This window comes from Nonomuraea sp. NPDC049419 (assembly GCF_040676995.1).
Lineage (GTDB): Bacteria > Actinomycetota > Actinomycetes > Streptosporangiales > Streptosporangiaceae > Nonomuraea > Nonomuraea salmonea.
Window position 1 is genome coordinate 1 of the sequence record NZ_JBFAQB010000020.1, and the last position, 53,558, is coordinate 53,558.

At 70.5% G+C, this 53,558-nt stretch carries 58 protein-coding genes and 3 pseudogenes (1 of these 61 running past the window's edge); 25 read left to right on the forward strand and 36 right to left on the reverse strand.

Annotation, left to right across the window (positions count from 1 at the left end; genetic code table 11):
- Positions 1–672, reverse strand: a 672-nt coding sequence (locus AB0K12_RS38595) for a DUF5994 family protein (protein ID WP_364572437.1), incomplete at its 3' end; no start/stop codon positions are given.
- Positions 673–858: 186 nt separating this feature from the next.
- On the opposite strand from AB0K12_RS38595, the gene AB0K12_RS38600 reads away from it, so the two are divergent.
- Together AB0K12_RS38600 and AB0K12_RS38605 are read left to right on the forward strand one after the other, a co-directional pair.
- Positions 859–1,119: a hypothetical protein gene (locus tag AB0K12_RS38600; RefSeq protein WP_364572439.1), complete on the forward strand. Its 261-nt coding sequence runs from the start codon at positions 859–861 to the stop codon at positions 1,117–1,119.
- 231 nt (positions 1,120–1,350) lie between these two features.
- Complete coding sequence (locus AB0K12_RS38605) at positions 1,351–1,908, forward strand: hypothetical protein (protein WP_345408748.1); 558 nt, start codon at positions 1,351–1,353, stop codon at positions 1,906–1,908.
- A 21-nt stretch (positions 1,909–1,929) separates the two neighbouring features.
- Here the strand turns inward: AB0K12_RS38605 and AB0K12_RS38610 are convergent, their stop codons facing one another.
- Positions 1,930–2,490: a DUF5994 family protein gene (locus AB0K12_RS38610; RefSeq protein ID WP_364572441.1), complete on the reverse strand. Its 561-nt coding sequence runs from the start codon at positions 2,488–2,490 to the stop codon at positions 1,930–1,932.
- A 216-nt stretch (positions 2,491–2,706) separates the two neighbouring features.
- Here AB0K12_RS38610 and AB0K12_RS38615 point away from each other — a divergent pair, with 216 nt between their 5' ends.
- Positions 2,707–4,554, forward strand: a complete 1,848-nt coding sequence (locus tag AB0K12_RS38615; RefSeq protein ID WP_364572443.1) for a SpoIIE family protein phosphatase — start codon at positions 2,707–2,709, stop codon at positions 4,552–4,554.
- A gap of 320 nt (positions 4,555–4,874) precedes the next feature.
- Here the strand turns inward: AB0K12_RS38615 and AB0K12_RS38620 are convergent.
- The 5 genes and pseudogenes from AB0K12_RS38620 to AB0K12_RS38640 form a co-directional block, all read right to left on the reverse strand.
- Positions 4,875–5,267 (reverse strand): annotated as a pseudogene (locus AB0K12_RS38620) (transposase); the annotation flags it as partial.
- A 108-nt stretch (positions 5,268–5,375) separates the two neighbouring features.
- Complete coding sequence (locus AB0K12_RS38625) at positions 5,376–5,600, reverse strand: tyrosine-type recombinase/integrase (protein ID WP_364572445.1); 225 nt, start codon at positions 5,598–5,600, stop codon at positions 5,376–5,378.
- A gap of 154 nt (positions 5,601–5,754) precedes the next feature.
- Positions 5,755–6,780 (reverse strand): annotated as a pseudogene (locus tag AB0K12_RS38630) (DEAD/DEAH box helicase); the annotation flags it as partial.
- Between the two features lie 346 nt (positions 6,781–7,126).
- The gene (locus tag AB0K12_RS38635; RefSeq protein ID WP_020545593.1) at positions 7,127–7,333 is read right to left on the reverse strand and encodes a cold-shock protein; all 207 of its coding nucleotides are present in this window, start codon (positions 7,331–7,333) and stop codon (positions 7,127–7,129) included.
- A gap of 531 nt (positions 7,334–7,864) precedes the next feature.
- Positions 7,865–8,215 (reverse strand): STAS domain-containing protein, encoded by a 351-nt coding sequence (locus AB0K12_RS38640; RefSeq protein WP_364572448.1) that lies wholly within the window; start codon positions 8,213–8,215, stop codon positions 7,865–7,867.
- A gap of 588 nt (positions 8,216–8,803) precedes the next feature.
- Here AB0K12_RS38640 and AB0K12_RS38645 point away from each other — a divergent pair.
- Together AB0K12_RS38645 and AB0K12_RS38650 are read left to right on the forward strand one after the other, a co-directional pair.
- A complete protein-coding gene (locus AB0K12_RS38645) occupies positions 8,804–9,202 on the forward strand; it encodes a MerR family transcriptional regulator (RefSeq protein WP_364572450.1) in 399 nt (132 codons plus the stop codon).
- A 359-nt stretch (positions 9,203–9,561) separates the two neighbouring features.
- Positions 9,562–9,996, forward strand: coding sequence for a helix-turn-helix domain-containing protein (locus AB0K12_RS38650; protein WP_364572452.1), 435 nt, complete (start codon positions 9,562–9,564; stop codon positions 9,994–9,996).
- A 147-nt stretch (positions 9,997–10,143) separates the two neighbouring features.
- Here the strand turns inward: AB0K12_RS38650 and AB0K12_RS38655 are convergent, their stop codons facing one another.
- The 3 genes from AB0K12_RS38655 to AB0K12_RS38665 form a co-directional block, all read right to left on the reverse strand.
- Positions 10,144–10,506, reverse strand: a complete 363-nt coding sequence (locus tag AB0K12_RS38655) for a hypothetical protein (protein ID WP_364572454.1) — start codon at positions 10,504–10,506, stop codon at positions 10,144–10,146.
- A gap of 217 nt (positions 10,507–10,723) precedes the next feature.
- Positions 10,724–11,305: a colicin immunity domain-containing protein gene (locus AB0K12_RS38660; RefSeq protein ID WP_364572456.1), complete on the reverse strand. Its 582-nt coding sequence runs from the start codon at positions 11,303–11,305 to the stop codon at positions 10,724–10,726.
- Positions 11,306–11,799: 494 nt separating this feature from the next.
- Positions 11,800–13,272 carry an RICIN domain-containing protein gene (locus AB0K12_RS38665; RefSeq protein ID WP_364572458.1) on the reverse strand — a complete coding sequence of 491 codons (1,473 nt, stop codon included), beginning with the start codon at positions 13,270–13,272 and terminating at the stop codon, positions 11,800–11,802.
- Between the two features lie 344 nt (positions 13,273–13,616).
- Here AB0K12_RS38665 and AB0K12_RS38670 point away from each other — a divergent pair, with 344 nt between their 5' ends.
- Positions 13,617–13,832 carry a hypothetical protein gene (locus tag AB0K12_RS38670; protein ID WP_364572460.1) on the forward strand — a complete coding sequence of 72 codons (216 nt, stop codon included), beginning with the start codon at positions 13,617–13,619 and terminating at the stop codon, positions 13,830–13,832.
- A gap of 16 nt (positions 13,833–13,848) precedes the next feature.
- On the opposite strand, the gene AB0K12_RS38675 is transcribed toward AB0K12_RS38670, so the two are convergent.
- The 3 genes from AB0K12_RS38675 to AB0K12_RS38685 form a co-directional block, all read right to left on the reverse strand.
- Positions 13,849–14,325: a hypothetical protein gene (locus AB0K12_RS38675; RefSeq protein WP_364572462.1), complete on the reverse strand. Its 477-nt coding sequence runs from the start codon at positions 14,323–14,325 to the stop codon at positions 13,849–13,851.
- Positions 14,322–14,561 (reverse strand): hypothetical protein, encoded by a 240-nt coding sequence (locus tag AB0K12_RS38680; protein ID WP_364572465.1) that lies wholly within the window; start codon positions 14,559–14,561, stop codon positions 14,322–14,324. Before AB0K12_RS38680 ends, AB0K12_RS38675 begins: the two co-directional genes overlap by 4 nt.
- Positions 14,562–14,743: 182 nt before the next feature.
- Positions 14,744–15,274 carry a hypothetical protein gene (locus AB0K12_RS38685; protein ID WP_364572467.1) on the reverse strand — a complete coding sequence of 177 codons (531 nt, stop codon included), beginning with the start codon at positions 15,272–15,274 and terminating at the stop codon, positions 14,744–14,746.
- 61 nt (positions 15,275–15,335) lie between these two features.
- On the opposite strand from AB0K12_RS38685, the gene AB0K12_RS38690 reads away from it, so the two are divergent.
- From AB0K12_RS38690 to AB0K12_RS38705, 4 genes are all read left to right on the forward strand, one after another.
- Entirely contained in the window at positions 15,336–15,776 is a 441-nt protein-coding gene (locus tag AB0K12_RS38690) for a MarR family transcriptional regulator (protein WP_364572469.1), read from the forward strand.
- A 91-nt stretch (positions 15,777–15,867) separates the two neighbouring features.
- Positions 15,868–16,242: a metalloregulator ArsR/SmtB family transcription factor gene (locus AB0K12_RS38695; RefSeq protein ID WP_364572471.1), complete on the forward strand. Its 375-nt coding sequence runs from the start codon at positions 15,868–15,870 to the stop codon at positions 16,240–16,242.
- Positions 16,239–16,748: an SRPBCC family protein gene (locus tag AB0K12_RS38700; protein WP_364572473.1), complete on the forward strand. Its 510-nt coding sequence runs from the start codon at positions 16,239–16,241 to the stop codon at positions 16,746–16,748. The genes AB0K12_RS38695 and AB0K12_RS38700 overlap by 4 nt, the downstream gene beginning before the upstream one ends.
- Before the next feature lie 187 nt (positions 16,749–16,935).
- Complete coding sequence (locus AB0K12_RS38705; protein ID WP_364572475.1) at positions 16,936–17,802, forward strand: SAM-dependent methyltransferase; 867 nt, start codon at positions 16,936–16,938, stop codon at positions 17,800–17,802.
- Here AB0K12_RS38705 and AB0K12_RS38710 read toward each other — a convergent pair.
- Both AB0K12_RS38710 and AB0K12_RS38715 read right to left on the reverse strand, forming a co-directional pair.
- The gene (locus tag AB0K12_RS38710; RefSeq protein WP_364572477.1) at positions 17,790–19,556 is read right to left on the reverse strand and encodes an ABC transporter ATP-binding protein; all 1,767 of its coding nucleotides are present in this window, start codon (positions 19,554–19,556) and stop codon (positions 17,790–17,792) included. The genes AB0K12_RS38705 and AB0K12_RS38710 overlap by 13 nt on opposite strands.
- On the reverse strand, positions 19,553–21,340 hold the full coding sequence (locus AB0K12_RS38715) for an ABC transporter ATP-binding protein (protein ID WP_364572479.1): 1,788 nt from the start codon (positions 21,338–21,340) through the stop codon (positions 19,553–19,555). The genes AB0K12_RS38710 and AB0K12_RS38715 overlap by 4 nt, the downstream gene beginning before the upstream one ends.
- 240 nt (positions 21,341–21,580) lie before the next feature.
- Between AB0K12_RS38715 and AB0K12_RS38720 the strand changes: the two genes are divergently transcribed.
- Entirely contained in the window at positions 21,581–21,946 is a 366-nt protein-coding gene (locus tag AB0K12_RS38720) for a hypothetical protein (RefSeq protein ID WP_364572481.1), read from the forward strand.
- A 94-nt stretch (positions 21,947–22,040) separates the two neighbouring features.
- Here the strand turns inward: AB0K12_RS38720 and AB0K12_RS38725 are convergent, their stop codons facing one another.
- Positions 22,041–23,246, reverse strand: a complete 1,206-nt coding sequence (locus AB0K12_RS38725) for an FAD-dependent oxidoreductase (RefSeq protein WP_364572483.1) — start codon at positions 23,244–23,246, stop codon at positions 22,041–22,043.
- A 21-nt stretch (positions 23,247–23,267) separates the two neighbouring features.
- Positions 23,268–23,900 carry a GTP cyclohydrolase I FolE gene (folE, locus tag AB0K12_RS38730; protein WP_364572485.1) on the reverse strand — a complete coding sequence of 211 codons (633 nt, stop codon included), beginning with the start codon at positions 23,898–23,900 and terminating at the stop codon, positions 23,268–23,270.
- An 80-nt stretch (positions 23,901–23,980) separates the two neighbouring features.
- Here folE and AB0K12_RS38735 point away from each other — a divergent pair, with 80 nt between their 5' ends.
- Positions 23,981–24,637 (forward strand): helix-turn-helix domain-containing protein, encoded by a 657-nt coding sequence (locus tag AB0K12_RS38735; RefSeq protein WP_364572487.1) that lies wholly within the window; start codon positions 23,981–23,983, stop codon positions 24,635–24,637.
- A 3-nt stretch (positions 24,638–24,640) separates the two neighbouring features.
- On the opposite strand, the gene AB0K12_RS38740 is transcribed toward AB0K12_RS38735, so the two are convergent.
- The 12 genes from AB0K12_RS38740 to AB0K12_RS38795 form a co-directional block, all read right to left on the reverse strand.
- Positions 24,641–25,471 (reverse strand): universal stress protein, encoded by an 831-nt coding sequence (locus AB0K12_RS38740; protein WP_364572489.1) that lies wholly within the window; start codon positions 25,469–25,471, stop codon positions 24,641–24,643.
- 110 nt (positions 25,472–25,581) lie between these two features.
- Positions 25,582–26,901 (reverse strand): hypothetical protein, encoded by a 1,320-nt coding sequence (locus tag AB0K12_RS38745; protein WP_364572491.1) that lies wholly within the window; start codon positions 26,899–26,901, stop codon positions 25,582–25,584.
- 111 nt (positions 26,902–27,012) lie between these two features.
- Complete coding sequence (locus AB0K12_RS38750; RefSeq protein WP_364572493.1) at positions 27,013–27,900, reverse strand: hypothetical protein; 888 nt, start codon at positions 27,898–27,900, stop codon at positions 27,013–27,015.
- A 12-nt stretch (positions 27,901–27,912) separates the two neighbouring features.
- A complete protein-coding gene (locus AB0K12_RS38755) occupies positions 27,913–28,725 on the reverse strand; it encodes a hypothetical protein (protein WP_364572495.1) in 813 nt (270 codons plus the stop codon).
- 154 nt (positions 28,726–28,879) lie between these two features.
- Positions 28,880–29,659: a class I SAM-dependent methyltransferase gene (locus AB0K12_RS38760; protein WP_364572497.1), complete on the reverse strand. Its 780-nt coding sequence runs from the start codon at positions 29,657–29,659 to the stop codon at positions 28,880–28,882.
- Complete coding sequence (locus AB0K12_RS38765; protein ID WP_364572499.1) at positions 29,653–32,727, reverse strand: lantibiotic dehydratase; 3,075 nt, start codon at positions 32,725–32,727, stop codon at positions 29,653–29,655. Before AB0K12_RS38765 ends, AB0K12_RS38760 begins: the two co-directional genes overlap by 7 nt.
- A gap of 33 nt (positions 32,728–32,760) precedes the next feature.
- On the reverse strand, positions 32,761–34,104 hold the full coding sequence (locus AB0K12_RS38770; RefSeq protein WP_364572502.1) for a lanthionine synthetase C family protein: 1,344 nt from the start codon (positions 34,102–34,104) through the stop codon (positions 32,761–32,763).
- Positions 34,097–35,059 (reverse strand): hypothetical protein, encoded by a 963-nt coding sequence (locus AB0K12_RS38775; protein ID WP_364572504.1) that lies wholly within the window; start codon positions 35,057–35,059, stop codon positions 34,097–34,099. Before AB0K12_RS38775 ends, AB0K12_RS38770 begins: the two co-directional genes overlap by 8 nt.
- A gap of 79 nt (positions 35,060–35,138) precedes the next feature.
- A complete protein-coding gene (locus AB0K12_RS38780; protein ID WP_364572506.1) occupies positions 35,139–35,306 on the reverse strand; it encodes a hypothetical protein in 168 nt (55 codons plus the stop codon).
- Between the two features lie 40 nt (positions 35,307–35,346).
- Complete coding sequence (locus tag AB0K12_RS38785) at positions 35,347–36,765, reverse strand: PqqD family protein (protein ID WP_364572508.1); 1,419 nt, start codon at positions 36,763–36,765, stop codon at positions 35,347–35,349.
- A 58-nt stretch (positions 36,766–36,823) separates the two neighbouring features.
- Entirely contained in the window at positions 36,824–36,961 is a 138-nt protein-coding gene (locus AB0K12_RS38790) for a hypothetical protein (RefSeq protein WP_364572510.1), read from the reverse strand.
- 25 nt (positions 36,962–36,986) lie between these two features.
- Positions 36,987–37,760, reverse strand: a complete 774-nt coding sequence (locus AB0K12_RS38795; protein ID WP_364572512.1) for a fused MFS/spermidine synthase — start codon at positions 37,758–37,760, stop codon at positions 36,987–36,989.
- Between the two features lie 282 nt (positions 37,761–38,042).
- Between AB0K12_RS38795 and AB0K12_RS38800 the strand changes: the two genes are divergently transcribed.
- From AB0K12_RS38800 to AB0K12_RS38825, 6 genes are all read left to right on the forward strand, one after another.
- Positions 38,043–38,246 carry a hypothetical protein gene (locus AB0K12_RS38800; RefSeq protein ID WP_364572514.1) on the forward strand — a complete coding sequence of 68 codons (204 nt, stop codon included), beginning with the start codon at positions 38,043–38,045 and terminating at the stop codon, positions 38,244–38,246.
- A gap of 84 nt (positions 38,247–38,330) precedes the next feature.
- The gene (locus AB0K12_RS38805; RefSeq protein ID WP_364572516.1) at positions 38,331–38,849 is read left to right on the forward strand and encodes a MauE/DoxX family redox-associated membrane protein; all 519 of its coding nucleotides are present in this window, start codon (positions 38,331–38,333) and stop codon (positions 38,847–38,849) included.
- A 24-nt stretch (positions 38,850–38,873) separates the two neighbouring features.
- On the forward strand, positions 38,874–39,446 hold the full coding sequence (locus AB0K12_RS38810; protein ID WP_364572518.1) for a TlpA disulfide reductase family protein: 573 nt from the start codon (positions 38,874–38,876) through the stop codon (positions 39,444–39,446).
- Complete coding sequence (locus AB0K12_RS38815; protein ID WP_364572520.1) at positions 39,446–41,284, forward strand: ABC transporter ATP-binding protein; 1,839 nt, start codon at positions 39,446–39,448, stop codon at positions 41,282–41,284. Before AB0K12_RS38810 ends, AB0K12_RS38815 begins: the two co-directional genes overlap by 1 nt.
- Positions 41,281–41,730, forward strand: a complete 450-nt coding sequence (locus AB0K12_RS38820) for a S26 family signal peptidase (protein ID WP_364572522.1) — start codon at positions 41,281–41,283, stop codon at positions 41,728–41,730. Before AB0K12_RS38815 ends, AB0K12_RS38820 begins: the two co-directional genes overlap by 4 nt.
- 231 nt (positions 41,731–41,961) lie before the next feature.
- On the forward strand, positions 41,962–42,642 hold the full coding sequence (locus tag AB0K12_RS38825) for a hypothetical protein (RefSeq protein WP_364572524.1): 681 nt from the start codon (positions 41,962–41,964) through the stop codon (positions 42,640–42,642).
- 4 nt (positions 42,643–42,646) lie between these two features.
- On the opposite strand, the gene AB0K12_RS38830 is transcribed toward AB0K12_RS38825, so the two are convergent.
- The gene (locus tag AB0K12_RS38830) at positions 42,647–43,183 is read right to left on the reverse strand and encodes a hypothetical protein (RefSeq protein WP_364572526.1); all 537 of its coding nucleotides are present in this window, start codon (positions 43,181–43,183) and stop codon (positions 42,647–42,649) included.
- A gap of 80 nt (positions 43,184–43,263) precedes the next feature.
- Between AB0K12_RS38830 and AB0K12_RS38835 the strand changes: the two genes are divergently transcribed.
- From AB0K12_RS38835 to AB0K12_RS38845, 3 genes and pseudogenes are all read left to right on the forward strand, one after another.
- Positions 43,264–43,599 (forward strand): metalloregulator ArsR/SmtB family transcription factor, encoded by a 336-nt coding sequence (locus AB0K12_RS38835; RefSeq protein WP_364572528.1) that lies wholly within the window; start codon positions 43,264–43,266, stop codon positions 43,597–43,599.
- Between the two features lie 10 nt (positions 43,600–43,609).
- The gene (locus AB0K12_RS38840; RefSeq protein ID WP_364572530.1) at positions 43,610–44,839 is read left to right on the forward strand and encodes a GNAT family N-acetyltransferase; all 1,230 of its coding nucleotides are present in this window, start codon (positions 43,610–43,612) and stop codon (positions 44,837–44,839) included.
- 360 nt (positions 44,840–45,199) lie between these two features.
- Positions 45,200–45,409 (forward strand): annotated as a pseudogene (locus AB0K12_RS38845) (hypothetical protein); the annotation flags it as partial.
- Here the strand turns inward: AB0K12_RS38845 and AB0K12_RS38850 are convergent.
- The 4 genes from AB0K12_RS38850 to AB0K12_RS38865 all read right to left on the reverse strand — a co-directional run bounded on the left by AB0K12_RS38850 (position 45,395) and on the right by AB0K12_RS38865 (position 48,644).
- The gene (locus tag AB0K12_RS38850) at positions 45,395–45,769 is read right to left on the reverse strand and encodes a metalloregulator ArsR/SmtB family transcription factor (protein ID WP_364572532.1); all 375 of its coding nucleotides are present in this window, start codon (positions 45,767–45,769) and stop codon (positions 45,395–45,397) included. The pseudogene AB0K12_RS38845 and the gene AB0K12_RS38850 overlap by 15 nt on opposite strands.
- Positions 45,770–45,851: 82 nt before the next feature.
- Positions 45,852–46,055 (reverse strand): hypothetical protein, encoded by a 204-nt coding sequence (locus tag AB0K12_RS38855; protein ID WP_364572534.1) that lies wholly within the window; start codon positions 46,053–46,055, stop codon positions 45,852–45,854.
- A gap of 12 nt (positions 46,056–46,067) precedes the next feature.
- Positions 46,068–47,456 (reverse strand): FAD-dependent oxidoreductase, encoded by a 1,389-nt coding sequence (locus AB0K12_RS38860; RefSeq protein ID WP_364572536.1) that lies wholly within the window; start codon positions 47,454–47,456, stop codon positions 46,068–46,070.
- 87 nt (positions 47,457–47,543) lie between these two features.
- Positions 47,544–48,644: an NAD(P)/FAD-dependent oxidoreductase gene (locus AB0K12_RS38865; RefSeq protein WP_364572538.1), complete on the reverse strand. Its 1,101-nt coding sequence runs from the start codon at positions 48,642–48,644 to the stop codon at positions 47,544–47,546.
- An 80-nt stretch (positions 48,645–48,724) separates the two neighbouring features.
- Here AB0K12_RS38865 and AB0K12_RS38870 point away from each other — a divergent pair, with 80 nt between their 5' ends.
- The 4 genes from AB0K12_RS38870 (at position 48,725) to AB0K12_RS38885 (ending at position 53,156) form a co-directional block, all read left to right on the forward strand.
- A complete protein-coding gene (locus tag AB0K12_RS38870) occupies positions 48,725–49,060 on the forward strand; it encodes a metalloregulator ArsR/SmtB family transcription factor (RefSeq protein WP_364572540.1) in 336 nt (111 codons plus the stop codon).
- A 169-nt stretch (positions 49,061–49,229) separates the two neighbouring features.
- Positions 49,230–49,961: a class I SAM-dependent methyltransferase gene (locus AB0K12_RS38875; RefSeq protein ID WP_364572543.1), complete on the forward strand. Its 732-nt coding sequence runs from the start codon at positions 49,230–49,232 to the stop codon at positions 49,959–49,961.
- Between the two features lie 201 nt (positions 49,962–50,162).
- Positions 50,163–50,618, forward strand: coding sequence for a DoxX family protein (locus tag AB0K12_RS38880; protein ID WP_364572545.1), 456 nt, complete (start codon positions 50,163–50,165; stop codon positions 50,616–50,618).
- A gap of 6 nt (positions 50,619–50,624) precedes the next feature.
- On the forward strand, positions 50,625–53,156 hold the full coding sequence (locus AB0K12_RS38885) for a cation-transporting P-type ATPase (RefSeq protein WP_364572547.1): 2,532 nt from the start codon (positions 50,625–50,627) through the stop codon (positions 53,154–53,156).
- Here AB0K12_RS38885 and AB0K12_RS38890 read toward each other — a convergent pair.
- Both AB0K12_RS38890 and AB0K12_RS38895 read right to left on the reverse strand, forming a co-directional pair.
- On the reverse strand, positions 53,142–53,291 hold the full coding sequence (locus AB0K12_RS38890; RefSeq protein WP_364572549.1) for a hypothetical protein: 150 nt from the start codon (positions 53,289–53,291) through the stop codon (positions 53,142–53,144). The genes AB0K12_RS38885 and AB0K12_RS38890 overlap by 15 nt on opposite strands.
- A 146-nt stretch (positions 53,292–53,437) precedes the next feature.
- Positions 53,438–53,558, reverse strand: partial view of a hypothetical protein gene (locus AB0K12_RS38895; RefSeq protein WP_364572551.1) — the final stretch only. Its footprint extends 173 nt past the window's final position; the window shows 121 of its 294 coding nt (coding positions 174–294); its start codon lies beyond the right edge, outside the window — the gene reads right to left on this strand; it ends in the stop codon at positions 53,438–53,440.

Consider the following 53,558-nt stretch of genomic DNA (forward strand, 5'->3'; position numbering starts at 1 on the left):
GGATGGCTGCGCCGGCTGGCCGATGACCGACCCGCCCTCGTCCTCCCAGCGGGCCGAGCTGTCGGCCGTGGCACGCGGAGCCGGGTCGGCCGGCAAGTGCGCGAGGGTGAGGATGGCGTCGATGCTCATGCCGGCGATGTCCCGGGCGGTGAGCTTGAGCGTGGCCTCGGCGGTGCCGGCGGCGGTGCCCAAAGGGATGATCAGCAGGACGACCGGCTCGCCGGCGGCGAAGCTGAGCGTGATCAGACGCGGGTCGGTGTGGCGGAACCAGCCGACGCGGACCTGGCGCCCGCGCGCGGGGATGCGGCGCGGGACGTTCTGCCACGCATCATGATGCAGGCCGATGCGGAGCGTGACCCGATCCAGCAGCCGGTCCACGGCGGCGATGAGGCCGGGCAGTTCGGCGGCCGCGTCACGGGAGGAGGGCCACCAGGCTCCGTCCACCACCGCTCGCCGGTTCGGCACCGGGCGGAGACTGAGCCGTAGCGCGGAATCGGCCCGAGGGATCGCGGACGAGGCGGGGCTGAGCGGTGCGGGCTGAGAAAGAAGTGTCGGCGTCATGGTCGCCTGACCTGTCCAGGCCCCCGAAGAGGCCAGTGGTGGTTCGCCGGGGGCGACGCCGACCTGAATGCCAACGCTCGAAAAGACCTCGGTATCTTCATCGTGCGGCATGACTTTCCGGAATTCGCTAATCCCGGAGGTAGACAGCTACGAAATCACGCAACGGCCGTAGCAGCTTCCGGAAACACAAACCAGTCGCGGAGGGCACACACCCCCCGCGCCACGGTAGGCGAACGTGGATACAGTGTTCGGCCCTGGGCAGGAGCTCCTTACGGATGCCGGCGAAAGGAGCCGACCATGCCTGGAAATGTCGCACTGATCATTCGATTCCACCTGATGGGCGGCGAAGACGTCTCCGTGATCAGCGGGGACTTCGACGGAGAGCCGGAGGCTGTGACGGCGATCGCTCGTGCAATCGACGAGCGGCGCAGCCTGGTGTTGATGCGAGCTCGATATGATCGCGAAGCCGACGTGAACGGCATAGTCATCAACCTCGCCAACGTGGTGTCAGCGCGTGTGTCGAAGACAGACAGCGCCGAGGCGGGCCAGTACCTGTAGCAGCGGGCGTGCCCCGACACGCCGCGACAGTGGCCAGCCGGACGCGGTCGTCGACGATGGCACGTCGGTGACCGAAGCAGTGGACCTCCCGGTCAAACCGCATACGCCGAAATCGAACGGGCAACGTCACAGGTTTCTCCCGTACTTGGTCTACCCCCGTCACCGCCGGTGAGTGCAGGCCAAGGGGTGCCACCGCCGTGCCCGCCCGACGTGCGGCGTAGTGTGGGTGACGTGACGCACCAAGACGTGCCGACCGGCCCGCCGCATGACGCGGTCACTCCGGTGACCGCGCTCGTGGACGCCTGCCGGCACTTCGCCACCCACGTACGGCTGCTGGCTGACCAGCTCGGTGCTGTGGAGCTGAGCGACGACGACGTCGAGCGGGTCCACAACGCCGTCCATCAGGTTTTCACCGCGGCGGGGCTGGCGGGCGCGCTCGCCACCGGGCTGCAACGGCACACCGGCGAGCGGGACTGCCCTCACTACAATGTGCTCACCGACGCCGAATGGGCTCCGCTGGCCGAGGGAGGCCGGCACGGACGCAAGGCCGTCTACGGATGTGAGCTGCGGCCCGGCCACGCGGGCGCGCACGCCGCGCACGTCCAGCTGCTGCCGGGACCGGATCGGTTCATCTGGATCCGCTGGAATGTCCGCGCCCGTGAGCTGGTCACGCTCCCGCCGTGCCCGGCCGAGCGCGCCGATTCAGACCCCGACCCGCGCTCCCCTCAGGGAGCCGAGGCAGCGCCGTGCCTGCTGTTCGAGGGGCACGTCGGACCGCACCGCTACTAGCGCGGATCCAGGTCGCGCCGCTCAGCGGGTCACTGGCCGGAGGCGGGTGGCGGGCGGTTCGAGGTCGGGCTCGGTGACGCGACCGCCCTCATTCTCCCAGGAGGCTGAGCCGTCCTGGCCAGGTGAGCTCTTCTCGGGTGCCGCGGCGCGGAGGAGGTCGGCGGGACGCACGCCGAACGTGTCCTCGGCGGCGCCCGCGAGCGCGGCCATGGCGGGGCCGGCCGCGGTGCGTGGCGGGATGACCAGCAGGCTGATGGGCGAGGTTCCGGCGAAGCTCAGGGTGATCAGGCGCGGGTCGGCGCTGCGGAACCAGCCCACTCTGACCTGGCGGTCCGGTGCCTGGATGCGTCGCGGGATGTCGTCCCAGGCGTCCACATGCAGGCCCACACGCAGGACGGCCCTGCCGAGCCGCTGGTCGACGGCGGAGATGAGGGCGGGCAGTTCGGCGCCGGCATCGCGCGTGCGTGGCCACCATGCCCCGTCGATCGTGCCCTGCTGGTGGAGGACGGTGTTCAGGCTGAGCCTGAGCGCGGACTGTTCCGCGAAAACCGGACTGGACGGGAAGAGGAGTGTCGTCATCATGGTTGCCTGGCCTGTCAGGCCCCTCATCACGAGGCCGGAAGTTCTATCGCCGCGGGCGACGCCAACCCGAATGCCAACGCTCGAAATGTCCTCGGTACTTTCTATTCTATCTCATTTCATGAAACGAGAGGTTGAAGCCGCTCCTGCGAAAATCGGCGATATCGCTGTTTGCGGTGGTGATCGGCCCGGAGAATGGGCGCAGACCGTACTCCGCGCGTGATCGCCGGGCGGTATCGAACCAGCGCGTCGCCGGGCACAACCGTTCCTCATCAGGGATCATCCCTGATAGCCGCCCGAGGGCCTGCGCGCTGTCTCCGGCCGGGAGCGGTACGTCGACCGTGGAGGAAACGCGTGGCCCAGAGCACATCCGGCAGTCGGGGCCAGTGGTGGGCGACACAGCAGGATTTCTGGCGCGAGGTCTTCGACCATCTGGGTGCCGGCGTGGCCGTACTGGACTCCTCTGACCGGATCATCGCGGTCAACCCGGCTGCCGAAGAGTTGCTGGGCCGTACCGCCTCGGCGATGAGCGGACAGGACTTTCACGCCCTGCTGCACCGCCACGTCGAGGACGCCACCCTGCCGCAGGAGCCGTGCCGGCTGCTCACGGCCCTGACCCGTCACCTCCGCGCCCGCGGGGCGGACACATTGCTGAGCGAGGACGGGCATCTCGTCCCGGTCACCTGGTTCAGCGATCCCGTGACCAGGAACGGCGAGGTGCTCGGCATGATCGTGCTGCTCACCGGCGACGGAACCGACCGGGAAGCGGCGGTCAGCCTCGCAGCGCACGTGACCGCCCTGGAAGACCTCACCAACCGGCTGGCCCTGGCCGCGGAGATCGCCACAGCGCTCGCGCAGACCCTGGACACCGAAGAGGCACTCGCCCGGCTCGGCCGCTTGCTGGTGCCGCGCCTGGCCGACTGGATCGCCATCGACCTGCGAACAGACGAGGGCGTCCGAAGAGTGGCGGTGATCGGACCAGAAAGCCGCGACACCGAGCGGGAAGCCTGGCAAGGCCCACTTCCCGCGCTGGACGAGCACTCACGTTCTTCTCTGGTACGAGTGTTGCGCGGCGGCGATCCCGTCCTGATGGGGCTGGGGGACATCGCTCAGCCACCCGACTCTCCCCTGGCCGCCGTCCAGACGGGCTTCCTCCAGGCAATCGGCGCCACCTCTGCGCTCATCACACCTTTGGGCACCGTCCGGCGAGTCACCGGCGCCCTCACCCTGGCCCGTACCGGCTCCGTTAGGCCTTTCGACTCCGCCGAGGTGTCGCTGATCGGCGACATCGGGCGCCGCGTCGGCCTGGCCATCGACAACACCCTGCGGTTCGGCCGCCAACGCCAGATCGCCGAGGCCATGCAACGCAACCTGCTCGGATCCCTGCCGCAACCCGGCCGGCTGCGCCTCGCGGCCCGCTACCAGCCCGCCCCCGCCGGCTCCCAGGTAGGCGGTGACTGGTACGACGCGTTCCTCCTGCGTGACGGCGCCACCGCGCTGGTCATCGGCGACGTCGTCGGTCATGATCTGGCCGCCGCGGCAGGCATGGCCCAACTGCACGGCATGCTGCGCGCTCTGGCCTGGGATCGGACGGAACCTCCCAGCGCCATCGTCGACCGCCTCGATCAGGCCGTCCCTGTCATCACGAATGTCCCTCTGGCCACCGTCATCCTGGCTCGCCTTGAAGGTCCGGATGAGGGTCCCTGGCAACTGCGATGGACCAACGCCGGCCATCCACCGCCCCTGCTGGTCACACCCGACGGACGTGCCGAATTCCTCGAACAGGGACAGAGCCTGCTGCTGGGCACCGGCCTCAGTGACGTCAGCCGGCCGGACGCCACGGTCCCCCTGCCTCCTCGCGCCACCCTGCTGTTCTACACCGACGGCCTGATCGAGATTCCCGGCACCGATCTGGACATCGGTCTGGGACGACTCCGCCGCCACGCCGCCGCCCTGGCCTGCCATCCCCTGGACGACTTCTGTGACCAGGTCCTCGCCCGCATGCCCCCTGGCACCGCCGACGACGTCGCCCTCTTGGCCGTACGCATCCCGGCCGTCTCCGGGTGACCGACTCTTTCATGCCGGGTGACAAGCGGTTCACGCCACTGCGGTCGCGCCCTCGGAGCGATGTCAATAGCTCGACGAGGTAGGTGCCGTGAGTGAATCATAGGCGGCCTTCGGTCAAGTGCCTGCTCACTGACCGTCAGAGCCTGACCACCTACGTGCGCATCCTGCAGGACCTCCGCCGAGCCCTGCTGCATCCGCCCACACAGCTCCACCCGACCGACGGCCCGTCCTTGGCACCCGTCACCTAGGTCGCGCCGGCACCTGGCGTCGTATTCGGCGACGCTGGCCTGGCAGATGGTCGAGACCGTGGACTTGGCCAGGGCGGTCTCCGGGCCGAGCGCGTCAGCCAGGGCGCCTTCGACGTCACGGACCGACAGGCCGCGCACGAACAAGGCGATCACGAGCGTCTCCAGCGCGTGGGTGCGGGTGACACCTGCGCCGAACAGGCCGGAGGCGAACTTCTCAGTGGTGCCGCGCACTTCCGGGCGGGCAATGGTGATCGGCCCGCTGGTGGTCTTGACGGTGGTCGAGCAGTGCCCATTGCGGTGACCGGGCCGCACCGGGCTCTTGCCGTCGCCGCTGCCGTCAGCGGTGACGACGGCAGCGCGCTGGTAGCGGGAGCGGCCGAGGAAGGCGTCCACCTCGGCTTCGACGGCGGTCTGGATGATCAGACGGGCACCGAGACGGGCGACGCCCTCGATGACCTCGACCAAGTCACGACCTTCGGCGAACAGGGCGTCGATCTCGGCGCGGATGGCCTGAACGGGCGGTAGATGCGTGCCACGAGCGTAGGTCCTTGCGTAGTGCGAACTTTGGACGGTTCAGCACGGCAACCCACACTCGTTCACTTCTACACCGCATCTCGGACGCGACCGCCGGGCTGTGGCCCGGGCGCTGTCGTGATATAGCTGAGGCAGCACCGAGGTGTAGGTGTCGGCGGTGAGGACGATGCTGGCATGTCCGAGCAGGCCCTGCACGACACGCAGATTCGCGCCTGCCGCCAGGGCCAGTGTCGCGGCTCCATGCCTCAGGTCGTGCAGCCGCACCGGGGGGAAGGCCGCCGGCCAAAACCAGTTTGTGCAAGCGGTGGGCGAGGTAGTCGGGATCGATCGCCTCGCCGTTCTCGCGGGCCAATCTCTTCAGCACTCTTGCCGCCCGAAACGCCTGACTACCTGGCCTTGGGGGAGCCCCCATCCGCTGCTACCGGAAACGTCTGCCGTTCCGTCCCGACCGACGACTGACAACCGGTGCGGTGCTGGTCACGGGGATACCTGAGGGAGCCTGGGCGCCCGTGATACGCCTCAGCTCGGCCTCGCCCGAACGGACCTCGCTGGTCTGCGGGACGATACCGGCATCGGCCATCAAGCGGGTCATGTCACGGCGCTGATTGGGCAGCACCAGGGTGACGACGCTGCCGGACTCGCCGGCGCGGGCGGTGCGGCCGCCGCGGTGCAGGTAGTCCTTGTGGTCGCTCGGCGGGTCGACGTTGACGACGAGGTCCAGGTTGTCGACGTGGATGCCGCGGGCCGCGACGTTGGTCGCCACCAGCGCCGTGACGTGGCCGCTCTTGAATTGAGCGAGGGTGCGGGTGCGCTGGGGCTGGGACTTGCCTCCGTGCAGCGCGGCGGCGCGCACTCCGCTGTTCAGCAGCTGTTCGGTGAGCCGGTCCACAGCGTGCTTGGTGTCCAGGAACATGATCACCCGACCGTCGCGAGCAGCGATCTCCATAGTGGTGGCCTGCTTGTCGGCACCCTGGATGTGCAGCACGTGGTGCTCCATCGTGGTGACCGCGCCCGCCGAAGGGTCGACCGAATGGACCACCGGGTCGCTCAGATAGCGGCGGACCAGCAGATCGACGTTGCGGTCCAAAGTCGCGGAGAACAGCATCCGCTGGCCGTCTGGGCGCACCTGGTCGAGCAGGTGGGTGATCTGCGGCATGAAGCCCATGTCCGCCATCTGGTCGGCCTCATCCAGCACGGTGATGCCGACCTGGTCCAAGCGGCAGTCGCCGCGCTCGATGAGATCCCTGAGCCGTCCCGGGGTCGCGATGACGACCTCGGCGCCGTTGCGCAGCGCATGGGCCTGGCGGCTGATCGGCATGCCGCCGACGACCGTGGCCAGCCGCAGCTTCAGTGCTTGGGCGTACGGTGTGAGCGCATCGGTGACCTGCTGGGCCAGTTCCCTGGTGGGGACAAGGATCAAGGCAAGCGGTCGCCGCGATTGTGCCCGCACCTTCCTCGATGCGGCACGTGTCAGGTGATCCTCGGTGCGATGAGCGGCACAAGAACAGCGAGCACGAGCCGAAGAAAAGACGAGTCGAACCGGCGGAAAACCGCCTGGGCCCGTACGTCGAAATGGTCGGCTTTCGCCGGGAAGAACGCGGCGATGATGCCGCGCCGTAGGACTGGAGCGGGCCTATGCCCGAACCATCGGTGGTGGTGCATCCGGTGTGCGGCGGAAGAACAGACACGCTGTGCTTCTCGGGTTGTGAGGCCATCACGGCACGATGGATGCCACAAAAGCAACGCGCCGGGGCCGCGCCCTGCGGCGCGGGCCCCGGCTACGTGGTGTGTCAGGCGGGAACGATGTTCTCGGCCTGCGGGCCCTTCTGTCCCTGCGTGACGTCGAAGGCCACCTTCTGGCCCTCGCGCAGCTCACGGTAGCCGCCGTTGGCGACGATGTTGGAGTAGTGCGCGAAGACGTCGGCGCCGCCGCCGTCCTGCTCGATGAAGCCGAAGCCCTTTTCCGCGTTGAACCACTTCACGGTGCCAGAAGCCATGTTGATCTCCTTTGATAGGTGCATAGCCGAAATCCGCGTCGAACGGATTCCGCGTCGCCGCGATAGGACCACACCCGGAGATGACCGGAAAACAAAAATGCACCTGAGGCTACATACCGTCAGGTGCACACAAGTCTTTATGGGTACCACAACTGCAACTAGGTTCAATCTAGCACACGTGTGGCCGTGCCGCGCATGCCCCCGCCGACGTCGTCATCATCCCCATCATCGTCATCGTCCGCGCGCCATTGCCGCCTTGATCCGCAAGTCCCCGGTTCAACTGCGCTGTTGCCCGCACCGCGCCACCCCGTTCGGCCAGGCAATCTCCTCGTCCTGGAGCTCATCGAAGAGGCCGCTATTCACGCTGGAAAAGGCTTACGGTTCTGCGCCCGCAGGCGGCCCGGCCAGCCGGCGTAGCCCCCCGCCAGCGCCGCGCGGGTGATGAGGCAGGAACGAGGCGAACTCGGCCGCGGCCAAGCCGAGCAGGACCAGGCAGAGCGACGGGCGCGATGCCGAAGACGATGAAGGTGATCACCAGGGTCGCTCCATGAGGAGCCGTGGCGGGGTTTTCGTTACCCCGGCCAGCACCAGTCGGCCGCCGAGCTCGCGCGCCCGCCGCTCCGCGCCGATCAGCGCGCCCGCGCCTTCGGCGTCGCAGAACGCCGGCCGTGACAGATCCACCGCCACGGCGGCGGGCCGACCGCCCAGGACGTGGTCCGCCTCCCGGCTGGAGCCGGCGGCCGTCGTGGTGCGCAGCTCACCCCGCAGGTCCATCACCGGGCACACCGCCGAATGCCACCCCACGATCGCCAGCCCATCTCCCCGCCCCTGATCGCGCCCTCGATCTTGGCTTCCATCTTGACCCTGGTCGTGCTCGCTCATCGCCATCACCTCGCCCCCGGCCCGCTTCTCGCGTCGATCGTGTGGCGGGAGAGCAACTTCCTGCCTGACACGCTCAAGAAAATCTGTAGTCGCGACTGTAGAAATTCGTGCGATGGGGAGCTAGACTTCTTCACATCGCAAGAGACGGATCCACGAGGGCAGCGCAGGACGAGCACCACGACGAACTGCCCGGACGGACGTGGACGCAGGAGTGCAGAACGAAGTGAAGGCAGAAGGTCGGATTGCCGGGGCCAGCGCAGTTGAACAGGGCCCGGGTGATGGACGCGCTGCCGTTGCGCGAAGCCGACACCAGAGGTCGGGGTGTCGAGGTACGGATACATCAGAAGGGAGTGTTGAACGCCATCAGGATCGCCCGTCGCCGGCTGCAGAATGCCGCACGGGTACCGCAGCTCCACGAACAGGATGGTGGTCTACGGTCACGCTTACGCGATCCTCGCATCCCGCCCCATCGAGCGGCCAGATGCGGAACAAGTGGACCGGCCAGCAGGCCGGTCGATGGTGTTAAACCTCATGCGGGCCCCGGCGCATCAAGGCGCCGGGGCCCCTGTCTGCATTCGGGAAGGTTGGATGAATCGAACACCTCAGGCATTGACCACCATCTCCAGGCGGGAGCAGCCCCACCCCGCCAGCGCTCACCCGGCCGGCCAGTCAGCCGAGGCGGCCAGCAGCCTCGGGCAGCGCCTCGACGATGAGGACTACCCCGCCTACAGCATGGGCCGGGCCGCCGAGATCCTCGGCGTCACCCCGGCGTTCCTGCGCAGCCTCGGCGCCGCCAAGCTGATCGAGCCGCTACGCAGCGAGGGCGGCCACCGCCGCTTCTCCCGCTACCAACTGCGCCTGGCCGCCCGTGCCCGCGAACTCGCCGATGCCGGCACCCCGCTGGAGGCGGCCTGCCGCATCATCATCCTGGAAGATCAGCTCGCCGAGGCACTGCGCATCAACGAAGAGCTCCGCCAGCGCCACTGACCGCTCCTGGCCCTCGGCCGCACCCGAGGGCATCAGGACCAGCACGCCCGGCAGCCCACCACAGCCCGTGACGGCGAGGCCCGCGCGGCGCCGGCCGTCGAAGCTGACCGTCGAAGCTGACCGTCCCTTCTCCAATTGACCACAACACCGACCGCACCACCCAAGCCACAGGGAGCGGGCTGACCGTCCGGCCCCGGGCCGTCCCGATCAGGCTCGCTCAGGGCCGTGCCCCGGGGCGGCGATCGCTTCGCTTACGCGGTAGCCGAGCCCGGCCAGCTACAGACCTTCAAGGGCGAGGGTTATGTGACCTCACCTGCCCGTGAGCTGGCAGTCAAGCACCGAGGTGTTACGCCGGGTGCATGAGATATCCCGATGGTGGCGGGCTGACCACCTGGCAGCGGTTACGCCGCGAGCAGGTACGGATGCAAGCGGCCGACCGGTTCGCCGAGGGTGCGACGGATGCTGAGGTTGCGCGGGAGTTGCGGGTCTCGCGGATGTCGGCCAACCGGTGGCGGCGAGCTCTTGAGAGCGGCGGCCGCGAAGCGCTGCTGTCCAAGGGCCACGGCGGGGCGATATGCAAGCTGGACGATGCCCAGCTCGCGTGTCTGGAGCAGGCGCTGGACGAAGGGCCGATGGCGTACGGGTGGCCGGACCAGTGCTGGACGCTGGCCCGGATCGCCGAGGTGATCGAACGCCTCTTCAAGGTCGGCTACACGGTGGGCGGAGTGTGTTACCTGCTGCACCGGATGGGCTCCTGCCCATGCACACCCCCGATCAACTGGTGGCCCTGGTGAAGAACAGGCTCAAACGCATGCAGTATCGCCCCGCCCTGATCACCGGCTTCACCGCCAAGACAGGACTGGACTTCCACCCGCCGTAACCTCAGCCATTAAGGCTCTCTAACCTCGGAGCGGCAAGCGCCGTCATTACGCTCGCTAACCTTACATTTCCAGCAACTCGAGTTGATCGTTTTCACGAATTTTTGGAAACCAGGTCGGCAGCTCTCCTGAAGTCACAATATCACGAATCACATCGACCATCGCTGCGACCCCCTTCTCCCGCACGACAATCAGATCCGGCGTACCAAAGTATCGACCGGAAAGGTTTTCTCCGGACTGCCGGTGGCGGTCCATTATCCGCGATATCTGGTCCAGCGTGATGAGCAGGGCGCTGTACCGCTCACCAGTGGGCAACGTGATGATGGAATCGCCGACTTCCAGGTCCGCAGCATCGACATTCCCATCAAGCAGGATATCGACCTCGAACTCATCGTCCGCCCAGCGGAAATACGCCTGGCTGGCCATAAGTTTTCTCCAGCATTCTGATCAGTCGTGGTGAATGGCAAGCGCTTCGGCGTCCGACACTACACCAGCCACATCGTCTCGCCATCGGCGAGCGTGAGCTCTATTGGACCATCGCGTCGATCCATACTTCCCTGGAACTCGTAGACTGGCCGAGCCACTGAAGTATGGCGATGTCGGGTGCCTCGCGCCTGGCGAGCCGAGACTTCGCAGGAGGAGATCAGCCAAGAGCTGCGAGTCGCCGCAGCGTTTCGTCAACACGCTCGCGAAGCTCCTGTTCCGAGATATCGCCCTCTTCGCGAAGATCTGGGTCCGAAGGATAGTCATCCAGAGCGTAGAAGACCTCGTTCATGAGCTCCTCAAATTGCGCATGAAGTCGTTCGCCGGCGTCCAGCGCTTGTGATCGTGCCGACAGCCAGCTCAGGACAAATCGTGAAGCCGGTAGGGTTCTTTCGACGAACGACTCCATGAGGTGGAGTTGTTGCGCGGTGTTCGACTCAGGGTGCACCTCGCGTGGAGATCGCCACGACTGCCAGCGGGGAGGATGCTCCATCGCCACAGCCATGACGCCAGGGTTGGCATCGGCCAGTCGGCGAGCATTCCGAAGGAATCTCACCCGGGCTTCGTCGATCCCGGAATTCAGGCAGGCACGGACAAAGGCGTGACTCCCGGCAACCAGGGAGTATCCTCCTGCAGTCGAGAGGATGGCGTTGTCCATGTCTGGCATGGCCAAGACGGTTCCTCCATGGTGCTCAGGAAACGTGGCCGAAAGCACGTCCGGTGACACCTCCACGCGGAACACCGAGCCATCGATAACTCGGCCCCCTACGATCGGAGCACCCCAGGCATAGGTCGCGCCCAACCGGTCGGCCGCAGCACACACCCGAGGGAAAAGGGAACCTCCGCCGGTCAAGGTTCCCGGGATAGGGACGACCGTCTTAGCTGCGATATCAACCCACTCCTGACTGAATCTCTGCGCCCTCTCGTCCAGCAGTCGCCCAAGTTTCGCGGTCAACAAGCGACGCTCATTTCTTCGCATTCCATACCTATCACCACAACGAATCAACGGATGCCCGCACGACCTCTGTCCGCGAGGTGGTGCGGGCGCCCCTCACACGCCCGCAACCAGATCGGAGGGAAAGGCTGGGCGGAAGATATCAAGGTGATCGTATGAGACGCATGAACGCCCGTGGCCGGCCTTACACGCTGGGCAGACCCGCTCCTACCCGCCGAGCTGCTCGGCCACGTCGTACGTGTCGGCCGGCTACACGCTGGCCGGCTACCGCACCGGCGCCATCACCCGGTGACGGGTGTGCGGGACCACTGCTGGTTGGCGCCGCCGTTGCACGCGTACTGCTTCAGGACGACGCCGTCGGCGGTCGAGGAGGCCGGCACGTCCACGCACTTGCCGCTGTGCCGGGCCCGCAGCTCGAAGTAGCCGCCGACGGCGACCATCTGGAACTGCTGGTTGGCGCCGCTGCCGCAGGTGTACTGGATGAGCTCGGCGCCGTCGCCGGTCGAGGCGCTCACCACGTCCAGGCACTTTCCGCTGTGCCGGCTGATGAGGCGCCAGTAGCCGCCGCCGGCGTCCTGGAAGCGCCACTGCTGCCAGGCGCCGCCGTTGGCGGCGTACTGGCCGACGCGCGCGCCGTCGGCGGTGTTCGGCTGCTGCACGTCCATGACCTTGCCGCTGTGGCGCGCGGCGACCGTGTAGGAGGACGGGGGCGGCGTCGGGGTGATGGTGTCGCCCCAGGCGTAACGGATCCGGTCGGCGCCGGAGGTGTTGCGGACGGTCAAGTTGAGATCGGTGCCGCTGCCGCTCAGGGCGTACATCGAGTACCAGTCGTAGCCGATGTCGCCCGGCTTGCCGCCGAGGGCGGGCCAGTAGGTGCCGCCCATCTGGTTGTCCCGCATGACCTGCGCCATGGCGCGGATGTGGCGCACGAAGTTGTCGGTGCTGCCCGCGTCGGCGTAGTCGAGGCCGGTGGACATCGGTGCGCCGAACTCGGTCGCGACCGCGCGGGAGGCGCAGTTGCCCAGGCGGGTCTGGATGTGGCTGCGGAAGGCGTCGTAGGTCATGGGGCTGTAGAAGAAGGCGTAGTGGTGGAAGGACAGCAGCGTCGCGCCGAAACGGCTGTCGTTGCAGATGTCGCGCAGGTCCTGGCTGTAGCCGGTGCCGCCGATGAGCACCCGTCCCGGAGGGGCCGCGGTGTGCCGGGCCAGCCAGCCCGCCGCCACGTCGCGCCACTCGGCGGAGCTGTAGCCGTGCGGCTCGTTCATCGGCTCGAAGTAGACGTTGCCGTTGGAGCCGTAGGCGCCGGTCACGGCGGACCACATGGCGTTCCAGGCGGCCAGGTCGGTGATCCTGCCGCCGGAGGCGGCGCCGTCTTCCCAGTAGGCGAGGATGACCTTGAACCCTCGGGCGGTGGCGGCGTCGATCGCGCCGCGGTAGGCGTTCCACCAGGACGTGGCGGCGACCGTGTGGGTGTTGATGGGCAGCCGGACGGTGTTGACGCCCATGGTGGCGGCCATGTCGTCGTAGAGGCTGTCGGCCTTGGCCCGCACGGTGGCGTAGCTGTCGGACTGGCTCAGGCCCTGCACGACGAGCGTGCCGGTGCTGAAGTTGTCGCCCAGCACGGCCCAGTTCATGCCCCGGAACTGGCTGGTGGCTGCCTGGGCCGGGGGCGCGGCCAGGACGAGGCCCGCCATGGCGGCGAGCGCGGCCACCAGGAAGGGAATCAGCGATCGGCGTGCCTGGGTCGCTGTCATGGGGATCGCCTCTCACATTCTGTTAGCGCTAACATCGCGGCGCGCAGCCAGCCCGAACCGGATTCACCGGGGATGTCTCAGGCGGTGCTGCCGCCGAGTGTTGACGCGGCCGTAGGGCTTGTCAAGAGGTTGACAAGAAGCCCGGAATGCGCTTTCCGACTCGAATCTTCCAAAGATAGGCGAGCGATTAGCCTAGATGTCAGGATGCTCGCATGAGACGCATGACCGCCCGTAGCCGGGTTTCACGGTGGGCAGCGGTGCTCCTGGCAGGGGCTCTCCTTCTCACCGGGCTCGTCTGGTTCACCATCGCCTCGGACGATCGGTTCGCTCGGTCGGCTCCTCAGATGGAGGCCGTCGCTCGCACGTTGGGGAAGGACGAGGTGCTCGGACGCCGGACGATCGGCGCCCTGACGTTCGAGACGGTCTTCCGGGACGGCGACGCGGTGGTCTTCCACCTGAGCGGCACTCACCGTGCGTACTTCTACAGCCCTGACCGGAGGCCGGGCGACTCAACACCCGTGTGGGGCCCGTGGTACACGTTCGTGAGCGATCCCCACTGAGGCTTCTCTCCTTCGGTCAAGCAAAAAGCGGTCGCATCCAGATCGAGCTGAGCCGGCCGTCAGCCGCTCCGATGAGTACGCCGTCGGCGATCTCCGTCAGGCGTTCCGCGGAAGCACCCTCCGGTGCGACGCGAAGCCATCCCGATCTCGGATCGAATTCCTTTCGCCACGAGTCCTCGTCTGAGACCCCGTACGCGATTCCCCGCTGGAACGTGCTCCCTACGAATTGCACCACGCCGGGGGTGCTGAAAGGGATCGGCAGCTCCGCCATCTTCCACGATATCTTCGGGAAGTAGCCCCAGACGTGCAGGGCTTCATAGCGGGGCAGTCCTACCTCGATTTGCAAAGTGCCGATGGCGACACTGGCGACTCCGTCTGCGGTGCAATTCAGATATTGATCAGGTTCTGTATGTATGAAACTGATGCTGTATTCATGGTCTATGTAGGTGAGCGTGCCGGCGAAGGGAGGGCCGGGGCGTTGTTCGATGTTCATGAGGTGAGCTCGATGCGGTGGACTTGGGCCGAGGACTCGATGATGAGGGCTTGATCCTCGTGCCGCCACCGTACAGGGCGGTCGTCGGCGAGGACGTGGACGCCGGTGATCTCGCGGTCGAGCAGGCCGGCCGCACGCCCCAGGAGGCGCAGGACCACCGGGCCGTCAGGGCGGGCTAGGGCGGTGGCGTAGAGGGCGGTGTCGGTGGTGGTGTAGCGGATGTCGGCGGCGGTCACCGTGCCGCCCTCGTTGAAGCCCTGGTCTCTCAGCGCGGGTGGGTCGTCGGCCGAGGGGCCCTCGCCGAAGACCTTCCAGGGGGCGGTGTCGAAGATCGCTTCGCCGTTGACGGCGAGCCAGTCGCCGATGCCGGCCAGGATGGCGCGTTCCTCCGGATCCCCAGTGCGCCCACAGGCCGAACTCAGACCGCCGCTGGGGCTCCTGACGCCGCCGGGCGGCCCTGATTGTCGCGGTGGAAGATCGCCAGGAGGGCGAACCAGACCAGGATCATGATTCCGGCCGGGCGCAGGTACTCCTCGGCGAGCTGAGTGCCGACGAAGGAGTAGCCGGCGAGCCAGACGCCCGTGACGACGCCGACCACGCGGACCGGCCAGGAGTGGCTGACCAGGGAACTCGCCACGATCCAGACACCGGCGAGTACGTGGCCGCCGAGCCGGACCGCCCAGGCCGTGTCGTGGTCGACCCCGTTGATCATCAGGATGCCGGTGAGGACGTCGAGCGCCACCCAGCCGTAGCCCGCTGCTTTGGCCCAGGATGCCGCCTCCAGGCGGGAGACCAGGAAGAGGATCGAGAGGTGGAAGAAGACGCCCAGGTATTCTCCCCACGCCACGTCCGGGTCCGTGAAGAAGGCGATCACGGCGGGCAGGAACAGGACGAGCGGGAGCAGCGCGAGCAGGCGCAGGCTGGCATAGTGCCGTCGAGCATCGAGCATCGGTGATGTCCTTCGCATGAGCCGTATGGTCGGGTTCGAACACTAGAGAGGCGGTGTTGACATGTCAACAGTTGGCGGGAGCGAGGCGACCGAGCTGTGGCTGCGCTGGAAGCGCGCTCATGAGCTGGTACGCGCCGCCGTCGTCGCCGAGACCACAGCGGCGTCCGGCCTCTCCGAGCCGGAACTGAGTGTCTTGGTCTGCCTGCACGAGTCCGGCGGGAGCCTGCGGCAGAACGCCCTGGCCGCCGCCCTCAGCTGGGACCGGACGCGGCTGTCGCACCTGCTGACCCGGATGGCCGATCGTGACTACGTGGCCCGCGACAAGGTGCCGAACGGGATGGAGGTCACACTGCGCCCGGAAGGCAGAAACGCGATCAATGCCACGTTGCCGGCACTGGAGAAGGCCACCCGCCGCCACCTGCTGGACCGGCTCGGCCCGGACGACGCCAGGACGCTCCAGGCCATCACCGATCGCCTCCTGTCCGACGACGGTGCCAACTGAGGCGATCTCAGGGCGCGACCGAGGCAGTTCCACCAGCAAGCACCGGACCGACCTCTGGCCAAACGCGTAACCAGTAAGTTACGCTTTCTGTGTGGACGAGGTGGCAGGGGCGATCGCGGATCAGGTGCGGCGGCAGATCCTGGTGATGCTCAAAGACGGGCGGCTCTCGGCCGGCGAGATCGCCGAACGCTTCTCGATCAGCCGCCCCGCCGTGAGCCGCCACCTGCGCGTGCTCCGGGAGAGTGGGCTGGTCAGGGCAGAGCTCGTCGGCCGGCAGCGCCTCTACACGCTCGACGCGGAGCGGTTCACCGAGCTGGCCGGCTGGCTGGCCCAGTTCCTCGGGCCCGCCGGCTGGGAGCACCGCTTCGACGCTCTGGAGACCGAGGTCTACCGGACGCGCCGCGAACGCCGTACGAACAGCGCCAGGACAAGCAGCGACACCGACAGCAAGGGAGAAACAGCATGAACCGCTTCCCCACCGGCAAGCTCTTCCGCGCGGACGACGGCGTCGACCTCGTCCTCACCCGGACGTTCCGCGCGCCCGCCGAGGACGTGTGGGCCAGCGTCACCGAGCCGGAGCGCACGGCGCGCTGGTTCGGCCCGTGGGAGGGCGAGGCAGGCCCCGGCCGGACGATCCGGGTCCAGCTGGTGTTCGAGGAGAAGGCTCCCTGGGCCGAGATGCGCATCGAAGCCTGCGAGCCACCCCGCCGGCTGGAGATCACCGCCAAGGACGCGGCCGGCTCCTGGCACCTCGAACTCCTGCTGTCGGAGGCGGACAGCGGCACCGAGCTGCGCTTCGTCCAGCACCTGGCCGGTGCCGAGGGCATCGGCGAGATCGGCCCCGGCTGGGAGTACTACCTCGACCTGCTGGCGGCCTCCCACGACGGCTCCGCCAAGCCGGAGTTCGACGACTACTACCCCGCGCTGAAGTCGTCCTACGAACACCTGACCGTCACGGAGCCCGAGGCGTAGATCGCCGGGTATCTCGGCCTGGCCGTCCTGACCCGAACGTCGGCATCGTTCTCGGGAGAGCCAGCGCCGTAACGTTGGGTCGAGTAGGAAGGAAACACCTGAAAGCAGGCAAGTAACCCTTCGGCGAAGCTCGCCCCGGCCCCCCGTCAGGCCCGGCGGTAGTCGTCGATCCAGCAGGAAGAGAAGGATGACGAACACCGACAGACAGACGGACCCGCAGGACCCCGAGTACGCCGACGCCCCGGCCGCGCGAATCAATCCGCACATCCCGCACCCCGCGCGCATCTACGACTACTTACTGGGCGGCAAGGACAACTTCGCCTCCGACCGGGAGGCCGCCGAGGCGCTCATCAAGCTGTCGCCCGGCACGCGGGAGGGGGTACGCGCCCATCGTGCCTTCGTGGGCCGGGCCGTGCGGTATCTGGCGGCGGAGGCGGGCGTCACCCAGTTCCTGGACATCGGCACCGGCCTGCCGACCCAGGATCCCACCCACGTGATCGCCCAGCGGGCGGTGCCCGAGGCGCGGGTGGCGTACGTGGACAACGACCCGATCGTCTCGGTGCACGGCCGCGCCCTGCTGACCGGCGACCCGGCGGGCGCCACGGAGATGATCGAGGCGGACCTGCGCGAGCCGGAGAAGATCCTGAACGACCCCGCGGTCCGGGATCTGCTCGACTTCACCCGTCCCGTGGCCGTCATCCTGGCGGGGATCCTGCACTTCGTCACCGACGAGGAGAACCCGTACGGGGTGGTGGAGCAGCTCAAGGCCGCGGTGCCCAGCGGCAGCCACCTGCTGCTGTCGCACATCACCATGGACTTCGCCGACCACCTGAGCCGCGAGGAGTTCACCAAGCCGTACGACAAGAGCTCCGCGCCCATGGTGCCGCGCAGCCATGACGAGACGATGCGCTTCTTCGACGGCTGGAACGTGCTGGACCCGGGCCTCGTCGAGGTGGTGACCTGGCGGCCGGACCTCACCGAATACCAGGAGGAGATCCCCGGCGGGCACGCCTGGGCCTACGGGGGCCTGGCGATCAAGCCTCAGACGAAGTAGCGGGCCTGCAGGCGGAACAGCTCGGCGTACAGGCCGTCGGCGCGGCTCAGCTCGTCGTGGGTGCCGACCTCGACGACGCGGCCCCGGTCGAGCACGACGACGAGGTCGGCGGCCTGGGCGGTGGTGAGCCGGTGGGTCACCAGGACGGTCACGCCTCCCTGCAGGCGGCTCGCGCCGGCGTACTGCCGGAACAGCCATTCCTCGGCCCGCGCGTCCAGGCTGGCGGTCGGTTCGTCCAGGATGCGCAGCAGCGGCTCGCGCCGCATCGCGGCGCGGGCGTTCGCGACCGTCTGCCACTGGCCGCCGGACAGCCCCTTCCCGTCCCACGACCTGCGCCCGAGCCGGGTCTCGAGCCCCTGCGGGAGCGCGTCGAGCAGCCGGTGCCCGCCGGCCGTCCTGAGCGCCTCCAGGATGCGTTCTGGATCGTGGTCGGGCGAGCCCAGCCCGACCGAGTCGCCCAAGGTCATCTCGAGGTGGTCGGGGTCCTGGAAAGCCGCCGTGATCCGGGCGCGCCACTGCTCGGGGGCGAAGGCGGCGAGGTCGGTGCCGTCCACGAGGATGCGGCCCTCCCCCGGCCGGTACAGGCCGCACAGCAGCTTGACCAGGGTCGACTTGCCCGCGCCGTTCTCGCCGACCAGCGCCACCACCGACCCGGCGGGCAGCTCCAGGTCGACGCGGCTCAGCGACGGCCGCTCCCGGTTCCAGTAGCGGAAGCCGAGCCCCTCCAGCGTGATGCCGCGCTCCAGCCGGGACGGCACCGCGGCCGGCGCGGCCGGCACGACGGCCGCCCGCTCCGCCTCGCCTTCGGCGACGACGTCCAGGAAGACGCGGGCGGCCCTGACCGATTCGAGCACCCAGAAGATCTGGCTCAGCAGCGCCTGCGCCTGCCCGACGATCTGGCTGCTGACCGCGACGGCCGCGATGATGAGGCCGAGCGAGGCGTCGCCGGTCAGACCGGCCCGCACCATCAGGACGATCGCGCTCGCGTACGCCAGCACGAACACCAGCCAGGCCAGCGCCAGCGGGACGCGGGAGCGCAGATCGGCCACGAGGACGTCGCGGCCGGCGCGGTCCCACTGGTCGCGGTGGCGCCGGCGGAGCTCGCCCGCCAGCCCGAACAGCCGGGTCTCGCGGCCCGTGCCCGCCGTGGCGGCCAGCGCGAACAGGTGCTCGGCCAATCCGGTACGCGGCGCCGCCCGCTCGACGGCCGCGCCGTGTGCGCGGTCAGCCCTGCGGGTGGCCAGCAGGACGGGGACGGCGAACAGCGGCAGAACCGCGAGGATCGGGACGACCGAGGCCATCAGGAGCGCCGACGACACCCAGACCAGCGCGGCCCCGGTGAGCCAGAGGACCCGGTCGAAGCCCTCCCGGATGTCGTGCCGTCCGGCCCGCACGGCGGCCGCCCTGCCCGCGCGGCCTGGACGTTCGTGGATCTCCAGCGTCGGCGTCGTGCCGGCGACGTCGATGAAGCGGCGCTCGACCGCGTTCTGGATCTCCTCCGACAGGCGGAGCCGGGTGAAGTAGCCGGCGATGAACGTGCCCTGGGTGAGCATCACGAACCCGGCCAGGCAGAGCGACAGCACCAGCACCGTGCTGGTGGCGTGGTCGCTCGCCGCCTCGCTGAACAGGCCGAGCAGGATCGCGAGGCCGACCCCGGTCGCCTGCTCCAGGATGGCCACGGCGACGACGATCGGGGTTCGCGCCAGGTCGGTACGGGGCCCGAGCGCGAGGACGAAGCGGAGCGGACCGGTCACGAGGACGCCTCCTGGAAACGCTTGGCCTGGAGCCTGAACAGCTCGGCGTACCGGCCGCCGGCCTCGATCAGGGCGTCGTGCGGGCCGTCCTCGATGACCCGGCCGTCCTCGACCACCACCACCCGCTGCGCCTTGCGCACGGTCGCGAACCGGTGCGAGACGGCGACCGTCGTCGCGCCGGCCGTCAGGTCGTGGAAGGTGTCGTAGAGCCTGGCCTCCGCGCGGGCGTCGAGGCCGGCGGCGGGCTCGTCCATGATCAGCAGCCGGGCGCCGTGCCGCAGGCCGAACATGGCGCGGGCGATGGCGATGCGCTGCCATTCGCCGCCCGACGCGTCGGTCATGACCGTGTCCCAGCCGTCGGGGAGCCGGTCGATGTACTCCTGCAGCCCGGCCTGTGCCGCCACCGCCCGCAGGCCCTCGTCGTCGCCGGCGTGGTCGAGGGCGCCGAAGGCGATGTTGTCGCGGATCGGCAGGCGGTAGCGGCCGAAGTCCTGGAAGACGGCGACGACCTGGCGCTGCCAGCCTCGCCTGTTGGCGTCGTCGATCAGCGTCCCGCCGACGCGTACGGACCCGGCGCTCGGCGCGTCGAGGCCGGCGAGCAGCCGGGCCAGCGTCGTCTTGCCGGCTCCGTTGAGTCCGACGATGGCCAGGGACTGGCCTGCGGGGATGTCGAGGTCGATGCCGTCCAGCACGTCGCTGGTGGTGTACCGGTAGCGCAGGTCCTTGACGGAGATCGTCGCGTCCGGGGGCTCGATGACCGGCGCCGTCTCCGCGGGTTCCGCAACAGGAAGGGCGAGGGCCTCGGCGGCCGCTTTCGAGCCGAAGCCGATGCGGAGCTCGTCCTCGTCCGCCCGCAGGATCTGCAGCAGCGCGCGGATGGCGAGGCCGCCGATCGTCAGGTCCGCCACCGTCGAGTCGCCGACGGCGGCACGGTGCGCCAGGAGGTGGAAGACCGTCGCCACGGTGAGGCCGGTGGTGACGACCACCACGACGACGAACAGGTCGTGCTCGCGCCGCCGGCGCCAGACCTCGGTCATGTTCGCCCGCCACTGCGCCTGGTAGACGTCGCGGAAGAACGCCGTCAGCCCGAACAGGCGGACCTCCCTCGCGGGGCCCGGCGTGGTGGGGACGTCGCGCAGGTAGGAGGTGCGCCGGAGCTTCTCGGTCTGGCTCACGTTCTCGACGACGGCGATGCGGTAGTTGCGTACGAGGCGGAGGTGGATCGCGGTGAACACGGCGAGGACGACGATCCCCAGCGCCGGGTCGAGGCCGGCGAGCAGCGCCGCTGAGCCGATGGCGGTCACCCACGTGGACGCCTTGGTGGAGAACCCGAAGAGCGCTTCCCCGGGCGGCATGTCGATGGTCCCCTCGCCTCTGGCCCGGGCGATCCGGTCGAGGTAGGCGGGGTCCTCGAGGTGGCCGACGGTCGCGGGCGCGGAGACGGCTCCCATCACGCGCTCGCCCAGCCGGCCGGTCACCCGGCGGCCCAGCGCCCTTCCGAGGACCGTGCGTACGGACTCGGCGAGGTGGGTGAGAAGGAACAGCGCGACGATGACGGCGATCCACCGGTAACAGTCGCGGGCCTCCGGCGTGTCGAGGCCCCGGCCGATCGCGGACGTGAGCGCGCCCACCAGCCGGCCGATCCCGATGGTGATCCCGACCGGCGCCGCACCGGCGACGACCGAGAGGACCGCGGTCGCGCCGGTCATGAGCGGCGCCTGCGCGAAGGCGTACCCGATCAGGGCGGGCATCGCCCATCGCCGGGGCTTCGTCGCCGCGCTCACGCCGCGTCCCCGCGGACCATCGTCACTCCTCCTGAACGGCATGGGCCCGTGCTCCGGAGGGGTCGGCCCGCGTCGCACCACACACTGCCGCCGAGAAACGGATCACCGCAACGCATTTTGGGCCCGCCGGCATGCTGCTCAACCGCCGGCGGACCCCTTCTGTCGTGCGCGGCTCACCGAGCAGATGAGACGTCTGAAAGCCGCCGGCATGGTCCCGGCCGGGTGGAGGAGAGTTCGCCGGTGATCGCTCAACCGCAGGGAATCCGCATCCGGCACCGCGGGCGTCAACCGCAGGTCCACCCCACCGCCTACGTCGCCCCGACGGCCACGCTCGTCGGTGACGTCCGCGTGGGGCCGAGGGCGCGGGTGATGTACGGCGCGGTGCTCGATGCGGAGGGGTCGCGGATCGAGGCCGGGGAGGCGGCGGTGATCTCCGAGAACGCCGTCCTGCGCGGGTCCGCGGTCGCGCGGGTCGCGTTCGGCGTCGGCACGGAGTGGATCGACCGGATCACCCGGTACGAGCACATCGCGGAGGTACGCGTCGCCGAGTTCGGCGCCAACGCGGACGACGAGATCCTGTATCCCGATGCGGAGGGCTCCGGATGATCCCGGTGGTTCCGTACCGGCCGGAAGAGAGCCGAAGCCGGCCCGGGAGTTCGCCGACGAGCGGTGGCGCCACCCGCGCCGGCCGTGAGCGGCTTCACGAGCGCACCAGCTTTTCCAGCGGGACCTTGGGGTCGGCGAGGGCCGCGCGGTCCACGGGGGTTTGTGCGAGGACGAGGGCTTTGAGGTGGTCGCCCTGGTCCCAGATGTTGACGTTCATCGCGGCGATGACCCGGTCATCCCGCAGCCAGAACGCGAGGAACTCCCGCCCGCTCAGATCGCCCCGGATGACGACGTCGTGTTCGGTGCCGGGCGGGACGTGGCCGAGGTACTCCATGCCCAGGTCGTACTGGTCGGTGTAGAAGTAGGGCGGTTCGTCGTAGGCGGCCGGGCGGCCGAGCATGGCGCGGGCGGCCACGGCGGGCTGGTTGAGGGCGTTGGCCCAGTGTTCGACCCGGACGTGGTGGCCCAGGCGGGGGTGGTGGGCGTTGGCGACGTCGCCGGCGGCGTAGATGTCGGGATCGCTGGTCCGCAGGTCCGCCCCGACCTTCACCCCGTTGTCGATGGTGAGGCCCGCGGCGGCGGCCAGCTCGGTGTCGGGGACGGCGCCGATGCCGGCCAGCACGGCGTCCGCGTCGATGGCGGTGCCGTCGGCCAGCCGTACGCCGGTCTCGGTGACCTCGGCGAGGCGGGCGCCCAGCCGCAGGTCCACGCCGTGCTCGCGGTGCAGGTCGGCGAAGACGGCGCCGATCTCGGGGCCGAGGGCGGACAGCAGCGGCTGCTGCTCCTGCTCGATGACGGTGACCTCGGCGCCTGCCGTGCGGGCCGCGGCGGCGGTCTCCAGGCCGATCCAGCCGGCGCCGACGATCGCGACCTTGCGCGCGGTGGAGAAGGTGCCGCGCAGCCGGTCGGAGTCGTCCACGGTACGCAGGTACAGCACGCGGTCATTGCCGGGCACGGTCAGGCGGCGTGGCTGGGCGCCGGTGGCCAGCAGGAGCTTGTCGTAGCGGAGCCGTTCGCCGCCGGACAGCGTCACCTCGTGCGCGGCCGGGTCGACGGCGGTGACGGAGACGCCGGTACGGACGTCCACGTCGTGCTCGCGGTACCAGTCCGCGTCGTGGACGAAGATCTTGTCGCGTTCGTCACTGCCCTGGAGGTAGCCCTTCGACAGCGGCGGACGTTCGTAGGGCAGGTGCGGTTCCCGTCCCACGAGCACGATCTCGCCGCCGAACCCCTCCTCGCGCAGCGCCTCGGCCGCCTTGGCCGCGGCCAGGCCGCCGCCCACGATCACGAATGCCGCCATCGTCGATCTCCTGTCTGCTCGTCAGGTATGGGACTGACCGGTCAGCGCGAAGAACTCCTGCCGGGACCTCGCGTCCTCGCGCAGCGTCCCCTTCAGGGCCGAGGTGACCGTGCGGGACCCCGGCACGCGTACGCCGCGCATCGACATGCACAGGTGCTCGGCCTCGATCACCACGCCGACCCCCTTCGGCGACAGGTGCTGCTGGAGCCAGTCGGCGACCTGCTTGGTCAGCCGCTCCTGCACCTGCAGGTCGCGGGCGAACAGCTCGACCACCCGCGCGAGCTTCGACAGCCCCAAGATACGGTCGCCCGGCAGGTAGCCCACGTGCGCCACGCCCTGGAAGGGCAGCAGATGGTGCTCGCACAACGACTGCACGGGGATGTCGCGGACCAGCACGAGCTCGTCGTAGCCCTCCTCGTTGGGGAAGGTCGTCAGGTCGAATTCGCGCGGCTCCAGCATTTCGGCGTAGGCGTGGGCGACCCGCTTCGGCGTGTCGGCCAGGTGCTCGGACTCCACGTCGCGGCCCAGCGCGGTCAGCAGGTCGGTCACCGCTCGCTGGGCGGCTTCAAGGTCCACGCCCCCGCCCCGGACCACCCGCAGGCGCCGCGACCGGCGCTCGGCGTCGCCGGCTTCCTCCACCATGGACTCGCTCATGCCGCCCCCCTCTTCTATCGACAAGTTTCGTTAACATTAGAAGGGGCACGATAATTTCGTCAACAGGAGTGGGTTTTAGAATGGGCGAAGCCGACGGCATCTCCGCCATCGCGGCGCTGGACGAGCCGACGCGGCGCCGCCTGTACGCGTACGTGGTGCGCCAGCCGGCGCCGGTGAGCCGCGACGAGGCGGCCGACGCCATACAGGCGCCGCGCAACACCGTCTCCTTCCACCTGGAGAAGCTGGTGGAGGGAGGGCTGCTCGAAGCCGTCTACCAGCGCCGCACCGGCCGGTCGGGGCCCGGCGCCGGCCGTCCCGCCAAGCTCTACCGCCGCGCTCCCGGGCAGATCGCCGTCTCCCTGCCCGACCGCCGCTACGAGACCGCCGCCCACCTGCTCGCCGACGCCCTCCAGGAAGCGGAGGCCACAGGAGAGCCGCCCCGTGCCGTGCTCGACCGCCGCGCCCGCGACCTCGGCCGGGCCCTCGGCCGCGACGCCTCCGCCGGCGTCATGCCGACCTTGGAGGCTCTGGGCTTCGAGCCGCGCGCCTGCGACGGCACGATCGCCCTGGCCAACTGCCCGTTCGCCAGCCTCGCCGAGCGGCACACCGCCCTGGTCTGCGGCATGAACCTCAGCCTGCTCGCCGGCCTGCTCGAAGGTCTCCCCGAGCCCGGCTTCACGGCCCGGCTGGAGCCGAGCCAGGAGCACTGCTGCGTACGCCTCCGCCCGGCCGGGTGACGGTCACTCCTTGACCGGGCGGACCACGGCGACCGGGCAGGTCGCGTGGTGCAGCACGGCGTGGCTGACCGAGCCGAGCAGCGCCGAGGCGAACCCGCCGAGCCCCCGCGAGCCCACCACCACGAGATCGGCCGCCTTGGCGGCCCTGGCCAGGGCGGTGACGGGATGGTCGCACGGCTGCTCGTCGGACACCACCAGGTCGGGGTTGGCGTCGCGCCACGGCTCGACCAGTTCGCGTGCCCTGCGCGGCTCCGCCTGCACGATCTCCTCGAGCAGGATGCTGTAGCCGACGGCGTACGGGGAGAAGGCCGGCACCTGCCAGGCCGTCACCACGTGCAGCTCGGCCCGGCGGCTCCTGGCCTGCTCGATGGCGTACTCCATGGCCGCCCGCGCGTGCTCGGAGCCGTCGTAGCCGACCACGATCCGCCGGTGCTCCACCGGATGCGGGCCGCGGATCACGACGACCGGGCCCGCCGCGTGCCCGGCGACCGCGTTGCTCACCGAGCCGAGCAGCATGCCCTTGAACCCGCCGAGGCCGCGACTGCCCAGCACGAGACTGTCGGCCGTCGCGGACTCGGCGATCAGCTCCTCGACGACGTTGCCCGGCCGCAGGTCCGCCGTCACCTTGACACCGCCGACCAGGCCACGGGCCCGATCGGCGCCGGCCTCCAGCGCGCCGGAGCAGTAGTCGGCGCCCTCGTTGTGCGACCACTGCTCGCACACGTGCACCACCCGCAGGTCCAGCCCCCGCCGCCCGGCGTCGAGCGCCGCCCAGTCCACCGCCGCGCGAGCCGCCGCGGATCCGTCGACGCCGACCACGATCTGCCTGGTCATCGCATCTCCTCGGGCCGTTCCGTCCCTTACTTCCAGTATCGGTCCCGGCCGGGGGAGCCGCAGCGGGAGGACGTCCCAGGTCATCGGGCCTTTGGTCCCGAAGTCGGGTGTCAGCCGCCGGTGGTGCGGGCGGCCAGCTGCCCGGCGACGTCCTTGATCGAGGTCAGCACCCGCTCCTCGCTGAGCGCGGTGGTGTCGGAGTCGGGGCCGGCGGTCGAGGCCACGGTCGACAGGCCGCCGAACGTCACCTCGACGACCTGGCCGCCCACCCGGTAGACCAGGATCGCCTCGCGCCGGTCGACCACCTGCGTACTGGTCCTGAGCTGCGCGAACGCCTCCTCACCTATGCCTGTCACCGGGACCGGCCCGCCCTCCTCCGTCAGCCGCTGCTCCTTCGGCACCCCGGCGGGCGCGGCCGCGGCGTCCCTCTCCTTCTGCCGGAACTCGGCGCGGGCCGCGGCGGCGCCCTTCTTCACGGTCGTGACGTGCACCCGCAGGTTCACCATGTCGTACGCGGTCTCGCCGCTGCCGTCGGACTCGAAGACGCTGCTCCAGCTGCACACCGCCCAGCGCTCGCCGGGGTGGTCGGAGTTGCGGGCGCTCGTCCTGGCCTTGCCGACGTACTTCCGCACGGTCTGCGCCGGGAGCGCCCTGCACACGTCCTGGCCCCTGGACGCGGCGGTGATCCGGCCGGCCTCACCGTTCCCTTCGTCGCTCCGGGCACCGCCCTTCAGCAGGGCGGCGGCCAAGGACTTCGCGGCCTGCTGCGCGGAGCTCATCACCCGCGGCTCGGGGAGCTGCCGATAGCCGCCGTTCAGGCCGGGCAGGCTGTCGTAGCCGCCGTATCGCAGGGTCACCAGGGCGCCGGAGAGCTGGAAGGTCACCTCGGCGTCCACGCTCTTCGTGGGCGTGTCCGTGCTCACGGACGTGAACGCGTACGACGCCTCCCCCAGGCCGGGCACGCCGGTCAGACCCCCGAACCTGGTGCCGGGAGGCGGATCTCCCAGCATCTCCTGGGTGTTCTCCTTCTTGATGGCGAAGTGGCGTTGCGCGTCGAAACCGTCCCTGGCCTTCTCGTAGGTGGTCAGGGTCACTTCGAGGTCGCGTTTCTGCTCGACCCTGCCGGCCGGCTGCTCGCCCGACTCCCAGACGCAGCCGCTTTCGGCGGACGACATCGTCGAGGTGTCGTCGGCGGGGTTCTCCTGCGCGTTGCGTACCAGCTTCTTGAGCAGGGCGGAGGGGAAGATCGAGCAGATGTTCTCGCCCTTGTAGGAGGCCAGCTCGGCGGCCGCCCGTTCCTTCTCGGGTTCCTTCTCCGGTGCTGTCGCCTCCGTACGCGCGCCGTCGCCGCCGCCGCGTCCCGGCAGCGCCGCGCAGGCGGTGGCGACGGCGCCACCGACCAGGGCGAGGGCGAGGATCGACGCGGTCAACGGTCCTTGAGGGGATTGCGACATGACCGTCGATCGTACGAACGCACGTTGGTGCGAACTTGGTGCACGCTCTTCGTCCTAGCGGGCGGACACTTCCTGACCCGCCCGCGCTCACTGCCCGGGCGGGCACTCCGGCGGCGCCATCTTCAGCACGTGGAACTCCAGCCGCAGCGACCCGTCCGCGGGCAGCGCGATCGCCCGCGCCCACGGGCTCGTCGCCCAGCAGGCGGGCAGCAGGAAGTAGCGCTGGTTGGAGTGGATGAGCAGGCGCAGACCGGTGTAGCGGTAGCGGAACATCGCGTTCGGGTCGGGCAGCGTGGTCTCGGTGATCCCTGGACCTTCCAGGAAGAGGCGCCGCGCGGCGTAGACGACCGTGCTCGGCAGCATCCCCGTGTCGGCCCGGTACGCGGCGGCGGCCTCCCACCCCTTTTGCTCCGCGTACTCGGTGACCGACCACAACAGCAGGAGCAGCAGCAACGCCCCGCAGGCCGCGCGGCGCACGACCCCTCGGGTGGTGGAGGCCGTACGTCCGTTCAGCCTGCCGTACAGGCTCTCGGCGTAGACCAGCAGGACGATGCCGGCGCCCAGGCAGAGCGGCAGGAAGTAGCGCGGGAGCACCGCCCATCCGGCCAGGCCCAGGAGGCCCGTCACGGTGCCCGCCGCTCCGGCCACGGCCGCCACAGCGAGGCCCCGCATCGCGGCGGTGCGATGCCGCCCGGCGGCCCGCGTCAGCCAGGCGTGCACCGGTGGCGTGACCAGGGCCACCACCAGGACCAGCACCAGCGGTTCTGCGGCCAGGGTGACGCTGCGCAGCACGTAGTCCTGGAACGACAGGCCCAGCATGCTCTGATCGACGCCGAACTGCGCGTACATGGTGTTGGCGCGTACCGCCCCGAAGTACATCATGATCGCCGCCACGAGCGTGGTCGGCGTCACGATGTGCGTCACAATCCCCCAGAGCCGCGCGACGTCCCCGCCGTCGCCCGCAGAGGTGCTCATGGACGGAGAGGCTTACGACTCGGCCGGAGCCGGACCGTCGTCCCCGTTGCCGTCCGGCGACACGGGGGCCTCGGTCTCGGGCGCCTCGGTGGTGCCCTCGTCAGGCGACTGCGTGGCGCCTTCGTCGGTCTCGCTGACTTCCCCGGTGGGAGTCTCAGGTTCGGAGGTCTCCGAGGTCTCCGGCTCATCGGGCGGCGTCTCGGTCTCGCCGCCTGAAGGAGCCACGGTCGCGCATGCGGGAAGGCCGGCGGGGTCGGCGGCCACCGAGCAGGCGATCTTCAGAAAGTCGTTCCGCTCGTATCCGAGCCTGTCGAGTTCCTTCAGAGCAGCTTCGGCCCGCTGATACTCGCCCTCGGCGGCCGCGCTTTTCGCCTCCACGCTGGCGCTGAACGCCATCAATGAGCGCTTCATGGATGGGGGAGCGTCGGGAATGTACTGTTCAGCCTTGTCGATTCTCGCGAGTGCTTCCTTGTCCCTGCCCTCGTTCGCGGCCGCCGCCGCCCCGCAGACCAGCGCCACCGCCTTCTGGCTGTCCGTGCTGCTGCTGGAGTTGGCCACCCGATCCATCCTCGCCGCCACACCGGAGCCGCGCTTGCCCACTTCTCGCTGGCAGTCCAAGCCGACCCGGGCCGTGGCCTCAGGAAGATCCCCGCTGTTCTCTTCGGAGACGAGCTCTCCCGGGGGCGTGATGACCGGCCGCGCGCCCGGCCCTGCCTGGCCCGGAGCACCGGCCCCTGCCTCTTCCTGATCGGATCCGCCCGAGCCGCAGCCCGCCACCAGCCCGGCGACCACCGCCAGCACGACCAGAAAGGTCCTCGCCACCATGCCCCTGCCCCCACTGCCGCTATCGAAGGGGAGTCATACCGCTCGAAGGCAGGGCCGACGCCGGCGAATAGCCCTCAACACCTAATGCCGGTGGATTCTTGTCCCACTCTTGCTCTCCAGGCATGGAGCCTCATACCGGAAGTCCAAATCAGCGCTACTTCTTTCTGGCCACGATTCTCGGCCAGCCGATCGTGCGGCCGGCGTCCGTCGCCAGTCTGCGGGCCCACTCGGCGCAGGCCGGGCGGGCCTGGGGTGGGGCGGCCTGGGCGGCCAGTTCCTGCCAGCGGAGGCTGTGTCTCCAGCCGTCGGGCACGAGGCCGGCGTGTTCGACGGTCATGGGGGCCGAGCGTTCGAGGTGGGTGCGCCACCAGGCCGGGCTGTGGAAGGCCTTGTGGTCCCAGGTCCACATGTCGGCCAGATGGGCGGGTGGGCCGTCGTTCAGCTCCTCGGTGATTCCGAGGACCACGATGCCGAGGACGCCGCCGGGGGCGAGGAACTGCTGCAGGTAGCCGAGGTAGAGGTCGTCGGTGCCGAAGTACTGGTACGCGTCCAGGCTGATGATCGCGTCGAAGTACTCGTGGGCGAATCTCAGGTCGTGGGCCTCCACGCGTACCGGTAGGACCTGGGATTCCACGCCGGCCTCGACGATCAGGGGCCAGGTTTCCTGGCGGAGCCACATGTCGGCGGCCACGACCTGCACGCCGAACTCCCTGGCGAGGAAGATCGAGCTGGTCGCCCAGCCGCAGCCCAGGTCCAGCACGCGCATGCCGGGGCTCAGGTCGAGCAGGTCGGTCAGCGACTCGGCCAGCCACAGCGGGTTGGGGCCGTCGGCGTAGCGGGCCTGCCAGACCGGGTCGTACGTGGCCGAGCGCGGGAACTGGGGGTGGATGAGCTTCTCGGCGACCAGTACGGGGTCCGCGTCGTCGGTCAGCACGTCGTGGGCTCCGATCCTGGGCGGTTGCGGATGGCGCGGCGGCTGAGCCACCACAGGGCCCGGCACAGGTGTTCGCGGCCGCGGTCGATGCCGGCGAGCCGGTTGACCTGCATGTGGGCGAGGCTTTCGAGGATGTTCTGTTCTGAGGTGGTGAGCAGGTTCAGGGTGGCCAGTTCGCGGATGCGGTGGCCGGTGTCGGTGAGCGGCTGGCGCTGGCGGGCGAAGACGGGGTCCAGCACGGCCCGGTACTCGGGGGCGCGCGGGTCCGGGCGGCGTTCTCCCGGGTTGAGGAGCTCGCAGAGCAGCGGGCGGAGCTCGCGGAAGCGCCTGCGGGCGGTGTCGGTGACGTACGCTTCGCCGTCGTGCGGGTGTGGGTGGGCGCCCCAGGCGGCGTACAGTTCGCGCAGCGCCGCCACCTGCACGACGTCGGGGTCGAGCCCGGTGCGCAGGAGGTCCGCGGCTGCCTCGCTGCCGGCCCAGAACGCGGTCTCGACCAGGGAGATCGCGGGGCCGCCGCCGTATCGCTCCACCTCGCGGTCGTAACTGGTGAACGCGAGGTCCGTGGCCTGGCCGTCGCGGACGAGACCGCTCCCCCATGCGGCGCATCGGGACATGACCTCGGCGGCGTCGCCCCGCGTGTGGAAGCGCAGGCGCAGGTGCGGCAGCGGGTCGGCGTACCGGATGAAGAACCAGCGGTCGGTGAGGTGACCGAGACCGGCGAGCAGGGCGCGCAGCGGCCCTGTGATGATCGCGTCGTGCTGGTCGGGGGCGGCGTACAGCTTCATGTGGATCCACTCGTCGCCGGGCAGCCAGCGGCGGGTGACGGCGGGTGGGGCGGTCGTGCGGGGGGCGGTGGGTTCGGGCATGCGGGTGCGGTCGCGCAGCACCAGCGGTACGACGATCTCGGCGTGGTACGGGCGGCCGGCCTGGTCGCGCAGCCACAGGTCGCCGGGGCCGGGGAGGGCTTCGAGCAGGCGGATCTCCTCGCCCGGACGCCGGAGCCCGCGGTGCAGTTCGTCCACCCAGAGCGGGTGGTCCAGGTCGAGCAGCAGCCGGTTGTCGCGGAAGGTCAGGTAGACGTGGCGCGGCACCTGCCACCTGCGCCGCCACCTCTGGCAGGCGTGGAAGAAGGCGTCCGGGTCGTCGGTGGGCGGGAGGGTGGCGGGGGTGAGCGTCCATTGGGCGGGCTGGAGCACCACCTTGCCGCGGGTCAGCCGGGGCAGGAAGGGTGCGCCCGCCGCCGGGCCCCAGTCGAACGCGCAGAGCGGGGTGTAGCCGTCCTCGGAGAACTCCAGGAGGGCGCGGCAGATGTTCGGGGCCTGGGCGACGTTCACCGCGTGGGTCTGGCCGATCGCCAGGGGGCGGCCCAGGGAGACGGAGCGCAGGTAGAAGTGGTCCCCGGTGGCGCCGAGCACGATGTCGGTCAGCGGGATCTGCTTGACCGGCGGGCCGGTGGGTTCGGCGTTCACGCACACTTCGTGGTCGCGGGTGGGGGCATGGACGGCCAGGTTGCCGCTGCGGTTGGTCGTGATGCCGTGGTTGAGCTCGGCGAACACCGTGTCGGGGCGCAGCTCCTCCTCCAGCCGCTGCTGGGCGCGCAGGCGTGCCAGGGCGGCCTCGTCGAGCAGGTCGAAGAAGCGGCCGAAGGACTGCCCGCCGCCGTAGTTGCCGATGGTGCTGAGCACGATCCGCCACCGGCCGTCGCGGAGCGCCTCGGGCGAGGCGGCGGCGAGCTGGAAGAAGACGTCCTGGGAGGTACGCGGGCGGCTGTGGGCCTCGCCGGGACGCCAGACGGTGAGCCGGTCGAGCAGGTCGTCGTCGAGCTCGACCGCGAGCAGCCCGTCGCGGGCGGCGCGGATCGCGGTCTCGACCAGGGCGCGGTCGCGTTCGGGATGCTCGGGCTCCGGCCGATACGGCCATGCGTGCGCGAGTGCCGGTTCGCGGTAGGTGGCGGGCGGGCCGAGGCCGGTCTCCGGGTTGAGCACGTCGAGCAGCGGCAGCTCGACGCCGGCGCCGTAGCGCTCCAGGAAGACGTGGTGGTAGTCGACGAGGTGCGGTCGCCGTTGCCAGGCGCAGCCGAGCCGTATCAGCAGCTCTCCCGCCTCGGCCGCCGCCGTGCCGATCTCCGCCGGCAGCGTCGCCTGCTCCAGGGCGAGTGCCGTGTCGAGCTGGAACGTCGGGCCGGTGAAGCCGGGCGTCATCGCGCGCTGGCACGCCTCAAGCCGGGCCACTCGCGCGGCGCCGCCTTCCCTGTCCACCTCGTCGGCGAGCTGCCGCACCCTTTGGAGGTCTGCGACGACGTCGTCGTGCACGCCGCGGTCGATCAGGCGCTTGGCCAGGTGGACTTCGGGCAGCGGCTCGGTCGGAGCGGGGAGCAGGTCGGGCAGGAGGATGCGCAGATCGTAGAGCTGGTCGAGCAGGCGGTCGATCTTGTGGTGGGGTGCATTCGGGAAGCGACCTCCCAGGGCGGCCTTCAGCTCGGCGTACGTCGGGCCCTGCTCTGCCAGCTCCAGCGCGGCGGTGAGCGGGCGGCTGGTCGAGAGCTCGATGCGCCGGTTCTGCGCATACAGGACGATGCGGGTGCCGAAGCGGTGCAACAGGGCGTTCACGTGGACGCCGAGCCGGTCGCGGTCGAGCCGGTCGGTGACGTGGGCCAGCCAGACGTTGTCGGCTCTGGTCCTGGTCGCCCGGACCGGGTCGGCGGCCAGGGCCGCGATCCCGGAGGTGTCGTCGAAGGCGCCGGTGGCGACGCCGGCGAACAGGCCCATGGGGGTGGGCCGGGTGGACATCCTCGTCAGGTACCTGAGCAGGGCGGCGTCCCGGCGGTTCGCCGCCTTACCGTCGGTGCCGGGTGTGGACAGCGCGGCGGCCAGGTCCGGGCTCGCGACCTGGAGCGCCTGGCGGACGCGGGGCTCGAAGGCGAGTTCGCGTAGCGCACGCCGTCCCTGGTCACGGGCCTGTGCCAGAGCGGCCGGCGGGTCCTGGATCGTCAGTGTGTCGGCGGGCAGGACGGGGGCGCGGAGCATGAACAGCTCCGACGCCGCGTACAGGCGCTCAGGATGTGCCATGCGGCTGGTCCTCCTTGCTCTCACCGACGCCGCTCAGCCAGCCATCAGGGCGTCGGCCCAGCGGGGCGGCGCCGGGTCGGTGACGGACAGCAGCGCCAGCGCGACGCCCGCCGCCCCCTCCAGCAGTCCTGGCTGGTCGATCCAGGCGCCGCCGGGGCCGGCGGCGAGCGGCGACCCCGGTTCGCCGGTCACCTGCGGCTTGTAGTCCCGCACGATGAGCGGGTGGCCGGGGTCGCAGCCGCCGAGCAGCCGTTCGACCAGGCGTTCCAGCGCCGCCCTTGCCGCCGCGCTGCCGGTCCGGACGGCGAACGCCCGGCAGATCAGCAGCACTCCCCCGAGTCCGTGGCACAACCCCGGGCCGAGGGTGCGCGGCCGCGCCTCCATCTGGCGCAGCGCGGCCTCGAAACCCTCGACCGCGACGGCCCGTACGGACGCGTCGCCGAGCGCCTCGGCGGCGTCGAGCAGGGCGGAGGTGATGCCGGGTGCGCCGTAGCAGTACGCGGGCTCGGACGGCTGCCCCAGCCGGGGCGCGATCTCGCCCGACGCGTCGAACGGCATGACCCGCGACCACGTACGGCCGTGCTCGCCCTGCCAGGAGACCGCGACGAGCTGATCGGCGAGGCCGCGGATCGCCCCGCGCATACCGGGGGCGCGGTGACCGGCGAGCCAGGCCCTGCTGAGCGCCGCCAGCGGCCCCGGGAGGCCGTGGGCCAGGCCGAGGTCCACATAGCCGTGGGGATAGAGCTCGCGTTCGCCGTCCCGTCCGTAGTTCTCCGGCGCGATCCGCCAGGGCGTCCAGCGGGAGGTGGTGAGCGGCCCGTGGCCGGTGGCGCAGCGGGCGACGAGCCGCTCGATGACCAGGTGGACGGTCGCGGGCCGTCGGGAGGCGTAGCCGAGTATCCCGGCGAGGCCGCTGATGACGTCGTAGTCGTGCACGGTCAGCGCCCGATCGGCGGCGGGGCCGAACCCGTCGAGCTGCTGGGCCAACCGGCTGTCGAGGCTGCGCAGCGTCCTGGCGTACCGGCCGTCCTCGTCGCACTCGGCGACGGCGAGGGCGATGCCGGTGGTGCCGAGTGACAGTCCGGGGCGCCGCAGCGGACGCTCGCGGGTGCTCGTGGCGGCCACCTTCAGCCACCGGTGCGCCTGCGTCCACCAGTCGGAGTCAGGGAAGGCGCGGGCGGCGTGCGCGAAGGCGACCGCGCTGCCGGCGGCGCCCCCGTACAGGGCCGCGCCCGGCTCCCACAGGGAGCGGCCGACCGTCGCCGCGGCCGACCGCGCCGCCTCGGCGACCAGCTCCTCGTCGCGGAGGCGGTGCAGGATCTCGGCCGCGACCTTGCGCGCCTCGGACGCCGTCGCGGCGGGCAGCAGCTCAGTCATAGGGGAAGATCTCCAGGAGGTGGCCGAAGCGGGCGTTGAAGAGCCGGTGGTGCTCGGCGGTGAAGACCTCCCGCCACGCGCCGATCCGGCCGCGGTGGAAGCTGTAGGCGTTGCGGTTGAACACCTTGTCGGCGACGACCTCGGGGTCCATGTCGGTGCCGACGTGTTCGGCGACCCGCCGCACGGCGGCGAGCTGGCGTTCGGCGCTGCCGCCGCCCTCCTCGCCGATCAGCTCCTCGAACGGCACGGCGCACACGTCGGGGTGGTGGAACAGGCTGACGGCGGCGTCGAAGTCGGACAGCAGCGGGACGGCCGGGTCGCGGAGAAGGTAGGTGATGCGCTCGGACATGGTCGGCAGGCTGCGCAGGATCGGGCGGAACACGGCGGCTTCGGGCTGGCGGCCGAGCGCGTGGCCGCCCTCGCCGGACAGGAACGTCGCCATGGAGATGAGCGTGTCGCGCGGGTCGCGGTAGCCCAGGATCATGCGCGGGCCTTCCGGGCTCTGCCACTCCCGCAGGAACACGGGGTCCATCCGCCAGATGTCGAGCGAGTGGAACGTCCAGCAGATGCCGGGCGGGGTGGTGGAGAAGGGCCGCCCCCACGCCTCGGGGTGCATCGGCACGGGCTGGTCCAGCTCGGGGCTGGCCAGCTTGGTGTGGGAGACGTTGCCCGCGGCGAGCTTGGCCCGCCACAGCTCGGCGACCTGGAACCACAGGAGGTTGGTGGCCTGGACGAACCCGTCGCGGTCCGCCCGGTGGTCGAGCTCGGCCGCCGCGTCGGGATGCATGTAGTGGCGGGCCAGCTCGATGCGCCGGCGCAGGCTCAGCGCCACCACGGCCTCGCGCGGCGGGACGGCCTCGCCGTCGGTGTGGTAGCCGAGCAGGATCATCAGCTCCTGCAGAAGGTGGGTTCCGCTCTTTCGCGGGGAGACGGCTATGACGCGCTCCGCGGGCATGGTGGGGACCTCTCGTTCGCCGTGCCGTCCCGTCGCGACCGGCATGGGGACGGGTCGCGACGGGCGGATCACCTGATGCTCAGCAGCACCTGCTGGGCCACGAGGTGACCGTGACGCACGGCGCACACGTCCACCAGTGGGTGTGCCGGCCGACGGGCTGGGTGCCCTCGGGCAGGACGGAGATCTCGATGTCCAGCTCGAACTCGTCGAGGTCGTCGGTCGCGGGTTCGGTCTGCGTGATGCTCATGGCGGTCACCTTTCTTTCCGGATAGGGCGTGATGGGGGCTTCATGCCGTGACGACCAGGCCCTCGTCCACGAGCGCCTGCAGGGCCGTGCCGGCCTGGCGGAGCGCCTCAGCGGGCGGGACGACGCCGGCGACGGACTCGGCGTACTCCTTGATGATCGCCGCGCTGTCCCGGCCGTCGCACAGGCGGTAGACGAGCCAGGCGGCGGGGTTGAGCCAGCGCACGCGGGGCGGGTCGGCGAGGGCCACGACGAGGCGGCGCTGCTCGGGCATCGGCACGGCGGCGACGGGGGCGACGGCCTGGTACGTCGTGCCGTCCCCGTCTCCGGGCGTGGGCGGTGCGAGCAGGTCGAGCGCCTTGACCAGCCAGGCGATGAGCTGGTGGCCGTAGCCGGTGAACAGGCCAGAGCGTTGCGCGAGCTGCTCGGCGAGGTGGCGGGCGCGCAGCTCGGGGGTGGCGTAGCGGGCGCCGCCGAAGGTCGCGCGGCTGAGCGCGGCGTCCGCGGGCGGCTCTCCGAACCGGCTCGTGATCCCGGGTCCTGCTGAGCGGGCCAGGCCGTGGTAGACGGCGAGGTGGACGTACACGTGCAGGGCGAACAGCACCCGCATCAGCGACCAGGCCTCGCGCCGCCACGGGATCGGGACGACGTCGGCGGTGGCGTCGACGTGGTCGAAGACCACGGCGCCGCAGCGGATGATCTCGAAGAGGGCGAGGTGGAGCGCCTCGTGCAGCAGCGCTCCCGCCGCGTCCCAGACGTTCTGCAGCTTCTCGGGGGCGATGAAGACGGTGGCGGGGAAGCGGTCGCCGCCGGAGACGGAGTGCAGCGGCCCGTCCTCGCCCTCGTCGCGGGCGAGGCCGATCATGCCGACGTTGGCGAGGACGCCGGGCCCGACGGACGGCATCAGCGCCGTGAGCAGGGCGGCCGCCTCGTCGATCATCTTGAGTTCGGCGGCGGAGGGTTTGATCGGGACGTCCGCGGTTCCGCGGGGGAACTGCTCGTCGAGCAGGGACCACAGGCGTTCTGTGACGGGATCTTTCGTGCCGCGGGTCGTCTCCGTCCACACCCAGGCCGAACGCGAAGGCTCGCCGGGCGCGCGGCTCACCGCGTAGCCGCCGGCGGCTACGCGGCTCACCGTGTAGCCGGCGTCGGCGGGCAGCAGGCCGGGCAGGAGCAGGCCGGTGTCCGCCTGCGTGGTGATGGTCTGCGGGCCCTGTGTGGTGACGGTCTGCAGGTCGCTCTCGAACGCGCTGCGCAGCACCGGGTCGCGGCTCAGCACCCGCAGGTCCGCGTCGGGTGCCGCCGCGCAGCGCCGTACCGGCTCGGCGTTGTGCGGGCTCAGCTCGGCCAGCAGGGTCAGGCCGACACGCAGCCGCCCGAGCACGCGCCGCTCGACGGCGGCGGCGTCGCCGTACTCGGGGTCGGTGCCGAGCAGCCGCTCCACCTCCTGCCAGAGCGTCATGGGCGAGCTCCTTTCCTTGCGGAGGTGGCCGGATGCCGGTCGGCACCCGGCCACCGGATCACGTGTTGTCGGGACGGTGGGGGCCGCGGTCACGCGGGTACCAGTCGCGCTCGGCCGCGTTGTCCGAGGTCACGGCCGGAGCCTCCACCGACGCGCTGGAGCGGATGAACTCGCGGGGGTCGGGCACTGACGTCATGATCATCTTTCCTTTCGTTGGTTGATCACCTGTCGGCAGATGGCTTGAGTGGGAGCGCGGGCGGCGAGTCGACGGCGTCCGCGTCGGTCAGCGGACGGGCGTCTGCGGCGAAGCGGTCCAGCTCGGCACCGCTGAGCAGCGGCGTCCCGGCCGGCGGGCCGCCCGCGACGACGAGGTTGCCGATCCGGTCGCCGCGCAGCACGTCGGGCTCGGCGAACAGGCGCACCTCGTCGAACACCGCCCGGAACGTCGCGACCTGGCGGCGGGTGAAGGCGAAGGGGACCGCGTCCAGGATGTTCAGCGCGTAGTGGCCGCCCGGCTTGAGCGCCGCCGCCACCGCGGTGAGGAACTCCAGGCTGGTGAGCCGCGCGGGGACGCCGGTCCTGATCAGCACGTCCGTGACGATGAGGTCGTAGGCGTGCGGGCGGACGGATCTGATGGCGTCGCGGGCGTCCGCGATGCGGATGTCCAGGCCGGGAGGCGGCGGCAGTACCTCGGTGACCGTCTCCATCAGTGTGGCGTCCCGGTCGACGACCAGCTGGGACGAGCCAGGGCGGGTGGCGGACACGTAGCGCGGGAGCGTGAGTCCTCCGCCGCCCAGGTGCAGCGCCGTGATCGGCGTGCCAGGGGGCGCGGCTGCGTCCGCGATGACGGCCAGCCACCGTACGTACGGCATTTTCACCCGGCGCGGGTCGGCGAGATTCACGTAGGACTGCGGGAAACGGTCGAGAATAAGCACCCACATATCGGGACGACCGGCGGCCGGCGTCAAGTCGACCGTGCCGAAATCGGTCGACACGGTGACCGCGCCTTCGGGTCCTTGATGAATGGTCATGGAATAACGGACCTTTCTCGCGACCCGTCCTTCGACAGCCACGAGCCTAGGTCGATGCGCGCGCTCATCACAGGTCAGCGACCGGCCATTCACCGGACATTTTCCGCGATCGCCGGTCACGCCACTGTGACGGGCCGGCCCCGCGCCCGGTGAATGTCCGGCAGATACCCTCCCCATGCCCTTTGAACTCCTGACCTGCGCGTCGATACTCCTGAAGGAGAACGCACACAGGAAGGTGGAAACGGCATGAGAACTGCTTTAGCGTCGGTGGGCGACAGGCTGCTCACGCTGCTCGCGCCCAAGGCGGTCGCCAGCGCGGGAGGCTGCGAATACGAGCAATTCTGCAGCTCCCCGCTATGCAAGGCGGGGAGCACGGTTTACCCGCGTACGTCGTACATCCTGTACAGCAACTGCGACATCGTCGCCACCGGCTGGTGTTGCGCCTCTTAGCGCCGCATCGGCGATTTCCGCTTGGTTCCGCGTCGCGCGGGACCAAGCGGAAGTCATCCCGGACTTCTGTGGGGAGTCGAAACAGTGCTTGCTTATGTTGGCTTCGGTTGCCGGGTGTTGCTCGCGGTGGTCTTCCTGGCGGCGGCGGTGAGCAAAGTGCGCAGCCGGCGCGATCGGGCCGCCTTCTCGACGTCTCTGGCGGCGTTCGGCGTCAAAGCCCGGTTCAGGCCCGCCGTGGCCGCGGCGGTGATCACCGGCGAGCTGTCCACGGCGGCGCTGCTGGCGGCCGATGTCACCGCGCTCGCGGGGCTGGCCCTCGGCGCGGCGCTGCTGATCGCCTTCATGGTGGCGATCGGCTCGGTGCTGCGGCGGGGATCGCCGGTGAGCTGCCGGTGTTTCGGCGCCTCGACGCAGCCGCTGGGCCGGCGGCACCTCGTCCGCAACGCGCTCCTGCTGCTGGTCGCGGCGGCGGGCGCCACGGGCACCGCGCCGGCCGTGGGGTGGAACCCGGGGGCGCTGCTGGTGGCCGGGTTCATGGCGGTGATCGTGGCCGCTCTTGTCATCTCTTATGACGATCTCGTGTCGGCGGTCCTCCCCCGCTGACGCTTTCCGGAGGAGAGTGGGTCGATGGATGTGGTGCTGATCGCCGCGGTCGTCGTGGTCGGCGTGCTGGGCGGGCTCAACCTGCTGCTGATGCTCGCCGTGCTGCGGCGGCTGCGCGAATACGACGACAAATGGGCGCGGTCGGGCATGGACAACCTCGCCCAGCGCAGGTTCCTCCCCGACGCGGGCACGCGGGTCGCCGACTTCACCGCGACCACGCTGGACGGCGCCGAGATCGCCCTGCGCGACCCGGCCGGGGTGAGCGGGGTGGACGGTCCGCTGCTGGTCGCGTTCTTCGCCCCAGGCTGCCCGGCCTGTCACGACGAGCTGCCGCGTTTCGTCCAGTATGCCGCCACCGCGCCGGGCGGCCGCGAACGGCACCTGGCGGTGGTCTCCGGGGCACCCGACGAGGTCGCGGACGTCGTCGAGGCCGTCTCGCCGGTGGCCCGCGTGGTGGTCGAGCCGGACGAGGGGCCGGTGACGACCGCGTTCGCCGTACGGCGCTGGCCCCTGTTCGTCCTGCTCGGGAAGGACGGCACGATCCTCGCCGGTGTCGGCGGCGTCTCCGCTCTCGAGCGGCAGGCCGTATCGGTGTGATGCGCGCTCTCGACGAGGATGGGTCCGGCTGGCGGGAACGCTGCGTGACCGCGCTCGGCCTGGCCTGGCGGGCCAGGCCGGCGCTGCTCGCCGCGCAGCTGGCCGGGGCGCTGGTCATGGGCGCGACGCCGGTCGCGGTCGCGTGGCTGACCAAGCAGATCCTGGACGAGCTGCTGGGACGGCAGCAGCCCATCGGCTGGCTGCTCGGGCAGAGCGCGCTCCTGGCCGGGTTCGGGCTGGTCGCGGCGGCCCTGCCGCATCTCTTCCAGTACGTCGACGCCGAAATGGGCCGCTCGATCCGGCTGCACAGCCGCGACCGGCTGTACACGGCGCTGTCGCGGCTGGCCGGGCTGTCCAGGTTCGAGAACCCGGCCTTCCACGACCGGATCCGGCTGGCCCAGCAGGCCGGCGAGATCTCACCCCAGGCGATGCTCGGAGCCTCGCTGGGCGGCGTGCGGACGGTGGTCACCATGCTCGGGTTCACCGGGTCGCTGCTGGCGGTCAGCCCGGTCATGGCCGCGGTCGTGCTGGTCTCGGCCGTGCCGGTGGTCGCCGCCGAGCTGAGCCTGAGCGCCAGGCGGAGCCGGATGATGTGGACGGTCAGCCCGCACGAGCGGCGGCAGGTGTTCTACTCGCAGCTGATGATCGACCGTACCGCCGCCAAGGAGATCCGGCTGTTCGGCCTGGCCGACTTCGTCCGCTCGCGGATGCTGAACGAGCTGCGCCAGGTCAACGCCGCACAGCGGCGGCTGGACCGGCGGGTGTGCCACACCCAGTTCGCGCTGGCCGCGCTGACCGCGACCGTCGCCGGGGTCGGCCTGGTCTGGGGGATCCTGCAGGCCCGCGCCGGCCTGCTGACGCCGGGCGACGTGATCGTCTTCATCGCGGCCGTGGCCGGCGTACAGACCGGCCTGTCGGGACTCGTCTCCCAGCTCGCCTCAGGGCACCAGGCGCTCCTGCAGTTCGCGCACTACCTGGCCGTCATCAACGCCGAACCGGACCTGCCCGCCCCGGTCCTCCCCGCGGCCGCGCCCTCGTTGAAGGGCGCGATCGAGCTGCGCGACGTCTGGTTCCGCTACGACCCCGACAAACCCTGGGTGCTCCGCGGCGTGAGCCTGCGCATCCCGGCCGGCTCCCTGCTGGCCCTGGTCGGCGTGAACGGCGCCGGCAAGAGCACCCTGGTCAAGCTCCTGTGCCGCCTGTACGAGCCAACCTGCGGCTCGATCACCTGGGACGGCGTCGACATCCGCCACATCCCCGTCGCCGACCTGCGCGAACGCATCGGCACCGTCTTCCAGGACCACATGAACTACGACTTCACCGCCGCCGACAACATCGGCATCGGCGACCTGCCCGCCCTGCACGACCGCGACAGGATCCGCACCGCCGCGACCGCCGCCGAGGTCCACTCCACCGTCACCGCGCTCCCCCACGGCTACGACACCCTGCTGAGCCGCATGTTCTTCATGAACGCCGACTCCGACGACGCCACCACGGGCGTGACCCTGTCCGGCGGCCAGTGGCAGCGCATCGCCCTCGCCCGCGGCCTCATGCGCGGCCGCCGCGACCTGCTCATCCTCGACGAACCCAGCTCCGGCCTGGACGCCGAGGCCGAGCACACCATCCACCGCCGCCTGGCCGAACACCGCCACGGCACCACCAGCGTCATCATCACCCACCGCCTCAACGGGGTCCGCATGGCCGACCACATCGCCGTCCTCGACGACGGCCGCATCACCGAACAGGGCACGCATGAGGAGCTGATGGCGTACGACGGCACGTACGCCCGCCTTTTCCGCATGCAGGCCTCCGGCTACCAGCCAGACCCGATCCCGTGATCCCCCTGACCCTGCTGACCGCCCTGGTCCTGACGATCACCCTCATCCGCCGCACCCTCGTGATCGTCACCGTCTCCGGCACCAGCATGACCCCGACCCTGCGCCCTGGTGAAAAGCTCCTGGTCCGCAGATGCGACCTCACCGCTTTGCAGGTCGGTGACATAGTGGTCCTGGAGCCCCCACGCATCCCCGTCTCCCCCGAGGTCACAGCTTTGGCCCCGTTGCCGACCCGGACGAAATGGCAGGTGAAGCGAGTAGCCGCACTCCCCGGCGACCCCATCCCGGAACCGGCGAGAAAGGCATCAGGCAGCCTGCGAACCGTCCCGAACGGCACCCTGATCGTGCTGGGCGACAACAGGGCCAGCCACGACTCCCGCCTCTCAGGCCCCTACCCCGCCACCCACCTCCTGGGCCGCACCCTCAGGAAACTCTCCACCCCCACCTGACGCCCAGGCGCACCTGGCGCACGGCTTCGGCGTCCACCAGCGATGAGGGACATGCGAAAGGCCATGCGCTTGATCCTCGTCCTGCTGACGGCGGGTGTCGGTGGAGGAGCTTGTCCATCAGCTCGGACCAGCGAACGTACCGGCCATAGGGGAACCCCCGCCGGTTCATGAGGCGTTGCACCTGTAGATGCCGGGCCTCGACTGGCCGTTTGCCTGCCTTTCGGAGCGTTCATGAAGCCGCTGCCGTACAGAATTCAGGCCCTCCTCTTCGCCGCAGCTGCTCTGTCGTTCTGTCTCAGTGTCTATCTTGAGGAGAATCATCTCGACTACCTCGACAGACATCCCATCATGGTCAATCTGATCTCCGGCGTAGTGGGGTTCTCCACTGCGACTCTGGTCATCAGCGTCGGGTTCAACTGGTATGCGGGCAAAGAGGATTCAAGACAGCGGAAGGAGCACTACTCTTCGCTGATCTGGCATCTTCGCTCTTTCCTGACCTACGCTCACGACGAAGCCTGGACCACGATTCCTGAGGACATCGCAGGTACGGCGGCTCGGCTGCTCGGATATGCCGACCAGGAAGACGCACGTCTGTACGCGTACAGCGATAGGCTGGCGACAGGGCGCATACCAGGACCGTCGTCTCGCCTGCACCGGCACTGCACTGAGATCTTCGCAGTCGGAGCCAAGCTGCACGAGGCCCTTGATATCGGCCCCGACGCCGGCATTGTCAGAGCACGTACTGCTGGGTTGGCTGCGTATAAGGATTATCTGCGTGCCGGCTCGGGTGCGGCCGATGATGAGTACTGGAACATGGTGAGTGCTACGAGTCGCTACGCTACTCTCCTTTTGGACCATCCCGCATGCGATGCCCTGTCTCAGGATATCGAGCTCCCTAACGCATCCCCTTGACGCCTTACGACCACTCGTCGGCGTAAGGCGTGAAGAGCGTGTCGCGTTGCAGCCACGACTCGTTGAGCAGCTCACTGTGCGGCTCTCCCCGGACGATTCCGAGGAGGAGGTCGGTGGTGGGCAGGTCGGACCGTTCCCATGCGTCGCCGTTGCGGTCCGAGATCCGGATCGGGTACGCGGCGGCCGTCGCCTCGGGTGAGACCTGCCAGTAGAGCGTGACGCCTGTGCCGGTCGAGGCCCAGGGCAGCAGGCTGTCATCAGGGGCGAGATCGTCGGGGCGTTCCACGACCTCGTCCTCGAACAGGTCCTGGAGTTGTTCCCACTCCAGCTTCGATCGCTCCAGGTCGATGTGCTTGAGCCCTGCGGGCACATGGAGCCTCAAGAAGCCCAGCCAGAGGCCGCCTCCGCCTGCGTCGAGAAGCTCGCGGTAGTCCGGCGGTACGGCGGTTTCGAGCCGGTGCTCGACTCGTTCCCAGTCGTACGGGACGGGCGGTGGTGCGGGACTCGCCCTTTCGATCAGCTGCTGAGCTGCGGTTGCCATGCGGGTGCGCCTTCAAGATCGCTGGTGTGACTTCAGAGCCTATTGCCAGACTCTCTTTCATCGAATATCGTCGATTGTCGATGAAAGAGAAGACGGGGCCACTGCCGCGCGCGGAGGCCGAGGAGTATGCGAGCTGGTTCAAGGCGCTGGCCGACGCGACCCGGATCCAGATCGTGTCGTTGCTGGCCAGGCGGCGGGAGCCGATGAGCGTGGGTGAGATCGTGGCCGTCTCCGGGGTGGGGCAGTCCACGGTGTCGCATCACCTGAAGATCCTGGCCGAAGTGCGGTTCGTGCTGGTGGAGCGGCAGGGGACGTCCTCCCTGTACCGGATCAACGACAACTGCGTGAGCTGTTTCCCCACCGCCGCCGACGTGGTGATGGGCAAGCCGGTGCCCGATGCGCCGGTCTGTGAGTGAGGAGATCTCTATGGCGTCCGACGAGATCATCGACCACTACTCAGCCCTGGCCCGCAGCGCGCTACATGGGCAGCGCATCGCCGACTGCGATCCCGTCGCCTTCACCGGTGGCGGTTTTGGGCCGGCCGGTTACGACGACACCGCCGCGCTCCCTGACGGGGCGCTTCGCGCCAGCCTGGGGTGTGGCAACCCGGTCGCCGTCGCGGAGATACGTGCCGGTGAGACGGTGCTCGACCTGGGCTCCGGTGGTGGCATCGACGTGCTGCTGTCCTCGCGCCGCGTCGGCCCGTACGGCACCGTCTTCGGCCTGGACGCCAGCCCCGCCATGGTGGAGCTGGCGCGGCGCAACGCCGAACAGGCGGGCGTCACCAACGTGCGGTTCCTGCAGGGGACGATCGAGGCGATCCCGCTGCCCGGCCACGCGGTGGACGTGGTCATCTCCAACTGCGTGATCAACCTGTCCGGCGACAAGGCGGCGGTGCTGGCCGAGGCGTTCCGGGTGCTGCGGCCGGGCGGCCGGTTCGGGGTCAGCGACGTCGTCACCACGCAGGTGCTCGACGAGCAGGCGCGGCAGCGGGCCGAGGAGCGCATCGGGTGTGTCGCCGGATCGCTCACGGTGCGGGAGTATCGGGACCTGCTCGTCGAAGCCGGCTTCGTCGCCGTCACGGTCACCTTGACCGCCGATCACGGCGACGGGGTGCACTCGGCGATCGTCCAGGCGCGAAAGCCCGCCATCGGCCCCGGCCTGGAGATCCGGCCGATGCGCGAGAGCGACGCTGCGGAGGTACTCGCGATCTACCAGGCCGGGCTGGACACCGGCCAGGCCAGCTTCGAGACCGTCGCGCCCAGGTGGGAAGGGTTCACCGCGAGCAGGTTGCCGCAGCTGCGGTTCGTGGCCGTGGACACCGATTCCGGCGAGGTGCTCGGCTGGGTGGCGGCCTCGGCGGTCTCGGCTCGGAGCGTCTATGCCGGGGTGGTCGAGCACAGTGTTTACGTCCACCCCGGCTGCCAGGCTCACGGCATCGGCCGCGCCCTGTTGACGGCGTTCGTCGCCGCGTGCGAGGACGCCGGCGTGTGGACGATCCAGTCCGGCATCTTCCCCGAGAACGCCGCCAGCCTGGCCCTCCATCGGGCGGTCGGGTTCCGTGTGGTCGGCACCCGCGAGCGCGTCGGCTGTCACCACGGGGTGTGGCGGGACGTGGTGATGGTGGAGCGGCGCAGCCCGGTGGTCGGCACCTGACCCACGCGGGAACATCGCGCGGCCCGCGATGGTTACAACCAGCGTGGCCGGTGTGCCCAGTGTCCCCGGGCCTCACCTTTTGCCTTCGCGGACTACCGTTCGGCTGGAGCCGCGTTGAGCCTTTCGCCGAGAGGCGACACGCACACCGGTACGCAGACATCTGAAGGCCCCGCTGTCCGGCGGGGCCTTCGCCGTCTCCGGGCCGGCCGCTGCGGCGGCGGTGCCGCGAGGTTGCCGGCCCAACCCGCACAGGCCGCCGCGCCGCCGGTCGGCGTGATCGGTGCTCTGCCGGTGCTGGATCGGTTCCTGCCGGTGTGGATCATCGCGGCCATGGGCGCCGGGCTGTTGCTCGGGCGGCTCGTCGCGGTCGGCGTCTTCGGCGTCACCTCCGGCCAAGCCCTGGCCGGCGTGGTCGGCCCGCTCATCGAGGTCCCCGTCCTGGTCGCGCTGGTCTACGTCAGCCTGGCCGGCCGCCGCCGTCCGTGCCATCCGCGACGACATCCGATCCCAGGTCGTCAGCCTGCTCGGCGAGCTACTGCGCGATGGCAGGGGCGGTCAGCGGTCGGTTAGCGGGGCGAACAGGGCGCCCAGCCGGTTCACCGTCTCGGGGATGATCCAGTAGTAGACCCAGGTGCCGCGCCGCTCACTGCCGATCAATCCGGCGGTGCGCAGCACCTTGAGGTGGTGACTGATGGTGGGCGCGGTCAGGTCGAAGGCGTCGGTCAGGTCGCACACGCACGCCTCGCCGCCGGCGTGAGAGCCGATCATGGACAGCAGCCGCAGGCGTACCGGGTCGGCCACCGCCTTGAGCAGCACGGCCAGCTCGGCGGCGTCGCCTTCGCCGAGCGGCTCGCGGGCGATCGGCGCGCAGCACGCCCCATCCTGCGCGCCCTGGCCGGCCTGGACGAGGGGCAGCGTGGTGGCGGTCATGCGGGGGCCTCCGGACCTGACGGGTGCTTCGACGTTCGTCTAAATGATAGTCGGTGGTAGCCGGTGAGTGCGGCGGCGGCGATCAAGCGACGCCGGTCAGCGGCATGAAGACGGAGGAGGAGAAGCCGGCCACCACGCTGATCGCGAGCAGTGCCGTGGCCCGGGACTGGGTGACGGCCAACGCCGCCACCAGCCGCCGGTCCTTGAGGGAAGGGCGGCCGGGGACGGAGTCGGGGCCGCTCCCGCCACCGGTCGAGGCGGCGGTGATCGGATCGGGGGCGGGCATCGAATCTCCTGGTCAGCCGCAGCAGCCGCCCTGGGAGGCCCCGACCAGCGGCAGCGGAGTGCTCAGGAGACCGCCGCTGATCCCGGTGGCCAAGCCGACCCGCTGCTCTTGGGCCTCGGCGAGGTTGGAGGAGCAGACGCCGGTTTCGGGCAGGTCGAGCTGGACGTCCCGCGCCGCCTCCCAGTCCCCGGCCAGCGCGGCGACCACCGAGCGGGCCTGCTCGTAGCCGGTGGCCAGCAGGAAGGTGGGGGCGCGGCCGTAGCTCTTGACGCCGATCGCGTAGTAGCCGTCCTCGGGGTGGGCGAGCTCGTCGGCGCCGTGCGGCGGGACGGTGCCGCAGGAGTGCGCGTTGGGGTCGATCAGCGGGGCGAGGGCGCGGGTGGAGCCGAGGATCGGGTCGAGGTCCAGGCGCAGTTCGCCGGCGATGGTGTGGTCGGGGCGGTAACCGGTTGCGGCCACGATGCGGTCGGCGGTGACGGTCTGCTCGTGGCCTGAGGGGTCGCGGCTGAGCACGCGTACCTGGTCGCCGTCCCGTTCGACGGCGTGGGTGAAGAAGCCGGTCACCAGGCGGATGCGGCCGCTCTCGACGTGGGCGTGCAGGCGGGTGCCGAGCGCGCCCCGTGCGGGCAGGGCGTCCGCGTCGCCGCCTCCGTACGTACGGGCGGCGCTGCCGGCGCGGATCGCCCACGTGATCGGGGTGTCCTCCAGCTGGGCCAGCGCGAGCAGCGTGGTGGCCGCCGAATGGCCGGCTCCGATCACCAGGATGTGCCTGCCTGCGTACCGGTCGCGGTCGGCGCCCAGAACGTCGGGCAGGGCGTGGTCGATCAGGTCACCGGCATCGGGTTCGCCGTGGGCGGGCAGGCCGGAGGCGCCGAGCACGTTCGGGGTGGCGTAGGTGCCGGAGGCGTCGATGACGGCACGGGCGTGCAGCTCGCTCCCGTCGGCCAGGCGGATCAGGAACGGCGCCTGCTCACGTCCCGCCGTACGAACGCGGTCGTAGCCGAGCCTGCTGATCGCCGTCACCTTCGCCCCGGTACGCACCCGCTCACCGAACAGCTTGGCCAGCGGCGCCAGGTAGTCGTCGATCAGCTCGGCACCGGTGGGCAGCCATTCGGGGTCCGGCGCGCTCCAGCCGTCGGCCTCCAGGAGGCGGCGGGCGGCGGGGTCGATGTCGTACTTCCAGGGACTGAACACCCGTACGTGCCCCCACTGCGCGATCGACGCCGCCGCCCGCTCCCCCGCTTCCAGCACCACGAAGTCGAGCCCGCGCTCGGCGAGGTGGGCCGCGGCGGCCAGCCCGATCGGGCCGGCGCCGATGACCGCGACGGGCAGGCCGTCGGGTCGTGCGGCCTGGCGGCTGGGCTCCAGCTCGACGGCGGTGGGACCGCAGCATCCACTCATGGCACTTCTCCCTGTTTCGATGTCCGTCTAAGTAACTCGCTAGCAGAATGCCCGAGGATTTAGATGGATGTCAAATTCGACTCCCATCTAATCAACTGGCATGCGGAGGCCGCGCCGGGGCCGCCTTTCGGTTCCGCGCAGGTGGCGGGCCAGAGCGACGACGACGCGGTGGGCGTCGGCGCCGACTCCGCGCAGGGTGTTCGAGGAGGGCGTACGCTGCCACTCCAGGCCCAGGTAGCCCAGCCCGGAATGAGTCAGGGACAGGCCGCGACGCTGGCGCGGGCGCCCATCACCCGCCAACGCACCCATCTCGGCGAGGTACGGCAGGTCCGGCCGGTATCCGGTGGCCAGCAGCACCGCATCGACGCGCTCGCGCCGGCCATCGGGCCAGACCGCTTGATCGCCGTCCAGCCGCGTGAACATCGCCCGCCACGCGTAGCGCCCCTCGCGCAGCGCCCGGCGATAGCGGCCGTCGTCGAGCACGGGCGACGGCGGCGGGGCCTCCGCGCGGGCCAGCGGCAGCCGGTCGAACCCGGTCACGCGGAACCAGAAGTGCAGGTCACGGCCCAGCGGGCGCTGCTCGACAAAGCGGATCGGCGTGCGGCCGACCAGCGTCACCCGGCGTTCGGCGGCCAGCTCGTACGCGATCTGGACCGCGGAGTTGCCCGTCCCGACCACGACGACGTGCTCACCAGGCAGCGCAGCCGGCGAACGGTAGCCGGCCGCGTGCAGCACCGGGCCGGTGAAAGCGTCCAGACCGGGCAGGGCGGGCCGGTGCGGGCGTCCGAAGGAGCCGCTGGCCGCGATGACGGCGGGGGTGGCGAGTTCCTGCCCGTCGCCCAGGCGCACGAGGAAGCCGCTCGCGCCAGGCTGGACGGCCTCCACTCGGGCGCCGGTGCGCAGCTCGGCGCCGCGCTCCATCAGGGCGGCGGCGTAGCGCTCCAAGTAGGCGACGACCTCGTCACGACGCGGGTAGCGTTCCGGGTCGCCGCCGAAGGCCATGCCGGGCAGGCCGCTGTAGCGGGCGGGTGAGAACAGGGCGAGGCTGTCGTAATAGCGCGGCCAGGAGCCGGCCGGCCGGTCAGAGGACTCCAGCAGCACGGGCCGTAGCCCCTGCTGCAGGGCGGCGTACGCGGCGGCCAGGCCGGACTGCCCGGCTCCGACGATCAGGATGCGGTCGTGGGACATGCCGGCAAACGTACCGTCATTTTTTAATATGTCAATAACTAGGTACAAAAGGTACGCTGCGATGAACGGGAGGAGCAGGCATGGCAGAGACCACGACATCATCGCCAGACGCCGCAGGGGAGACGTGCGCGCCGCAACTGCCGCAGGCCGCCCAGGACTTCCTCAAGGCCCTGGCGAACGAGAGCCGCCAGCAGATCATGCTGCTGTTCGCCCGGGGCGCCGAGCTGTCGGTCAACCAGGTCGCCGAGCGCGCCGGCATCAGCCAGTCCGCCGCCTCGCAGCAGCTCGCCCTGCTCCGGCGCGGCGGCATCGTCACCTCCCGCCGAGCCGGCAAGGAGGTGCTGTACAGGGGTGACCGCGACAGCGTCTCCCGCATCCTCGACGATCTGCAGGGCTATCTGCGCTTCTGCTGTTGACGCGGTTCGCTCTCCCGATCCGAAGCCGAAGACCTTAGACCCGCCCAGCGGAGACCGACCTGCATTCCTCAAGGACGACGTGCCCGCCGCCCACGACACGTTCGCCGGCCCGGCCTCGACAGGGGCGCTCCAGGTGGTTCTGACGCGTGGAAGCGGGCAGGGTTGAGGCATGCCGGAGGACAGCTTCGACGAGCGGATCGCGGCGACGTACGAGGCGAAGTGGCCGGAGCTGTTCGACCCGGCGGTGATCGAACCGGCGGTGAGCTTCCTGGCCGGGCTGGGCGGCGCCGCGCTCGAGTTCGGCGTCGGCACGGGGCGCATCGCGCTGCCGCTGGCCCGGCGCGGGGTCCGCGTCGAGGGGATCGACCTGTCGGCCGCGATGATCGCGCGGCTGCGGGCCGAGCCGGGCGCCGGCGCGGTCCGTACGACGGTCGGCGACTTCGCGACCACCAGGCTGGACGCGACCTTCTCGCTGGTCTACCTGGTACGCAACACGATCACGAACCTGACCACCCAGGACGAACAGGTCGAGTGCTTCCGCAACGCGGCGGCCCACCTCGAGCCCGGCGGCCGTTTCGTCATCGAGAACTACGTTCCTGAGCTGCGCCGGCTGCCGCCGGGCGAGACCGTGCACGCGTTCGCCGTGGGCCAGGAGCACCTCGGGTTCGAGGAGTACGACGTCGCGTCGCAGATCGCGACCTCCCACCACTACTGGGTGGCGGACGGCCGGATGGAGACGTTCTCCTCGCGGCACCGGTTCGTGTGGCCGTCCGAGCTGGACCTCATGGCGCGGATCGCCGGGATGCGCCTGGAGGAGCGCTGGGCCGGCTGGACGCGCACGCCCTTCACCGACGAGAGCAGAAGCCACGTGTCGGTCTGGCGGAAGGTGGACGGACGGTGAAATTTTCAACTATTCGAAATTTTCACCCGTTCGGCGTTGGGCCAAGTGAGCGTGGCGTTTCCCGCCCATCCGGCCAGACCCCCTGACTGACCAGAGTTGACAGGGCGACGGCGCATTCTTGACTCTTTTGGGAGCGCTCCCACGTCTTTCATCTCCGGTTCTGGAGATGACACCAATCAGCACGTTGAGGAAGGACGCTCTATGGAAGCACTGGTCAACCGGCAGCAGGATCTTTTCCTGGCCCTCTATCGGATCGTGCTGGGGCTGCTGTTCGCCTGTCACGGCGCGGCGACCCTGTTCGGCGTGCTGGGCGGCCCGCAGGGCGAGGCCCCGGCCTTCGCCGAGTGGCCGGGCTGGTGGGCGGCCCTCATCGAGTTCGTCGCCGGCGGCATGGTCCTGCTCGGGGTGGCCGCGCGCGCCGCCGCCGTCATCTGCTCGGGCACCATGGCGTACGCGTACTTCGTCGTGCACCAGCCGCAGGCGTTGTTCCCGATCGAGAACGGCGGGGAGAAGGCCGCCCTGTTCTGCTGGGGTTTCCTGCTGATCGCGGTGCTCGGTCCTGGCCGCTGGGCGCTGTCCACGCTGCGCGCCCCGCAGGCGTCGCTGGCGTCCCCGCAGCCCGACCAGCCCAGCACCGGCCTGCCGCGGCCGTCCTGACCTGCGGTGACGCGCTCGCCATCCGGCCTGTCCGCGACGGAGGCGGCCGCACGCCTTGAGCGTGACGGCCCCAACCTCCTGCCGCGCAAGCCGCCGACGCCGTTGTGGCGGCGCGTCCTCACGCAGCTCCGCGACCCGCTGATCATCGTCCTGCTCGTCGCGGCGGTGCTGACGATCACCACCGGCGGCTGGACGGACGCCGTCGTGATCATGCTGGTCATCGTGGTGAACACGGCGGTCGGGGTGGCCCAGGAGGTACGCGCTGACCGGGCCATCACGGCGCTGGCCGACCTCGCCACCCCCGAGGCGCGGGTGGTGCGGGACGGCCGGCAGACGCGGATCCCGGCGAGCGAGGTCGTGGCCGGTGATCTGGTGGTGCTGGCGGAGGGCGACATCGTCCCGGCGGACGGCGAGGTGGTGGAGTCGGCGGCGCTGCTGGCCGACGAGTCGGCCCTGACGGGCGAGCCGGTGCCGGTGGACAAGAGGGCCGGCGCTCCGGTGTCGTCCGGCACCGTGGTGGTGCGGGGCAGGGGGCGGGCGGTGGTGACCGCGACCGGCGCGGCGAGCGCGAGCGGCCGCATCGCCGCCCTCATGGTCAAGGGTGGCGGGCTCACGCCGTTGCAGCGCCGGCTGGCCGGGGCCGGGCGGCTGCTGGCGGGGGTCGCGGTGCTGCTGTCGGCGCTGGTGCTGGCCCTGGGTCTGGTACGCGGCCAGCCGGTGGAGCTGATGGTCGTGACCGCGATCAGCCTGGTGGTGGCCGCCGTACCGGAATCGCTGCCCGCTGTCGTGACCTTGAGCCTGGCGCTCGGGGCGCGCCGGATGGCGGCGCGCAACGCCCTCGTGCGCAACCTGCCCGCCGTCGAGACGCTGGGCTCGGTGACCGTGCTCGCCACCGACAAGACCGGCACCCTCACCGAGGGACGGATGGTCGCCCGGCACCTGTGGACCCCGGCCGCCGAGGCCGCGACCACCGGCTCCGGCTACGCGCCCGGCGGCGTGATCGAGAGCGCGGACCCCGACGAGTTCCGCGCGATGCTGACGGCCGCGGCGCTGTGCAACGACGCCCGCCTGTGCCCGGGCCCGGAGTGGACTGCCTTGGGTGACCCGACGGAGGCGGCCCTGCTCGCCGCCGCCGCCCGGCTCGGGCTCGACCACGAGGACCTGCGTGCCCGGTTTCCCCGGGCCGGGGAGCTGCCGTTCGACAGTGACCGCAAGCGCATGACCACCGTGCACCTCCTGCCGGACGGCCGCGCCCGGGTGATCTGCAAGGGCGCCCCCGAGGCGCTGCTCGTCCCTGACGTGCTGACCGACGACCCCGCGCTGCTCGCCCGTGCCGCCGAACGCGCCGACCGGTACGCCCGTGACGGCTACCGCGTCCTCGCGATCGCGGCCGCCGACCTGGACACCGTTCCCGTGTCCGTACGGGAGAGCGGGCTCGGCCTGCTCGGCCTCGTCGCGATCCTCGACCCGCCACGCGCGGCGGCCGCCACGGCCGTGGCCGACTGCAGGAAGGCCGGCATCAGGCCCGTCCTCATCACCGGCGACCATCCGGGCACCGCCCGCGCCATCGCCGCCGACCTCGGCATCATCGGCCCTGAAGACGGAGCCGTCGACTGCCGCGAACCCGGCGCGTTCGACGGCGAGCCCGCCACTGACCGCCCTGAGCCCGGAACCCCGGACGGCGAGCCGGCCGCCGTCTACGCGCGCGCCACCCCCGAGCAGAAGCTCGACATCATCGAGACCCTGCGGAAACGCGGCGAGATCCTCGCCATGACCGGTGACGGCGTCAACGACGGCCCCGCGCTGCGCCGCGCCGACATCGGCGTCGCCATGGGCAGGCGCGGCACGGAGGTCGCCCGGCAGGCCGCCGATCTCGTACTGGCCGACGACAACCTGGACACCGTCGTCGCCGCCGTCGAGGAGGGCCGCCGGGTCTATGCGAACATCCGCCGCTTCCTCGTCTACGGCCTGTCGGGCGGCGCGGCCGAGATCGCCGTGATGGTGCTGGGCCCGTTCGCCGGCCTGCCGCTCCCTCTGCTGCCCGCGCAGATCCTGTGGATCAACCTGCTCACCCACGGCCTGCCCGGCGTCGCGCTCGGCGGGGAGCCGACCGTGCCGGGGACCATGGAACGACCGCCCCGGCCGCCCGGCCAGAGCATCATGGGGGCGGGCCTGTGGCAGCGGGTGCTGCGCATCGCCGTCGTGCTCACCGCCGTCACGCTCGGCGTCGCCGTGTGGGCCTCGCTGACCGGGCGGCCGTGGCAGAGCATGGCGTTCTTCGCGCTCGGCGCGACGCAGCTGGGGGTGGCGCTGGGGACGCGCACCCGGCCGCGTTCCCTGGCCAACCCGATGCTGCTGGTCGCCGTGGCGGGCGCGCTCGTCCTGCAACTGGCCGGGATCTATCTCCCGCTGCTGCAGGAACTGCTCGGCACGCGTCCGCTGGCGCCCGGCGATCTGCTGATCGTCCTGGCGCTGTCCGTCACGGGGTACGCCGCCGCCCGCCTCGACCGCATCCTGCACCCCTCACGTCTGTCGTGACGTCGGTACGGGGAACGACTCGGCCAGGCTCTCACCCCACTGCCTGGCCCGCTCCAGCTCCCCCGCCACCAGCGGCCCGGCGGCCTGCTGGGCGGTGTGGCCGAACATCGACTCGTACAGGACCAATGCCCTCATGCCGCCACTCCTTTTGTCTCGTCCCTACTGTCCTGCGGACGGCTGCGCGGCGCCCGAGGAGGAGTCCCGCGAGCCGGCGCCGTTGGTCCACAGCGGAACGCCCGCCCCGTGGTGCTGGGGGCGGGCGTGTCCCGGTGCGCACTACTTCAGCCAGGCGTGGCGCTGCACGATCGGCAGGCCGCCGAGTCCGAGGGTGGTGCCGGCGCCGGCCATCGCCAGCCGGTGCCCTTGAGGAACCCGGTCGTCGGGCTGCCGCCCGCGATCCAG

Excerpts from the sequence above, each read along its gene's own strand:
- AB0K12_RS38665 (WP_364572458.1), bottom strand. The coding sequence starts at position 13,272 with ATGACAGCGACCCAGGCACGCCGATCGCTGATTCCCTTCCTGGTGGCC.
- AB0K12_RS38850 (WP_364572532.1), bottom strand. The coding sequence starts at position 45,769 with ATGACCGCCACCACGCTGCCCCTCGTCCAGGCCGGCCAGGGCGCGCAG.
- folE (WP_364572485.1), bottom strand. The coding sequence starts at position 23,900 with ATGAGCGAGTCCATGGTGGAGGAAGCCGGCGACGCCGAGCGCCGGTCG.
- AB0K12_RS38640 (WP_364572448.1), bottom strand. The coding sequence starts at position 8,215 with ATGAGCGAGCACGACCAGGGTCAAGATGGAAGCCAAGATCGAGGGCGC.
- AB0K12_RS38785 (WP_364572508.1), bottom strand. The coding sequence starts at position 36,765 with ATGACGCTCTGGCAGGAGGTGGAGCGGCTGCTCGGCACCGACCCCGAG.
- AB0K12_RS38645 (WP_364572450.1), top strand. The coding sequence starts at position 8,804 with ATGAATCGAACACCTCAGGCATTGACCACCATCTCCAGGCGGGAGCAG.
- AB0K12_RS38600 (WP_364572439.1), top strand. The coding sequence starts at position 859 with ATGCCTGGAAATGTCGCACTGATCATTCGATTCCACCTGATGGGCGGC.
- AB0K12_RS38700 (WP_364572473.1), top strand. The coding sequence starts at position 16,239 with ATGAACCGCTTCCCCACCGGCAAGCTCTTCCGCGCGGACGACGGCGTC.
- AB0K12_RS38790 (WP_364572510.1), bottom strand. The coding sequence starts at position 36,961 with ATGACGTCAGTGCCCGACCCCCGCGAGTTCATCCGCTCCAGCGCGTCG.
- AB0K12_RS38655 (WP_364572454.1), bottom strand. The coding sequence starts at position 10,506 with ATGGCCAGCCAGGCGTATTTCCGCTGGGCGGACGATGAGTTCGAGGTC.
- AB0K12_RS38865 (WP_364572538.1), bottom strand. The coding sequence starts at position 48,644 with ATGTCCCACGACCGCATCCTGATCGTCGGAGCCGGGCAGTCCGGCCTG.
- AB0K12_RS38770 (WP_364572502.1), bottom strand. The coding sequence starts at position 34,104 with ATGACTGAGCTGCTGCCCGCCGCGACGGCGTCCGAGGCGCGCAAGGTC.
- AB0K12_RS38835 (WP_364572528.1), top strand. The coding sequence starts at position 43,264 with ATGAAAGAGAAGACGGGGCCACTGCCGCGCGCGGAGGCCGAGGAGTAT.
- AB0K12_RS38860 (WP_364572536.1), bottom strand. The coding sequence starts at position 47,456 with ATGAGTGGATGCTGCGGTCCCACCGCCGTCGAGCTGGAGCCCAGCCGC.
- AB0K12_RS38650 (WP_364572452.1), top strand. The coding sequence starts at position 9,562 with ATGAGATATCCCGATGGTGGCGGGCTGACCACCTGGCAGCGGTTACGC.
- AB0K12_RS38750 (WP_364572493.1), bottom strand. The coding sequence starts at position 27,900 with ATGAGCACCTCTGCGGGCGACGGCGGGGACGTCGCGCGGCTCTGGGGG.
- AB0K12_RS38825 (WP_364572524.1), top strand. The coding sequence starts at position 41,962 with ATGAAGCCGCTGCCGTACAGAATTCAGGCCCTCCTCTTCGCCGCAGCT.
- AB0K12_RS38840 (WP_364572530.1), top strand. The coding sequence starts at position 43,610 with ATGGCGTCCGACGAGATCATCGACCACTACTCAGCCCTGGCCCGCAGC.
- AB0K12_RS38875 (WP_364572543.1), top strand. The coding sequence starts at position 49,230 with ATGCCGGAGGACAGCTTCGACGAGCGGATCGCGGCGACGTACGAGGCG.
- AB0K12_RS38690 (WP_364572469.1), top strand. The coding sequence starts at position 15,336 with ATGTCAACAGTTGGCGGGAGCGAGGCGACCGAGCTGTGGCTGCGCTGG.
- AB0K12_RS38740 (WP_364572489.1), bottom strand. The coding sequence starts at position 25,471 with ATGACCAGGCAGATCGTGGTCGGCGTCGACGGATCCGCGGCGGCTCGC.
- AB0K12_RS38830 (WP_364572526.1), bottom strand. The coding sequence starts at position 43,183 with ATGGCAACCGCAGCTCAGCAGCTGATCGAAAGGGCGAGTCCCGCACCA.
- AB0K12_RS38870 (WP_364572540.1), top strand. The coding sequence starts at position 48,725 with ATGGCAGAGACCACGACATCATCGCCAGACGCCGCAGGGGAGACGTGC.
- AB0K12_RS38635 (WP_020545593.1), bottom strand. The coding sequence starts at position 7,333 with ATGGCTTCTGGCACCGTGAAGTGGTTCAACGCGGAAAAGGGCTTCGGC.
- AB0K12_RS38855 (WP_364572534.1), bottom strand. The coding sequence starts at position 46,055 with ATGCCCGCCCCCGATCCGATCACCGCCGCCTCGACCGGTGGCGGGAGC.
- AB0K12_RS38810 (WP_364572518.1), top strand. The coding sequence starts at position 38,874 with ATGGATGTGGTGCTGATCGCCGCGGTCGTCGTGGTCGGCGTGCTGGGC.
- AB0K12_RS38670 (WP_364572460.1), top strand. The coding sequence starts at position 13,617 with ATGGAGGCCGTCGCTCGCACGTTGGGGAAGGACGAGGTGCTCGGACGC.
- AB0K12_RS38780 (WP_364572506.1), bottom strand. The coding sequence starts at position 35,306 with ATGAGCATCACGCAGACCGAACCCGCGACCGACGACCTCGACGAGTTC.
- AB0K12_RS38610 (WP_364572441.1), bottom strand. The coding sequence starts at position 2,490 with ATGATGACGACACTCCTCTTCCCGTCCAGTCCGGTTTTCGCGGAACAG.
- AB0K12_RS38685 (WP_364572467.1), bottom strand. The coding sequence starts at position 15,274 with ATGCTCGATGCTCGACGGCACTATGCCAGCCTGCGCCTGCTCGCGCTG.
- AB0K12_RS38880 (WP_364572545.1), top strand. The coding sequence starts at position 50,163 with ATGGAAGCACTGGTCAACCGGCAGCAGGATCTTTTCCTGGCCCTCTAT.
- AB0K12_RS38725 (WP_364572483.1), bottom strand. The coding sequence starts at position 23,246 with ATGGCGGCATTCGTGATCGTGGGCGGCGGCCTGGCCGCGGCCAAGGCG.
- AB0K12_RS38705 (WP_364572475.1), top strand. The coding sequence starts at position 16,936 with ATGACGAACACCGACAGACAGACGGACCCGCAGGACCCCGAGTACGCC.
- AB0K12_RS38800 (WP_364572514.1), top strand. The coding sequence starts at position 38,043 with ATGAGAACTGCTTTAGCGTCGGTGGGCGACAGGCTGCTCACGCTGCTC.
- AB0K12_RS38735 (WP_364572487.1), top strand. The coding sequence starts at position 23,981 with ATGGGCGAAGCCGACGGCATCTCCGCCATCGCGGCGCTGGACGAGCCG.
- AB0K12_RS38890 (WP_364572549.1), bottom strand. The coding sequence starts at position 53,291 with ATGAGGGCATTGGTCCTGTACGAGTCGATGTTCGGCCACACCGCCCAG.
- AB0K12_RS38765 (WP_364572499.1), bottom strand. The coding sequence starts at position 32,727 with ATGGCACATCCTGAGCGCCTGTACGCGGCGTCGGAGCTGTTCATGCTC.
- AB0K12_RS38775 (WP_364572504.1), bottom strand. The coding sequence starts at position 35,059 with ATGCCCGCGGAGCGCGTCATAGCCGTCTCCCCGCGAAAGAGCGGAACC.
- AB0K12_RS38755 (WP_364572495.1), bottom strand. The coding sequence starts at position 28,725 with ATGGTGGCGAGGACCTTTCTGGTCGTGCTGGCGGTGGTCGCCGGGCTG.
- AB0K12_RS38675 (WP_364572462.1), bottom strand. The coding sequence starts at position 14,325 with ATGAACATCGAACAACGCCCCGGCCCTCCCTTCGCCGGCACGCTCACC.
- AB0K12_RS38815 (WP_364572520.1), top strand. The coding sequence starts at position 39,446 with ATGCGCGCTCTCGACGAGGATGGGTCCGGCTGGCGGGAACGCTGCGTG.